Source organism: Nocardia sp. NPDC004711 (genome assembly GCF_053601595.1).
The window spans coordinates 1-57373 of the sequence record NZ_JBSGCB010000039.1 but is presented as its reverse complement, the minus strand read 5'-3'; the positions used below and the strand labels follow the sequence as shown (position 1 = coordinate 57373).

Genomic DNA, 57373 nt, shown 5'->3' with positions numbered 1-57373 from the left:
TGTCCCGGCCCACCGCGTGCAGGGTGGATCCGGCGACACTGTCGAAATCGGTGACCGCTGCGGCGATCACATCGGCGACGTGGTCGACCGGGGCGAGGGCGAGCGTGGCGTCGTAACGGCCCGGCAGGGTGCGCAGCTTGCCCTCGACCATGAGTTTCACCACGGTGTAGAGGTTCTTGTACTCGCGGATCACGCCGTCGCCCAGCGCGCCGGTGACGATGCCCGGACGCACCACCGCCCACCGCAGACCGCGTTCCCCGGCCGCCCGGATCACCTGTTCGGCCCGCAATTTGCTCTGCTCGTAGCCGTTTCCGAAGGATTGGCCCGCATCCAGTTCGTCCTCGCGGATGACCCCGTGCCGCAGGCCGCACACGTAGGCGGTGCTCACGTGCAGCAGCGGTACGTCCCACGCGAGGGCCACTGCGACCGCGTGCTCCGCGCCGCGCACATTGAGCTCGTCATAGGTCTCGGCGGTGGCGTCGAAGGCGGTGGTGGCGGCGCAGTGCACGATGATGCCCACCCGGCCGGCGAGATCGGCGGCCGTCGCGGGGTCCAGCCCGAAGAGCGGCCGCCGGACGTCACCGGTGATCCGCAGGTCCGGCTCGTACCCGCTGCCGTCATTGCGGCGGATGTCCGAATTGCTGTGCAGCACGGCGGCTACCGGGCGGCCGGCGGCGCTGAGCCGGGCGGCGACTTCCGATCCGACCAGTCCGCTCGCGCCGGTGAGCAGGACGGTGTTCCGCTCGCTCATGCGCTCACCTCCAGGGTGCGGGTGACCAGATCGACGACCTGGCCGACCCGCAGCACCCCCATCAGCTGTTCGGGCCGGTAGCGCGGCAGCGCGAAGCTCTGTTCGAGCACCACGGTCAATTCCATCAGCCGCAGCGAGTCGAAGCCGAGGTCCTCGATCAGGCGCAGCTGGTCGGTCCGTTCCCGCGCGTCGGCGGCACCGTCGAATTCGGCGGGCCGCGGGGCCATGGTGGCGATGATGTGCCGGACGCGCTCGGCGACAGTGGCTTCGGTGGTCATGACTGCTCGCTCTCTCGCAGGTGGGGCTGCTGGCCGCCGCTGGCCAGCAGGTCGCGGGCCTCGTCCAGGGGCAGGTCGGCGTCGAGATACCCGGCCAGCCGCAGCCAGTCGTAGCCGAGGGTGAGGGTGCGCTGCCACTGCTCGCGGGAATCGAAAGAGGCCGGGAAGTCCCGGCCCGCACCGGTATCCGCGGCCAGGCGCCGCACCGTGGCGACGACGGCGTCGACACGGGCAAGATCGTTCAACGCGTCGCCGCCGCTTCGCAGGGTGCGCGAGAACCGCACGCGCGCAGCAGATTCCAGTGCCGCGATCAGCGTGTCCCGCTCGGGGGCGTGCGCGGGCAGCAAACCGGCGACCGTGCCGACCGGATCCACATCGGCGGGCAGCGGATGAATGCCGAACGCGCTCAACAGCACTCGCACACTCATGGCGATGAGCCGGTGCGCGGCGACATCGGCGACCTCGCCCTGCGCGTCCTTGACCGCGCCCACCAGATCCTCGCGGGCGTTCTCGAGCACCACGTTGGACCACACCAGATTCAGACCGGCCCCGATGAACCGCCGGGCGGGCAATGCCGACAGCGTGGCGATTCCCTCGCCGCGCGCCGCACCGGTGAGTCCCAGCGCAGGCGTCGCCACCACGGCCACCGGCGTATACGCCTCCACCGGTTTGCACATGGCCAGGGCCGGTTCGAGCACCTCGCCGCCCCGCCACTGCAACCCGACGAACCCCAGCCGGACGAACTCCGCCAGCTCCGCCCCGATGTCGCGCCGAGCGCGCGCCATGACATCCCGGATCGACTGCCGGAACACCACCGACCGCCATGCCTGGGCTCCTGCCTCGGACAGCACGAAAACCTCACTGTCGGAACGCAGCACGTGCAGACGTCCGGCCAGCGGCCAGGTGGTGACGGCGGGACGCCGCGTGAAGATCAGGTCGTGTGAATCATCAGCGACGCCCGCCACCCCGAGCTCTGCGGCCAGGGCCACCGTGGCAGCCCACCGTGCACCTACCCGCTCCCGAGACACCGGGCCGGCAGTGGCGGGGATCGTCGGAGCGATCTCCCTGCCGGAATCCGATGATTCAGTCGATTCGAGCGGCGCGAGCCGCCCGGAATAGGCCTCGCTACTCGCGTCGTCCCGGTCTTCGGCGCGGGTCAGCTCGCGATAGCGGTCGATCAACGCGTCGGGGGCGGTGCGATCGAGTTGCTGTGGCAGCCATTTGGTTTCGAGGTAGGTTTCGCCGCGGCCGGCGAGCCAGGCCTTCATGGCTTGCCGGAGGCCGTCTTCGGCCCAGGCCTCGGCTTCGGTGTGGGCTCCGAAGGCGCGCAGGGCGATGGCGTAGCCCAGGGCATGGCGGGCACGGCTGGCCCACCAGTCGGCGACGAGGGTGGTGAAGGCGTCGTGGGTGAGGATTCCGCGCAGCTGGTCCAGATCGACCGTGCCGGGTCGGATGACCGTGGCGCGCAGGAAGCGCTGGCAGCGGTTGAGGCCGTCCTCGTCCGGGTCGGTGGCGGCCCGCTCGAGTTGGCGGCGCAGCTGGGCCACCGAGCGGGTGCGGACCTCGACCCGGCGGCCGTCGAGGAACAGGACGGTCGGCAGGGTCGGCAGCTCGTCCGCGCCGGGGGCCACCACCAGGAAGTCGATGTCCGAGCCCGCATTGCCGAAACCCTCGGCCAGCGAGCCCTCGAACAGGACAGCGGCGTCCGCGGGAACGACGACCGAGCGCAGCGCGCTGTCCAGGAGCTGTCGCAGCCTGTCCATGGGCATCCCGGGTCGCGGCACGGCTTGTGCCGGGTGCGGTACCGCCTCGGATCCGCCATCCGAGGCGTCGCCGACCTGCGTGAGCCCAGTCGGCTGTGGCTTGTCGACCGCGGCCCCTTCCGGCTCGAGGGAAGTGGGGTGCCCCGCCGCGGTATCCGCCTCGTGCAGTACCGCGCCTGCGAGGGCGCCGTCCCGCAGCAGCTGCCACATGTGGCGGCGGCGGGGTTTGCCGCTGGAGGTCCGGCGGATGAGGCCGCGCGGCCCGGTGACGATGTGCACGGTCTGGGCGGGTCCGAGATGGCCGCGAATGAGGGCGCGGGCCTGCGGAATCCAGTCGCCGGGCGCGGTCTCGGCGAACAGCGCGACCCCCTGGAGTCCGGCCTCGACGAGGCCGACGGCGGCGAGCTTGCCCTTGGTGAGCCCGGTTTCCTGGGCGACCCGGGATTCGATGTCCTCCATGAACACCGAGCGGCCGCGCACCTTGATGCTGGTGCCCATGCGGCCGAGGACGAAAACCTCGCCGCGGTAGAGGAATCCGGCGTCCCCCGAGTACAGGCGGCCGTTCTCCAGGCGGGTGGACGAGGTCGCGCTCGCCTCCCCGGAGTAGCCCAGCGCCACCGAGTCTCCGGTCACCACCATCTCGCCCAGGACGCCGTCGGGCAGTTCCCGGCCCTCGTCGTCGACCACGGTCACGGTGGATTCGGGGGTGGAGAAGCCGAGCCCGGTGATCCAGCCCGCACCCGCCACCCGGTGGGTGTCGTCGAGCATCGCCTCCTCGAGCACCGGAACCGCTTCGCCGAAGCGCAGATTCGGATTGTCCAGCCGCAGCGCGGTGATGGGCCGCCGGGTGGGCGAGGAGGTCACCATGAGCGTCGCCTCGGCCAGCCCGTAGGCGAGGGTGAACGCGCCCATCGAGAAGCCTTGCGGGCCGGTCAGATTCGCGAAGGCCTGTAGATCGGCCACCTCGACCGGTTCGGAGCCGATGGCCAGCGTCCGCCAGCCCGACAGATCCAGCCCGGCGATCTCCTCGGGCCGGACCCGGTGCGCCACATAGCCGAGCGCGAACGACGGCGACGGCGCGTGCTGGGCGTGGGTCATGGCGCGCAGCCAGCGCAGCGGGTCGCGCACGAACTGGTCGGGGCGCATGAGGTACAGGTCGGCCTGGTTGGTGACGCCCTGCAGGAACGCGCCGACCAGGCCCATATCGTGGTACAGCGGCAGCCACGACACCATGGTCTCGCCCGGCCGCCAGTCGATGAGGCGGGTGATCATGGCGATGTTGTTGGCCAGGTTGTGCCAGCTCACCCGCACGCCGCGCGGTGCGCCCGAGGAACCCGAGGTGAACTGCAGCAGTGCCACTTCCGACGCCTCGGCGAGCTCGCGCGTCGCGGGGGCGGCGGCCAGCGCCGCGGCATGGACGACCACCGGTTCGTCGGTGCGACCGGCCGCGAGGCAGGCGCTGCGCACGAAGGTCTCGAACTCCGGGGAGGTGACCACCAGGCGGGGCGCGGCCTGTTCGACGATGCCCGCGATGTGCGCGACGATCTGCTCCAGGTCGCCGAACATGGGCGGCGCGACCGGGGTGAACACCCCGCCGCACGCCCACACCGCGTAGAAGGCCGCCACACACGGGAATCCGGTCGGCATGATCACGCACGCGCCGTCACCGCTGCCGAGTCCCGCGGCCCGCAGCAGGTCCGCAATCGACCACACCTGGTCGGCCAGCTCCCGATAGCTGCGGTACTCCCATCCGTCGGCCTCGTCGGCCAGGTACAGCCCGGTGACGGCCGAGGGCTCGATCAGCCACCTGCGCACGGTCGCTTCGTCGTTCACGTGGTCGATCACTGGTCTCCTTCGGGAAGCACGGTGACGGTGCCGGCGGCCCCATCGACTCGAATACGCATGCCGCTGCGCAGTTGGCGGGTGATGCCGGGCAGCTGGACCACGGTCGGCACGCCCAGCTCACGTGCCACGATGGCCACGTGGGTGAGCGGGCTGCCGCGTTCGATGACCAGCGCCGACGCCGAGGGCAGGGCCGCCACCCAGCCCGGATCGGTGCGGTAGGCGATCAGGATGCCGCCGGCCACGTCGCGGGGTTCGTCCACGATCACCGCGGCCCCCTCGACAATGCCCGCCGCCGACGGGGTTCCGGTGAGCACCGTGCCGGGAGTGGCCGCGGCCGTCGCGGTGACCGGCACCCAGCCCTGCTCGGCCAGTTCGGCATTACCCAGCCGCGGTCCGACGGTGCGGAAGCGGGCCGGGGCCACCAGCGTGGAATCCTTGGCGCGCAGCGACTTCCGCACCGTCACCACCTCGCGCAGCCGGTCGGTGTCCGCGCCCTCGTAGCAGCCGCGTAGTTCCTCGACGGTCAGCTGGAAGACGTCCTCGAACTCGTCGATGACCCCGCGCGCCGCCAGATCCCGGCCCATCACCCGGATCATGCGCTTGACCATGCCGAACGCGCGGGTGCGGCAGAAGCGCAGCCGCTCACGGTGGGCGGCGCAGCGGGAGACCTTGGCGCGCAGGCGTTCGTAGACGTGCCGCCGGACGCCGTGGCCGAGGTGCTCGTCCAGGTAGGCATCGGCCTCGCCGGCGCGGTTCGCGGTCACGGTGTCGCCGACCCGGCCGACCGCACTGCGCAGCATGACGAACAGATTGGCCGGATTCTCGCGCAGATCCGGTGTTTCCAGCTTCAACTCGTCGAGGCTGCGGTAGCCGTAGCGGTCCAGATAGTCGTCGAGGGCGGCGAGGAACTCGGTACGACCGGCGACTCGCAGCGCGTCGTGAATCGCCTCCGGCGCAGTCGAATTGATGATGTCGTTCAGTTCCGGATCAGCGCGCACGACCCGGGCGAGCTCGGTCATGGCGCGGGCCGGCTCGGCGGATTCGACATCCGCGCCCGGGCCGACCACGGCGTAGAGGAACCATTCCGGCGCCTTGGGCAGGAACAGCTTGGTCAGCAGGAACATCAGGCCGGAAAGGGTGAGCAGGACGGCGTCGAGCACCATGAGCGGCCCCCACCGCCGCACCAGGTCGCCCTCCACCGTGCGATAGGAGCGGTAGGCCTGCTCGCCGGTCAGCGCCGTGTAGTCCACGGCGTCGTACTCGTCGTAGACCCGGTAGAAGTCGGTCATGAACTGTTCGACCATGTCGTCGATGCCGAACAGGCGCCGCGCGTAGATCACCGTGGTGCGCGCCCGCGAGCGCAGCCGGGCCGCCGTGCTGTCGAATTCGAAGGGGCGCAGCGTCTTCGCGATATCCGCCGGCAGCGGTTCGGCCACGCCGAGGGCGGCCTCGAGCACCCGCCGGTTGAGCGGGTAGCCGGGCGCGATGCCGACCATGCGGTACCAGTGCAGCAGGTTGTAGTAGACGCGGCCGTGAAAGCTGCCCAGCAGCACGGGAGTCCACGCATCGGTCTGCCGCAGCTGCTCGGGCGGCACCCCCAGGGAGGCCGCGTAGCCGCGGTATACGCGGCCGTAGATATCGGCGGCGGTGGTGTAGGTCAGCGGTGAGGTGACGCCGCTGAAGCTCTCGATGATGTTGGAGTTGTCCCAGATTCGTGCCTCACCGGGACCCACCCGCTCGCCCGCGCCACGCAGCTCGACCTCGCGCGCGGACAGCGTCGACGCGGTCGCGGTGATCGGCCGGGTCTGCAGCAGCCACACGCCGGTGTCGTCGATGGCCCATTCGATGTCCTGTGGCGCGCCACAGGATATTTCGACCTTCCGGGCGATCTCGGCGAGCTCGGCGGTCTCGGCGTCGGTCAGCACCCGCGCGCCGCGTCGGCCGGCCTCGACCTCGACCGTCGCGCAGCCCTGCCCGTCGCCGGGATCGAACCGAATATCCTTGTCCCCCAGTGTGATATCGATCAGTGCGCCGGTGTCCCGGTCCAGGATCATCGAGTCGGCGTCGACCGCGCCGGAGACCAGCCCCTCCCCCAGCCCGTAGACGGCGCTGATCACCAGCTCGTCGTCCGCGCCGGTCATCGGATTCCGCGTGAACACCACGCCACTGGATCGCGCCGAGATCAATCGCTGTAACACCACCGCGGGCGCGTAGGCGCGAGACAGGCCGTGCGCGAACGCATATCGCACCGCACGCTCGGAGAACGCCGACGCCCAGCAGTCCCGCACCCGGGCGATCACCGCTTCGAGACCGTGCACGTTCAGGCGGCTGTCGAACTGCCCGGCGAACGAAGCCTCCGCCCCGTCCTCGGCCGACATGGACGACCGCACCGCGATCGGCTCCGGCCCGAGCCGCGCCCAGGCCTCGCCGATCACCGCCACCGCCGCCTCGGACACCTCCGCGGCCGCCAGCGCCCCGCGCAGCTCGGCGGCCCGCGCCACCGCGGCCTCGACCTCCCCGACCGCCGCGAACCCCGCCAATTCCCTGGTCAGGCCCGCCGCGCTCGCGAACCCATCGAACACCTCCGTGCCGAGCGCCACCCACTCGGGCACCCGCACCCCCACCTCCCCCAGCGCGTACAACCCCCGCGCCTTCCCACCCCCGTACGCGGCGACATCCACCGAATCCGACCAAGGGCCGAGCAACCGCACAACCTCTCCCATCCCCCTGAGGCCAGTCAGATCACAGCGAATGCCGGAGCAAGATCAGGGGTTCTACTTTGAGTAGTCCACGTTTCAAACGCGCACCAGCCCAAGGTTCTTGGGTCTGCCTCACCCCGGTTCCTCGAGCCACCATCACAGCCGAAGCCACGCCGTGCAATTCGCACACCGAATGACACGGCCGGATAGCGTGAAGACCTCCGATAGTCCCCGGCGGGCACCGACGCAACCCGCGAATACCACGTATGCTGTTGCACAGCAACATGTTCCGGTGCAGCGCGCCGAAGCCCGATCGCCAACGGCAAGGTGGTTGGCTTTTCAGGAGAACGGATCAGTGTGGGCGCGCATGCGTTGCTCCCGATCGGGAAAGGGCGCTGCTCGATTCGACCGATAGGCAGTGCCGATCGCCGCGCCATACCGGGCGCCACCGCACCGAGACTGGGTGCAGCACACCGCACGACCTCGGCGAAAGCCGGTGCGGTCCCAAGGAGGACCCGTGCGGTCCCGGAGAGAGGAGAGCGGTGGCCCGGCTGCAGATCGACGCGGTGTCGAAACGATTCGGCGCCGAGTACGCGGTGCGCGAGGTGGGCCTCGACATCGCCGACGGTGAATTCCTGGTGCCGCTCGGCCCCAGCGGGGCCGCATCGTGAACCCGGCGAACATCCTGACCCTGGTCCAGCTCACCGACACCCACCTGCGCGCGAACGGTGAGCGCGTCCTCGACGCGGTCGACACCCATGCGGTCCTGCTGCACGTCCTCGACAAGCTCCGCACCGGCGGGCGGCGCATCGACGCGCTCATCCTGTCCGGCGATCTGGCCGACACCGGCGCACCCGAGGCATATCGGCGGCTGCGCGCGGCCGTGGAGCCGGTGGCGGCCGAGCTCGGCGCGCAGGTGCTCTATGTGATGGGAAATCATGACGAGCGAGCGGCATTCGGGGTCGAACTGTTCGGGCACGAGCCCGGTTCGGCGGCGGCCACCGCACCCTGCGACCAGGTCCTCGAGGTGGCCGGGCTGCGCGTCATCGGCCTGGACTCCACCACGCCCGGACAGCACCACGGCCATCTCGAAGACAGCCAGCTGCACTGGCTGGCCGCCCAGCTCCGCGAGCCCGCGCCCCGGGGCAGCCTGCTGGTGCTGCATCACCCGCCGCTGCCCTCGGCTGTCCCCGCCGCCGAATTCCTCAAGCTGCGCAACGCCGATCGGCTGGCGGAGGTGCTCACCGGCACCGACGTCCGCATGATCCTCTGCGGCCACAACCACATGACCGCGGCCTCCGCGCTGGCGGGCATCCCGGTATGGGTCGGACCCGCGCTGGCCTATCGCATCGACGCCATGTCACCGACGGGCCGTCAATACGGCATCGCCGGTTCGGGTTTCACCCGGATCGACGTCCTGGACACGGCCATCATCGCCAGCGCGGTCGAGACGACACCCACGACCCGGCTCTACGACAAGTCCGACACCGAGGTGCAGGAGCGTCTCCAGGCTCTCGAGTCCGGAAGGGGCTAGCGGTGTTCGTCACTGTCGCCCCGCAGGATTCGCCGCCGATGCCAATCCCGGCACCGGCGGCGCGCCCGCACCGCGCCCGGCTCCGCCGCCTGATCCGCCGGGCCACGCCCTACCCGTACCTCACACCAGCACTGATACTGCTGGTGGTTGGACCTATCAGCCCCTGGTCAGCCGTTGTGTATAGCCGGTCACCGACCAGAGCAATCGATCGAACTGCTGTTGCTCGCGGTGCCCGGCAGCTCGGCCGGGCATCGGACCGGTGTGCACACCGCGGGTGTGGCCGGTGCCGAATTGGGCCTTCGGCCCGACTGTCGTTCGACTGCGGGTAGCTGGTGCTGATGGGTCTCGGCGGAAGTGGACGGAGTATCGGCGGATTGAGCCACGGGTGGCTACGGGTGTTGCCAGAATGGGCTAGGTTGAGGTCGTGACCGACTCGATGGGCTCGGAATCCGCTGCGGCGACGCGGTGGGCGGGCGTGCGAATGGACCAGCGGCGCAGTGAGCGCCGTGCACTGCTCATCGAGGCCGGTTTCGAGCTTTTTGGGACCGAGGGGGAGGGGGCGGTCACGGTCCGTGCGGTGTCGCGCGCCGCACAACTGCACACCCGCTACTTCTACGAAAACTTCGCGAATACAGACGAATTGCTCGGAGCGGTGTACGACGCTGTGGTCGACGCGCTGACCGAACACGTGCGGACGGCGATCACGCCGGACCCGGGGCCCGCGCGGCGTCGGCGTTTGATCGTGCGATCGGTGTTGGAGTTCTGTGCCGCCGATCTACGCCGGGGACGTGTGTTGTTCACCGAGGCACGGGCGAATCCGGTGCTGGTGGCGCGGCGCGAGGCGGGGCAGCGGATGCTGATCGAAGGGGTGCTGGAACGTAGTACCGCCGAACGACCCGGCGAGGATCCCCGCCTCGCCCGCGTCAGTGCCGCGATGTTCACCGGTGCGGTAGTCGAACTGATCCAGGAGTGGATCGCGGGTCGACTGGGTGAGGACCTGGAGGTGGCGGCCGCGTACGCGACGGAATTGTCGCTGCCGCTGCTGGCACCGTTCGAATCGGTGGTCTGACCGGCTGCAATTCGCCTGAGCAGGGCCGCGAAGGCCGACGCGGGTGGTGACTTGTGTAAACGTTCTGGACACAGTCGTATCCAATTGTTCTATTCTGGACACGCATGTAGCCAAAGTTTGATCGGAGCATTCCTTGAAACCGGCAACCGAGATCACCGCCGCCGCCAACCAGGCCGCAGCCGATTACTTCCCCTGGCAGGATCGCGCAGACTTCCACGACGTCGACCGCGGATTCCTCGCGGGCTTCGACGAGGGGCTACTCCGTGACAGGGACGGCCGAATCCACTATGACCAGCAGCCGCTGGACTACATCACCGATGACGCCCCGGCTCCGGCGGTCGTGCACCCCAGCCTGTGGCGGCAGTCGCAGCTCATCAAACGCAGCGGCCTGTACCGGGTGGTCGACGGGCTGTATCAGGTGCGGCTGGGTTCGCATCTGACGATCGTCGATGCGCCGCAAGGGCTGGTCATCATCGACACCAGCACCGGCGTCGGGCTGGCCCGGGCGGCGCTGGAGTTGTTCCGTGCGGAGTTGCGAAACGACAAACCTGTTGTGGCCGTGATCTATACGCACACCCATGCCGACCACTTCGCCGGGGTGAAGGGCGTCGTCGACGAGGCGGATGTGACGGCGGGGCGGGTGCCGATCATCGCGCCCGGCACCATAGAGTCCTTCGACCGGCACGCCTTCGGTGAGAACGTCATCGCCGGCAATGCCATGTTGCGCCGGATGGGCTATACCTTCGGTGGGCTGCTGCCGCAATGCGATTGCGGCAGAGTCACGATGGGTTTGGCGGCCGGATCCGAGAAAATCGGCACCGATATGAGTTATCTGTCGCCGACCGACCCAATCACCCGCACCGGTGAGGTGCGCACGCTCGGCGGATGGACCTTCGAATTCCTCTACGCGCCCGATACCGAGGCGCCCGAGGAGATGCACATCTGGATTCCCGAGATCAAGGCGCTCACCTGTGCGGAGAACGCCAACCACTCGATGCACAACATCCAGACCATCCGTGGCGCCCGCACCCGCGATGCCCGCAATTTCGCCCGCTACCTCGACGAGACTCTGGTGCGCTGGGGCGATGAGGCCGAAGTGCATTTCGGCCCGCACTCGTGGCCGGTCTGGGGCAACGAGAACGTGGTGGCCTTCTTGGAAGGTCAGCGCGACATGTACAAGTTCATCCATGATCAGGCGTTGCGACTGGCCAATCAAGGACTCACCCCCTTGGAGGCCGCCGAGGTCGTCGAGTTGCCGGATGCATTGGGCAAGAAGTGGTTCAACCGCTACTACCATGGCGGTCTGCATCACAACGTGCGCGCGGTGTTCCACAAGGAGCTCGGTTTCTGGGACGGCGACCCGGCCACCATCTACCCGCTTGTTCCGGAGGAGAACGCCCGGCGGCATGTCGAACTGATCGGCGTGGACCGGATCCTGGAGGAGGGACGCAAGGCCATCGCCGCCGGTGATTACCGTTGGGCCGTACAGGTTCTGCACCATCTGGTATTCGCCGACCCCGATCACACCGAGGCCCGCGAACTGCAAGCCGATGCCTATGAACAGCTCGGTTACCAGGCCGAGGTGCCGCAGTACCGGGCGATATTCCTGACCGCCGCCCTCGAACTGCGCGACGGCATCCAACTTCGCGGTGACGTGACCGCCGACGTCCCCGACGTGATCGGCGCGATGCCGATCGACCTGCTCTTCGACTACCTCGCGATCCGCGTGATCGGCGACAAGGCCGCCGACGTCGACATCCGCGTCAACTTCACCTTCACCGACTGCGGCGCCGACTGGACGATGTGGGTCCGCAACGGCGTCCTCAACGCTCGCCCGGGTCATGCCGCCGGCGTCGGGACCACCCTCATCGGAGCTCGCGCAAGCATGGCGGCCCTGCAGCTTCCGGCTGCGGCCCGGGCGGCCATCGAGAAGGGCGATCTCCGCATCGAGGGCGACCCGGCGCCTCTGGTCGCCCTCGCCTCCATCCTGGACGCCTTCGACCCGGATTTCGCGATCGTCACCCCGGATCGCCGGGAGACCACCGGTGGCTGAGCGGTGAAGTGAATCATGTTGCCCGGCCGGATATTTCGATCTTCAGCGGCTTCCGGCCGGGCGGGGAGAGCGGCGCGGGTACGTCTATCTGGTGAACTCGCCCTCACCGTGCGGGCGCAGACAATGCGTGCAAGATCAAGGTGGTGATCTCGACGTAGGCGTCGGCGTCCGACATCCGGAGGCGCTCGACGAAGGTTCCGTCGAGCACGGACTCCAGCAACAGATTCACTGCCAAGCCCAGGAATTCCGCGTTCGCCGGACGGAACGATCCGTCCGAGATGCCTTCGTCGATGAATTCGCGCAACCGGTCGGCCGAGGCGTGGGCGTTGCGGCGGTACAGATCATCGGCAGGCTCGAAGGCTCGCATGTCCGCATAGCAGGCACGCGAGAGGGTCGCCATTTCGTCGCGAACTCCGTTGATATAGTTGATGATTCGTTCTCGCGGTGCGTCCGCCGCGCGGGCTTGCCGATCGATCTTCTCGGCTCGGACGCGAAAGACGCGCTCGAACGTTTTGATGATCAGCTGCTCCCGGCTCGGCGCGACGGCGTACAGGGTGGACTTCGAACACTGCAGCCGGCTGGCGATTTCGTCGATCGTCAGGGAGCCGAAGCCCTCGGCCAGGATGATGTTTTCCAGGTTTTGCAGGATCTCGTCGCGCCGCTCCTCGGTCATCCGGCGCACCGTGCCCGTCCGGCGTGAATTGGTCCGCGTAGCTGGCATCGGTGATCCTTCGCTTCCGACTCTCCATTGGCTCGAAATTCAGGAGCTAATCGTACAGAGACTCTTGACCGGGTACTCATTTGGGTACAAACTTACCGCGAACCGTACCCATGGCTGGCTGAAGGATCCCCATGCCCGAATCAACGGCGATCGAGCGGATACGCGAGGCCGACAGCTTCTGCGAACTGTTTCAGGCCACAGCGGCGGCACGCGCCAACCAGATCGCGCTGCGCACCTCGGATGGCGCGGTGTTGATCACCTGGCGGGAATACACCCAGCGAGTACGGCACATCGGCGCGGGCCTGGCGGCGCTCGGCGTCTCCCGCGGCGACATAGTCGCGATCATGCTGACCAACCGGCCCGAATTCCACCTGGTCGACACGGCCAACTATCACCTCGGAGCGACCCCGTTCTCGATCTACAACACCAGCAGCGTCGAGCAGATCGCCTATCTGTTCAGCAATGCCGAGAACACCGTCGTCGTGTGTGAAGCGCAGTTCCTACCGAAGGTGCTCGAGGCACGCCGCGACGGCAAGGTCCAGCACGTCGTCTGCGTCGACGGAGACGGCTGTCGCGCAGGCGAATTCGAAGCCGTTACGGGTGGAGCAGATCAAGGAGTTCACAATCCTGCCCGTGCACTGGGAGCCCGGCGGAGACGAGCTCACCCCCACCCTGAAACTCCAGCGCGGCCGGATCTCGGCGAAATACGCCAACGAGATCGAAGCGCTCTACACCACGAAAGCGAGTGTCTGATATGAACCAGCCATCGGATTCACCAAAAGGACTGCACGGCAAGACCATCGCCATTACCGGCGGCGCCCGGGGCATCGGCCGGGCGACCGCGGCGGCGTTTCTCGCTGCCGGCGCCAACGTCGCGATCGGTGACATCGACGCCGAACTCGCCGCCGAGACCGCCGCCGAACTGTCCGCCCGCACCGCCGCCCGCATCCTCGGACTGCCGCTCGATGTCACCGACCCGGCCTCCTTCGCGGCCTATCTCGACGCCGCCGAAGCCGGGCTGGGTCCGCTCGACGTACTCGTGAACAACGCGGGCATCATGCCGACCGGATTGTTCTCCGACGAGGATCCCGCGATGACCGCGCGGATGGTGGACATCAACGTGACCGGCGTCCTCACCGGCTCGCGGCTCGCCGTACAGCGGTTCCGGTCGCGGGGCAGCGGACACGTCGTCAATGTCGCGTCACTGGCCGGCGTGACGGTATTGCCGGGCCTGGCCACGTACTGCGGGACAAAGCGTTTCGTCATCGGGTTCACCGAGACGCTCGAGCGTGAGCTGCGCACCGAAGGTGTGGCCGTCACGCTCGTACTGCCGGGCGTCGTGCGCACCGAGCTGTCCGCCGGAACACGAATGCCCAGATGGATGACCGGCATCTCGACCGTCGATCCCGAGGACGTGGCTGCTGGAATCGTCGCGGCGGTCGCGAAAGGCAAACGGCGAGCGGTGATTCCGAAATCGCTCGGCCGACTTCTCGCATCGATGACGATCCTGCCCGCCACCGCACAGTACGCGCTGCTGCACGCGCTGAAGATCGACGTCGGTGCCACGCACGTCGACCCCGTGCTCCGGGAGCGCTACCACCGACGGCTCACCGGCGGCGCGGCATGAGCGCGTCGGGCCCGGAGGCGGTAGCGGAGGAGCGTAACCACGCAGGGACCCCGCTCGTGCCGGAAGAAAACGGCATGAGCGGGTCGGGTGCGGAGGATGCAGCACAGCACGACCCCGGCAGGACCGATGAGATCGAGGTACCGTCTCCGATCCACGGCACGGTCCTGGCCAGGGTGCCGAATGAGCGGCCCGAGGCGGTGGCCGCGATCGTCCGGGAATTGCGTGAGCAGCAACGGGAATGGGAGGCGATCGGGCCTCGGGCCCGGGCCGGGTGGCTGCGCAAGCTCCGCGATTGGCTGCTCGCGCAACAGGACCACATTGCCGATGTGCTGCAGTCCGAGTCGGGTAAGCCGCGTGCCGAAGCGGACATCGAATTGCCGTTCGTGGCCGAGGCGATCAGTTATTTCGCCCGGCACGCAACGGAATTCCTCGCCGACGAACGCGTCCGGCCGTCAGGACTGCTGAGCACACCGAAGCGGATGATGCGGATCCACCGTCCTTACCCGGTGGTGGGGGTGATCTCGCCGTGGAATTTCCCACTGCTGATTCCCGGCGCGGACGCCGTCACGGCCCTGCTCGCCGGTGCGGCGGTGCTGCTCAAGCCCTCGGAGGTGACGCCGTTGACCGCGCTGGAATTGCAGCGCGGCTGGCGGGAGATCGGGGCGCCGCCGGTGTTCGCGGTGGTGACCGGCGACGGCGCGACCGGTGCCGCGGTGGTGGAGAACGTGGACTACGTCCAGTTCACCGGGTCCACCCGCACCGGGCAGGTCATCGCGCACCGGTGCGTGGACCGGATGATCCCCTACAGCCTGGAACTCGGGGGCAAGGATCCGGCGATCGTCCTGGCCGACGCGGACCTGGATCGCGCGGTGCGCGGAATCGCTTGGGGCGCACTGCTCAACTCTGGGCAAGCATGCGTTTCGATCGAGCGGGTCTACGTCGAGGCGCCTATCTACGACCGGTTCGTCGCGAACCTGGTGGACTACGTCGCCGCGCTACGCCAAGGCGACGACCGCGTGCACCACTCCGTCGACATCGGCGCCATGGCCACACCGGCCCAGCACGCGATCGCGCAGCGTCATATCGATCAGGCTCTCCGAGCCGGGGCCAGAGCGCTGATCGGTGGCGGTGATGGCTGCAACGGTGCCTTTCTCGCGCCGACCGTGCTCGTCGACGTCGACGAGACGATGTCGTGCATGCGCGAGGAGACCTTCGGGCCGACCATTCCGATCGTCAAGGTCGCCGACGCCGCCGAGGCCATCCGGCGCGCGAATCAGTCGGGCTATGGCTTGTCGGCGTCGGTGTGGACCCGTGACACGTCCCGCGGCGAGCGGATCGCCCGTGTGCTCGAGGCCGGTGCGATCAACATCAACGACACGGTCGCCAATCTTTTCGAGATGGGGCTGCCCCACGGCGGGTGGAAGCAGTCGGGATCCGGCGCACGTTTGGGCGGAGCAGCGGGCCTTCGCAAGTACACACGGCAGCAGGCGATCACCGCACCGCGCGTGCGTCCCCTGCCCTGGGAACCGCTGTGGTACCCGTACGGCCCGCGAAAGGCGCGGGTCGTGCGCCGGTTGCTCGACGCGGTCGCTGCGGCCGGCAGCGCGTCGATGTGGCGGCTTCCGGCGCGCAATCGATGACGAAACACACAGTCCCCGAACATCAATGAGCATCGAGCAGAGAAAACCGTGAATCCTTTCATCCTGGATGAAGACCACGTCGAATTCCGTGACAGCGTCCGCCGATTCGCGCGCCAGAAGCTGATGCCCGGCTATCTCGGGCGAGCCCAGCGCGACGAATACCCCTACGAGGAGGTCGAGCCGAAGGACCGCATGCTGTTCATCGTCGCGATCGAAGTGCTGAAGTGCCGTGCCGAGGGCATCGTCGCCTCGGACGACCTCGCCGACATCGGCTCCATCTTTGCCGGATTCCCGGCGTCGACCGGCGGCGCACTGCACTTCGCGTACTCCAATCACCTGGGCGCGCAAGGGTTCCTGGCCCGCGCGGCCGGACCCTCCGCCACCTACGACGACCGTTTCGACGCGCAAACACTGGTGAAAGCGGATGCGTTGGCGAACTGATTCCGCGGAACAGCGCGGGGAACGGGGCGAGTGTGGACCCGCCGCACTCGCCTCTCGACCTCGCCGGTCGGCCGGGCTGCCGCCCGATCGACCATCGTCCGAGCACCAGGGAGACCCGTTGTCCATGGAAAACCGTGCCCCGGAGCGCATTCCGGCCGAGAGCATGCGCTCGACGGCGGCGCGGAGGTGGGCCGGCTACCTGCTCGCCGGCGTGACGGTCGGCCTGCTGTGGGTGTTGCAAACCGGGCCGTTGTGGGAACACGGCCTCCGGCTGGGGGTCGTGCTCCTGGTGGTGCCGACCGCGGCGCACCTGATCAGACAGCGGTGGGCGGCCGGCAAGCCCACCACCGCTCCCCGGATATCCCTGCGACGGCTCTCCGCAGCGAAAGCCGCCCTCGTCGCGGCCGCGATGACAGCGACCTGGCTGCTCGAGCCGATGCTGCCCGAGGTCCGTCGGCTCGTCGGCCTCGCACTCGCACTCACCATCGCGGTCGGCGGTCCGTTGCTGCATCGGCACCTGACCGTCCCGCCGGTCGATGCGGGATCCGTCCGATCGTGAAAGGCAGAGCGTCCGCACAAACGACTGCGTTCGCGACCGCAGCCGCATCGGCGCTGGACTACTGCCGCCGCGCCTCAACGCGCAGGTACACCTCGCTGAAGGTCACCTTCGCCACCGCCGCGTGACATAGCCGAAGGTAAGAGCGGGAAAACGATGGAAGGCAGGCGATTTCGTTGAGCGGAACAATACCGATGACGCGCCGATCCCGTGTGACGGACATCGCCACCGAGTCGCGATTTCGGATGCGCTCGGCGGCCGGTGCGGTTATCGACGCCCGCGACGCGGTGTCGGCCGCGATCGCGGCGCTGACGCCGATGGTCCGAGAGCACGCCGAACGCGCCGATCGCGATCACGTTGCAGAGCAGGCGGTGATCACGGCGATAGTCGAGACCGGGCTGTTCACGCTTGTGCGTCCGCTCGCCGAGCATGGGCCCGCGGACCTGCTCGGCTTCTTCGAGGCGGTGCGCACCCTGGCGGCGGCCTGCCCGTCGACCGGCTGGGTTGCCGCGATGCTGGGTGCCGCGACGTGTCATGTCGCACTGCTGGAACCGCCTGCGCGACAGGAGGTGTGGGGATCGACGCCGAATACTCTGGTGACCGCGTCGCACGCGCCTGCCGGGCGGCTCACGCCCACCGAGGGCGGGTATCTGCTGGACGGTGAGTGGTCGAACGTGCCCGCGATCGAGCATTGCGGGTGGGTCATGCTGGCGGCGTTGACAACCGGATCCGACGGAGGTCCGGTCGGCCTCGCGACCGCTGTCGTGCCGCGTTCGCAGCTCGCCCTCGGCGACTATTGGAACACCGTCGGCCTGCGCGGTACGGGCAGCAGGCGCGTGACGGCACGGCAGACGTTCGTCCCCGCGCATCGGATCCGCTTCCCTCCCCAGCCCGGCGGTGCGGACATGGTCGGCACCGAGCCTCCGTCCGGTCCCTACCCACTCGCGATCGTGTACAGCCTGGCCGCGTGCATGCCGGTACTCGGCGCCGTCCAGGGCGCGTTCGAGGAGTACTTGGACCGTGCCGGTCAGCGCGCCGCGTTCAGCCTGGCTGGTGCGCGGTCGGTCACCGATCCAGCGATCCAGGCAGCAGTCGCGCGCGGGCTGGCCGAAATCGACGCGTCGATCCTGCAATTGGAACGGGACGCGAGTGAATCGACCGCCGCGGTGGCCGCCGGCACAGTACTCACAACGGAACTGAGGCTGCGCACTAGGCGCGACCAAGTACGGGCCATCGAGCGCGCGCTCGACGCCCTCGAATTGTTGCGGCGGTCGGCCGGGGCGGAGGCCATCCGCAAGGGCGCAAGCATCGAACGGGTCTGGCGGGATGTGCACACCGCAGCGGCCCACCTGGTCAACCAGCCCGAACCGGCTCTGCGGCTCTATGGCCGATGGGCGTTCGGGCTCGAAATCAGCGACGACATGGTGATCGTGTGAACCCGAGAACTTCCCACTACCCCAAGGAATTACGGTCCGAAACCAGATTGCGCGAAGGCGGGCCGCACGCCGAAGGCCCGCCGCCGTCGATGCTCGAACGCATGACGCTCATCCTCGATCTGTTCGACGATCGGTCGGTGCGCATGCGGCTCGACGAAGTCGTGGCGCACACCGGACTTCCGCGGTCGAGCTGCTACCGCATCCTCGAGCAGTTGGCCGGGCTGCGATGGCTGCGCCAGTGTCCTGGCGGGTATGGTCTGGGACCTCGCGCCCTGCGGCTGGGCGGCGGCCACGACACCGACGAGGATCTGCGCGTCGCGGCGCTGCCCGCACTCGAGGAACTGCATGCGTCCACCGGTGCGACAGCGTATCTCGGCCTCCTCGACTTCGACGAGGTTGTGATACTCGACCGGGTTACCCGACTCCCGTCTGCCTCGGCGGTCCGTGTCGGGCACCGCGCGCCCGCCTATGCGACCGCCCTGGGCAAGGCGCTGCTCGCGGGTATCGACCCGGAGGAGGCCGAGACGAGCCTGGCCGGCCGACTGCGACCGTACACGCCCGCCACCATCACGAGTCTCCCGGTGCTGTACGCCGAGCTTCACCGCATCCGCGCCCGCCATGGGCTGGCGTTCGACTGTGGTGAGCATCTGCCCGGAATCTACGGCGTCGCAACGGTCATCCGCGGTGCCGACGGTATCCGCGGCGCGCTCGGGGTGAGCACGCCCGGCACCGCCACCACCGTTGAACGATTCGCCCCGCTGGTCATCGAGGCGGCCCGGCGGGCGTCGTCGCGGCTGAACCCGGACGGCACCGAGCTGTCGTCATCGACGCCCGCCGACACGCTGGTCGCACAGGTGCTGGCACTGCTCGACGACGATGCTCTGCTGTGAACCGGTCAGCGGTGGGAGGACCCGCCCGAGGATCCGCTGCGGAGCCCGTTGGACGATCCGCTGGGGAGCCGGAGGATCGCGTCGGGGACGCCGGTGCCGTCCGGATCGACCAATCCGTTTTGCGCGTACGGACTTTCGCCCGGCGCGGATTGCAAGGTGATCAGATACTTGCGCACCCCGTCGACCAGTCCCGCACCACCGCCCACCAGAGTTCCCGCCAGTCCGCCCGCTCCGGAGAACACCAGCACCGCGGCCGGCACCGTCGCCACGCAGGCCGGGCCTATCACGGCGCAGGTGCTCAACCCCAGCACACCGCCGATCACCGCGCCCACCGCCATCCCGATGGCGGTGCCGATCAGCGGCCCCCGGCTGAGGCTATTGGCCAGATCGGTGAGCGCGAGCTGATTCTCGATCGGTGACCCGATCGGCCGCAGCGCCGCGGCCGGAACACCGCTGACGTCGGGAGTCAATGTGAGCGTTCGCTTTCCGTCGTCGATGCGCTGAGCCACGGGCACGCTCCCATTGCCGACGAACACCCTCAGCGGAATCGCATCGACCGCCAGTCCCGCGTTGTCGTGCACCTCGATCGACTGCCCGTCGGCGGCCACGGCGAAGCTCCCACCGTCCAGGACGGTCCGCACCGACTCACCGACCGCGCTGACCGTGTAGTGGACCGGCGGGCCGACGTCGGCGCGCCCGGGCCCGGCCGCGACGACGGCACCGGCACCCACCAGCGCGGCGAGTCCCGCGACCCCGAGCGAAGCGGTTCCATTGTGCCGGGCGGTCATCGGTTCTCCTCGGGTGCGCTCGCCGCGGGCTGGGAGCGATTGGGCAGGTACGGCGCGTATTTGCTCTCGCCCGGATTGGCCCGCAGCACCGTGAAGTAATCGAACAATGCCGCTGCCGCAGTGGGTCCACCACCGACCGCCAACCCGACCAGTCCGCCGACACCACCCATGAGGGTGACTACCGGCAACACCACCAGTGCGCACCCGAGAGTCAGGACTACGCAGGAGGCCCCCGCGACCGCGAATCCGACGCCCACACCGACCACCGCGCCGATCGCAGTGCCGATCAAGCTGCCGATCGAGGTGCCGATGCTCACCGAATTGATGAGATCGTTCATCGCCAGCTGATTTTCGAGCGGGGCGGCGACGGGCCGAATGTCCCGGTGGCGCACCGCATCCCAGTCGGGCGTGGAGACCAGCGACCGGCCGTCGGCGGAGATCCGTTGATCGATCCCGATCCGCTGCCCGTCCAACCGGAATGCCGATGGCAGCTCATCCAGGATCTGCCCGGCGACGTCTCGGATGAGGACCGAGGTCCCGTCCGGCGACAACGCGAAGGTCCCGCCATCGAGGGTGGTGGTGACCGAATCTCCGGTCGGCTCGGCGGAATACGACACCGCCGGTGTCGGAGCGGCAGCCGGGGGCGCTGCCGAGGCGCTGACGGAGGTCACCAGGCCACCGATGACGGCGGCGGAGGTGAAGGCGGCGAAAGCGGACGTCGTCGTCCTGCGTGAATTCATGGTGTTCCTCTGTAGCCGAATCATTCGATCAGCTGACGGAATGTGAGAGCGGTCACTTCGACCGAATGGAAGTTAGCGAGCCGTGAGCAGGAGTCACGCCACGATTTCGGTGAGTGGCATCCGACCGCGCCGCGGCCCGAGCCGGAGGTCAGCGGCACCCCGCGACTGTTCCACTCACCGAAACCGGATCTGAAGCAGCGGAATTCACGGGCACCCTGGCGGAGTCTCTCTCGCCTCTGACGCGAAGGCCCAATGCCGGCAACGTCCATCGTCGGCACCGCCGATGTGCAGCCCATTGCTCCGGGCCCGGCCATCGTCGCCCTACGGGCTGAGCCGGGATCTGGTGCCGCACAATTACGTTCGTCACCACGATTGGCCAGGCTTTCAGCCGGCGGCGATGTGGAAGCCGATGTTGCCGGTGACGGATTCGGGGGTCGTTGATTACACATTTAGTCCAGAAACGCGGACTCACATCACAATGGCGGTAACCAGTACCACAGCGGAAGCCATCACGAGCAGGGCCACCACCAGCGGTGTAATCCGGTGCATCCCGCTGTAGCAGTCCATCCGCAAGCGTCGCCCGCGCCTATGACCCGCGGCGGCGACAACCATGAGGACGAGCGCGGGCACCACGATCCCGATCTGGGCGGACCAGCCCACAAGCCGCGTCGAGTAATGCACGAACGCCAACGCCACCCCCATTGCCGAGGCCGCTGTCCGGCGCCAAGCCAACGCCGTTCGTTCGGCCTGCAACCCAGGATCACGCTCGCTCATGCCACCGCCACAGCCACGCCGACAAGCAAGCAGATCATCGTGATCACCCCGGCAAGCAGCACCATCAGGTTCGAGTCCGGCAGCGACCGATCATCACGAATGGCCGTATCCACCGCCCGCCAGCGTACGTACGCGCCCGCGGCCACCACCGCCGCGAGCCCGATCACCGCGGTGGCCACCACCGTGCGCATTACCGGAATAGCAAACGTACGCACCAGCTCGTGCACAGCAACGCCTCCCGCAAGCAATGCCAAAGAGGTTCGAATCCAAGCCAGGAACGTCCGCTCGGCAGCGAGCGTGAACCGGTAGTCGACCAACACGTCTTCGGCCCCGGGAACAGCATTGAGCGGCTTCGATTCTGGGTCACACGGAGAATCCATAGCATGCAGGCTCTCGAGCATCCGCCTACCGAAGAGCGCACGTCTCTCTCACCGAAACAAAGCGAGCCGGGCGACCCCGCGCATGGCGTCCGGGACTGCTGCAACACCGCCCCAGTCAGCGGACAATGATCAATCCCAAACCACCGCCATAAGCAGGCGGCCGAATTATCCACCCATTCCTGGAATCTGCTCCCGACCTCCCCCCTGAGATCCGTGGGCGGGGCGAATTATGAACGCCTGGTGCGACTTCCGGCCTTCTGGTCGGCGATCGGACGGACCGGCATCCCTGGTGTTGCAGCGGCACATCGTGAACGCCTTCGTCCGCTCGGGACTCAAATGATCACAGTCCGAACGCCCGCCGCGCGTTCCCGTCCAGGTACAGCTCCCGGGTCTCGTCGTCCAGGCCCAGCTGCCCCAGCCCGTCGAGCGCGTGCTGCGGCATGATCATCGGATAGTTGGTGCCGAACAGCACCTTCCGCCGCCCGCTCGTGGTCTTCAGATACGCGACCAACGCCGGCGGCAGCCGCTTCGTGGTGTACGCCGAGGTGTCGATGACCACGTTCTCGTGCTTGCGCGCCACCGCGATCATCTCCTCGGTCCACGGATAACCGACATGACCGCACACGATCGTCAGCTCCGGGAAATCCAGGGCGATCCGGTCGATATAGGGAATCGGCCGCCCCGGCTCCGAGGGCCGCAGCGGCCCGGTGTGCCCGACCTGCGTGCAGAACGGAATCCCCAGATCCACGCACGCCGCGTACAGCGGATAGAACCGCGCGTCGGTCGGCGGCACCTCCCACAACCACGGCAGCACCCGCACCCCCTTGAACCCCTCTTCCCGCACCCGATGCCGTAGCTCCCGCACCGACTCCATCGGCCGCCGCAGATCCACCGAGGCCACCCCGATCAGCCGGTCCGGCGCCTCCGCAACCCATTGGGCCACTTCGTCATTCGAGATGAGCACGCCCTCCGGCGCGCACCACGCCGACAGCAGCGCCCGATCCACGCCGCCGGCGTCCATGGCGGCCAGCGTGGCCTTCAGCGGAATCTCCTCCGACGGGATGACATCGCCGGTCCACCGCCGCAGCGAGTCGAAGATGTCACGCTCGAGAAAGCGACCCGTCGGATGCTGTGCCCAGGCGTCGATCGTCATCACTGACCACCCCACTGCTCTCCGGGTCCGCAGCGCTCGCCGGCTCCGGACCGTCCAGACATTCCAGGAACGCGGCCACCGCCGGATTGGTCTCCGCACTGCGCCACACCGCGTACAGATCCAGTGTGGGCACCGGATCCACGATTTTCACCGCAACCGGCATACTTCCCGGTCCACCCATCCCCATGGAGATGGCGCGCGGCAGCGAGGCGAACCCCACCAGCGGCCGCACCGACACCATGTGCGCGGTCGCCCCGGGATCATCGGCGTACTGCGTGACATTCAGCGAGATCCGCGACTGCGCGGCCGCCCGGAAGATGTTGTCGTACATGGCCGGGCACTGCTCCCGCGCGAACAGCACACACTCCTGGTCCTGCAATTCGGCGAACGGCACCCCCGCCCGGTCCGCCCACCGATGCCGCCTGCCCACCACCGCCACCAGCGGCACCCGATGCAGCAGCCGCCGGTACCGGAACTCCGGCGTGCCCGGATGGCCGTACACCATGGCCACATCCAGCGCGCCCTCCGCGAGCGCGGTGAGCTGCGGGCCGGTCCGCTTCTCCCACAGCGACACCTCGATATCGGGATACCGCTCGGTCATCCGGACCAGCGTGCCCGGCAGCACGTGCCGGCTCGCGGGCAGGTTGTAGCCGACATTGACCGTCCCGACCCGGCCGTCCGCCAGGGCCCGCGCCGCCCGTGCCGCCCGATCCAGCTGCGCCACGATCTGCCGGGCCTGTAGCTCGAACTCCCGCCCGGCCGGCGTGAGCCGCACCTCATGGGAGTTCCGCGCCACCAGCGTCACGCCGATCGACTTCTCCAGCTTCTGCAACTGCGCGCTCAGGCTCGGCTGCGTCAGATGCAGCCGCCGGGCCGCGCGCCCGAAGTGCAGCTCCTCGGCGAGGGTGATGAACGAGACCAGATGTCGGATCTCCATGGGCCGGCTCCTCGGTAATACCCGCCACGCTCGTCGCGATACCAGCCACGCTAGCCCCGGCAGGTAACCGGCGATGAATTGCGGATCTCCCCGGAACAAATGGCCGATGGCCTTCGTTGTACCTCCACGGCTCCAGGTCCGCGCTCCACGCGGGCACCCCGGAGTCAGGGGGCGAAAAAATCACCCGACAACGGCAGGTCCGTTGTGCCACCATGTTTTTCACCGATGATCAGCCGACCGTCACGGTCGTGACCAGCAGGAGAGGAGGAGACGGCAATGAATCCGAGGTTCAGCGAACAGTATCCGAGTTCGCCCGAACAGCGCGCCCTACTCGTGCGCCATGCCGAGCGCAGCCTGCGCGGCGGCGACCGGAACATCGGCCGTCTCCAGGCCCACGCGTAAGCGGGCAACTCCCTCCTTCTGTTCCATCCCTTTCACGAAACATGGTGACCCCCATGCTGTTCCGTCACGCCGACGACCCGGAGATAACCACCGACAACTGGATACACGCCGGAGTGCTGCTGCTCAACGCCTCCTACGAGGCGTTGACCACGATCCGCGCCGAGCGCGCGGTGGTGCTGCTGCTCGGCGGCGCCGCCGAGACCGTCACCGATCGGCGGCCGCACTTCCCGATCCGCTCGAAGCACCTGGAGCTGGCGCTGCCGGAGACCATCCGGCTGCACCGCTACATCTACCTCGAGCACCGGATCCTCGTGCACGACGACGACAGCCGCGCCACCCTGGCCGCGGTCCTGCGCCGCGACCGCTACCGCTGCGGGTACTGCAACGACTGGGCCCGCACCGTCGACCACATCCGCCCGCGCTCGAGGGGTGGGCCCAATACCTGGGCCAACCTCGTCGCCGCGTGCGGTCCCTGCAATACGTACAAGGCGGACCGGACTCCCGAGGAGGCCGGCATGCGCCTGCTGTGGGAGCCCAAAGCCCCCAATGACAGAGAACGGGCCCAGCGTCAGGTCTGGAAGGAACTGGCAGCGTCCTGAATCCCGGGACCGGGACCGATCTCGATGAACGAAGAACACCCGCACCGCGTGATCGGACATGAGAGGAGCGAGATCCGATGACGAACACTGCACTTCGGGAGCCGACCCTGGCGGATCTGCTCCCCATCTCCGACTCGAAGGACTACTGGCAGCGCGCGGCCTGCAAGGGTGACCCGAACCACGAGGCGTGGTTCCCGTACCCCTCGCAGGACTTCGACTACGCCCGCACCATCTGCGCGGCCTGCCCGATCCGCCGCGAATGCGGTGACTTCGCGGCCCGCACCGGCCAGTCCGGAGTCTGGGGCGGTCACGAGTACGACCGCGGCAAGCTGATTCGCGACTGACACCTCGGCGGTGACTCCCCTCGGAGTCACCGCCGTTGTCGTCGCTGGCCCGCCGGGTCCAGGCCGGTCGCACTGCGCGTAACCGCCTGGCACAGGTGGCTACCATCCCGTCAACATAGGATGGTCGCTCGTGGGAACTCATCGCGCCGCGGGCGGGTCACGAGGTATCAGCAAGGGACCGGTTATCGCAGTCGTCGCGGTGACAGTGCTAGCGCTGGCCGTCGTCGGCTGGGCGTGGCTGTCGGATCGATCCAAGGAGCGCGACAGCCGCGCCGCCGCCTCCTGCGTGGAGGGCACCGCCACCCTGAACGTGACCGTCGATCCCGACATCCTCACCCCGGTCAAGGCCGCGGCCGACCGCTTCAACGCCACCAAACCGCACGTGCGCGACCACTGCGCCGAGGTGGCCGTGGCCGCACAGCCCTCGGCCGCCATGGTCGCCGCCTTCACCTCCGGCAAGGCGTGGGATCCGGCGCTGGGCCCGCAGCCCGCGCTCTGGATTCCGGAGTCCTCCCGCTCGGTCGAGCAGATGCGCGTACCGGGCCTGATCGCGGGCAACCCGGCCCCCATCGCGGTCAGCCCCATCTCCCTGGCCGTCCCCGACGACCTGCGCCGCGCGCTCGAGACCGCCAAGGTGCACTGGTCGGACCTGCCTCGGCTGCAAGAGGGTTCGCTCGCCGACCTCGGGCTGCCCACCTGGGGCAAGCTGCGCCTGGCCATGCCCGCCGGGGACGGCTCGCTGGCCATCGCGGCCGCGGTCGGCTCGGGCGTCTCCGGCACCGATCCCCTCGACGAGAAGGCCGTCGCCACCGGCCAGGTGGTCTCGGCCATCTCCGGCCTGGCCGCGGGCGCACCCGCCGCCAAGGACGTGGCCGGCGCGCTCACCGACCTCTCGGGAGCCCCCGACCCGGCCACCGCTCCAGTGCACGCGGTGGCCGCCACCGAGCAGCAGATCCGGGCCCGTAACGGGCTGACCGCCTTCCGCCCCGACGGCGCGGGCCCGGTCGCCGACTACCCGGCCGCCCAGCTCACCGGCTCGTGGGTGGACCAGACCCAGAATCTGATCGCGGGCCTGTTCGCCGACTTCCTGCGCGCCCCCGACCAGTCGAAGCTGTTCACCGACAACGGTTTCGGCGCCGCGCCCCCGGCCACCGCCCCGGTCCCGGCGAAGGCGGTCCTGGACAAGGTGGGCCAGATCCTCGCCCATCCGGTGCTCGGTGTGCAGGCCACCGTGCTGCTCGACGTTTCGTCCTCCATGTCCACCACCGAGGGCTACGGCACCCGTCTAGCCAATGCGGCCGCGGCACTGGAGTCCACGATGGGCGTCATGCCGCCGGGCTTCGGCCTGGGCGTGTGGGAGTACTCGAAGAACCTCGACGGGAACAACCCCTACAAGGTCCTGACCCCGACCGCGCCGCTGTCGGACGATCAGCGCACCGCCATCAGCCAGGCCCTGACCACGGTCACCGCGAGTACCTCCAAGCCGGACCGCACCTATCCCACGCTGCAGGCCGCCTACAAGAACGTGCTCGCCAACTACGCCGCGGCCCGCACCAATTCGATCCTGCTGATCACCGACGGCCCCGAGGACGATTCCACGGTCACCGGCGATCAGCTGCTCGCCGACATCGCCGCCTTGACGGATCCGGCGCATCCGGTGCGGATCGACGTCATCGTGGTCGGCGGGCCCGGCACCCAGACCCTGCAGACCCTCACCCAGCGCACCGGCGGCACCTACACCAAGGTGAACACCACCGCGGAGCTGCCGTTCGGCACCGCGGTCTCACAGGCGCTGACCACGCCCTGACCGGCCCTAATTCCAGGGCGGCAAGGGTACGGCAACACGGCGGCAGCGCTTTCCGCATTCGCCAGCAAACCCGTGGCATATTCGGCGAATGGCACAAAGCACTGGTCCCGAACCCACACTGAAACAGGGCTTCGCCGCCGGAACGACGATCGCGGCGGGCATCCTGCTGCTCGTCGTCGGCGCGCTGTCGATCCTGCAGGGCATTTCCGCGGTGGCGTCGGACGACCTGCTGGTCGTCGGCTACGACTACGTCTACAAGATGAACACCACCGGATGGGGCTGGATCCACATCGTCCTCGGCATCCTCGAGATCGTGGTCGCGATCGGCCTGCTCCGGGGCACCACCTGGGGCCGGGTCGCCGCCCTGGTCCTGGCGGCCCTGTCCATCGTGGAGAACTTCCTCTGGATTCCCTACTACCCGGCCTGGTCGCTGCTCATCATCGCGCTCGACGTCGTGGTGATCTGGGCCATCTCCGCCTACAAGCCCGTCACCGTCTGAGCCCCGGCGCGATGACCGTGCCCGCGGCACCGCCGCGCCGATAGTGCCTGCGGCACAACGGTGAAGCGCCCCATCGGCTCCGGAACCGATGGGGCGCTTCACTGTTCGACGGTCAGTCGCCGATCACTCGGCGTACGCGTCCAGCGGCGGGCACGAGCACACCAGATTGCGGTCGCCGTAGGCGCCGTCGATGCGGCGCACCGAGGGCCACACCTTGGCCCGGGCGTGCTTCACGCCCATCGGGTAGACGGCGAGTTCGCGGCTGTAGGGGTGATCCCATTCGCCCACCAGGCATTCCGCGGTGTGCGGCGCGCCGCGCAGCGGGTTGTCCTCGACCGGCCAGACCCCGGCCTCGACCTGGTCGATCTCGCCCTTGATGGCGATCATGGCGGTGATGAAAGCGTCCAGCTCTTCGAGGTTCTCGCTCTCGGTGGGCTCCACCATGAGGGTGCCCGCGACCGGGAAGCTCATGGTCGGAGCGTGGAAGCCGTAGTCCGCCAGGCGCTTGGCCACATCGTCGACGGTGACGCCGGTGCGCTTGGTGATCTCACGCAGATCCAGGATGCACTCGTGGGCGACCATGCCGTTGTCGCCGGTGTAGAGCACCGGGAAGTGCGGATCCAGCTTGCGCGCAATGTAATTGGCCGAGGCGATGGCGGTCAGGGTGGCGCGGCGCAGGCCGTCGGCGCCCATCATGCGGATGTAGGCCCAGGTGATCGGCAGGATCGAGGCCGAGCCGTACATGGCCGCCGACACCGCGTGCGAACCCTTTTCGAGGGGATTGCCCGGCAGGTACTGCGCCAGGTGCTCGCGCACCGCGACCGGGCCCACGCCCGGGCCGCCGCCGCCGTGCGGGATGCAGAAGGTCTTGTGCAGGTTCAGGTGGCTGACATCGCCGCCGAACTTGCCCGGACGGGCCAGTCCGACAAGGGCATTGAGGTTCGCGCCGTCCACGTACACCTGGCCGCCGGCCTCGTGCACCAGCCCGCACAGCTCGGCCACCTCGTGCTCGTACACGCCGTGGGTGGACGGGTAGGTGATCATGATGCAGGCCAGCCGCTCGGCGTGGTCGGCGATCTTGGCGCGCAGATCGTCGAGGTCGATGTCGCCGTTGGGGCGGGTTTTCACCACCTCCACCCGCATGCCCACCATGGCGGCGGAGGCGGCATTGGTGCCGTGCGCGCTGGAGGGGATCAGGCAGGTGTCCCGGTGCGAGTCACCGCGATCCAGGTGGTAGCGGCGAATGGCCAGCAGGCCCGCGTACTCGCCCTGGCTACCGGCATTGGGCTGCAAGGAAACCCGGTCGTAGCCGGTGACCGCGCACAGCCAGCCCTCCAGGTCCTCGATCAGCTTGATCAGGCCCGGGGCGTCCTCGACGGGGGCGTAGGGGTGCACCCGGTTGAAGCCCGGCCAGGTGATGGACTCCATCTCCGCGGCCGCGTTCAGCTTCATGGTGCAGGAGCCGAGCGGAATCATGCTGCGGTCCAGGGCGATGTCCTTGTCCGACAGCGCGCGCAGGTAGCGCAGCATGGCGGTCTCGGTGCGGTACCTGGTGAACGCGGGCGCGGTCAGGTACTCCGAGGTACGGACCTCGATGTGCGGGCGCTGCTTGCCGTGGAAGAGCGCGCCCTCCGGGCCGACCGGGATCTCCGCGCCGAAGCAGTCCAGCACGTCGACGATGTGGGCGTCGGTGGTGACCTCGTCGCAGGCGATCGCCACATGATCGGCATCGACCAGCCGCAGGTTGATCCCGCGCCCCTTCGCCTTGGTCACAATGGATTCCGCACCCGCGGGCACGTGCACCAGCACGGTGTCGAAGAAGCTCTGGTGCACCACCGCGTCGCCGAGTCCGGCGGCCAGCCACTGGGCGTGGCCGTGCACCCGGCGCGCGAGCGAGCGCAGCCCGTCCGCGCCGTGATACGAGGCGTACATGGCGGCCAGGATGGCCAGCAGCACCTGCGCGGTGCAGATGTTCGAGGTCGCCTTCTCGCGGCGAATGTGCTGCTCACGGGTCTGCAGGGCGAGCCGGTAGGCCGGGTTGCCGTCCGCGTCCACGGAGACGCCGACCAGGCGGCCCGGCAGCTGCCGCGCATGCGCGCTGTGCACCGCGAGGTAGCCGGCGTGCGGCCCGCCGAAGCCCAGCGGCACGCCGAAGCGCTGCGTGGTGCCGAAACAGGCGTCCGCGCCCTGCTCCCCCGGCGGCGTAATCAGCGTCAGCGCAAGCAGATCCGCGCCGACCGCCACCAGCGCGCCCCGCGCGTGCGCGGCCTCGATGACCGGCGCCCAGTCCACGATCCGGCCGGACGCGCCCGGCTGCTGCACGATCACGCCGAAGAAGTCGCCTTCGGGCAGCTGCCCGGCCGCCAGGTCGGCCTCGACGATCTCGATGCCCAGCGGCTCGGCCCGGGTGTAGAGCAGCGTCCGGGTCTGCGGGAACAGATCGGTGTCGATGAGCAGCCGCTCGGACTTGCTCTTGCGGTTGGCCCGCTGCAGCAGCGTCATGGCCTCGGCCGCCGCGGTGGCCTCGTCCAGCATGGAGGCGTTGGCGACCTCCATGGCGGTCAGGTCGGCGACCATGGTCTGGAAGTTCAGCAGCGCCTCGAGCCGGCCCTGGCTGATCTCCGGCTGGTACGGCGTGTACGCCGTGTACCAGGCCGGGTTCTCGACGAGATTGCGCAGCAGCACCGGCGGGGTGAGGGTGTCGTAGTAGCCCAGCCCGATCATGGAGGTGGCCACGGTGTTCGAATTCGCCAGCGCCGCAAGCTCGGCGAGCGCCTCGTGCTCGGAGAGCGCGGCGGGCAGCGCGTTCAGCCCGTTGCCCTCGGGCGCATCCAGGATGCCGGCGGGCACGGCCCGGGTGGCGAGTTCGTCCAGCGACTCGACGCCCACGGTCTCCAGGATGCGGCCGGTCTCGGCGCTGTCGGGGCCGATGTGGCGGTCGGCGAAGGATCGAGTCCAGATCACGGCTGTTCTCCAAAGGGGTGGGCGGGGGTCGGCCCGGCGGCCGACGTGTCTTCTGCCCTCCCCCTCTGTCCTCGATGCCTGAGAGATTCGGACCCCGGCCTTGCGGCCGTTGACCTTTCACCATGGGCGGGTGACGCGAGGTCACCACTTTCCAGAGGCGTCGAAACTCCGCACGGTCCCTGGTGCCTGAGAGATTGACGGGGAGGTGCTGCTCCTTCGGCGTCCGAGACTATCCCCGGAACTCTCCCGCACGGCTGCGACGCACTGTCAGTCTAAGCGGCGCCAGGTTACAAGAATGTTGCCTGGGCAGGTTTCAGACTGTGGCGCAGTTCAAAAGGCCCGCCCCGGATACCCGAAACGCGCGCCGCAAGAAGCGACGCGCGTCCGGAAAAGGGTGCCTAGCCGGTCTTGCTCATGCGGGCCTTGCGGCGGAAGGACAGCTCGTCCTCGGGACGGTCCGAGGTGGTCGCGGTCTCGGCACGCTCGGCCGGGAAGTTGGCGATCGCTCCGGTGAGTTCGCGCATGGCGCCGCTGACGGCGATGCCGAACACGCCCTGGCCACCCTGCAGTAAATCGACCACCTCTTCGGCGGAGGAGCACTCGTAGACGGTGGTGCCGTCGGAGAAGAGGGTGATACCGGCGAGGTCTTCGACGCCCCGGCTGCGCAGGTGATCCACGGCGATGCGGATGTTCTGCAGCGAGATGCCGGCGTCGAGGAGCCGCTTGACGATCTTCAGGACCAGGATGTCCTTGAACGAGTACAGCCGCTGGCTGCCGGATCCGGTGGCACTGCGGATGGACGGGACGACCAGTCCGGTGCGGGCCCAGTAATCGAGCTGGCGGTAGGTGATGCCGGCCACCTGGCAAGCGCTGGGCACGCGGTAGCCGACGAGTTCGTCGGGCACCGTGTCATCGGGGAACAGCCCTGGCTGCACCACATCCTGAGGTTGCGGTTGATCTCCCACTGACTACTCCCTTACTGCTTACCTATCAGGGCTCGGGCTCTGTCAATCGACGCTGGAGCGTTGGCCTAACAATCGAGGCTACTCCCCTGATTGTCGCGGCAGAATCGGCACCGGCAAAGCTTGATCAGCCGCGTGTTTTTAACCCTAAACCTGAGGTAGAGACCCTGTTTTGTCCCGTTTGGAGATCATTACCAGGTCAGGAACTGGTCAGCTGTCCGTGGCCTTGAAATCGTCGGGAGATACCGATTCGAGAAACTCCTTGAACTTCTCGACCTCGTCCTCGCGCTCGTCCGGCATGACCAGTCCGGCCTCTTCCAGCACCGGCTCCTCGGCATAGATCGGGCAGCCCACCCGCAGCGCGATGGCCACCGAATCCGAGGGCCGCGCGGAGATGCGCAGATCGTTCTCGAAGACCAGGTCGGCGTAGAAGGTGCCCTCCTGCAGATCCACGATCCGCACCTCTTTGAGGGTGTGCCCGAGCTCCTTGATCAGGATCTTGATCAGATCGTGGGTCAGCGGGCGGATGGGCGTGACGCCCTCCTGCTCCAGCACGATCGCGGTGGCCTCGGCCTGGCCGATCCAAATAGGTAGGTAGCGGTCGCCGGAGACCTCTCGGAGCAACAGTACGGGCTGATTCTGTGGTTGTTCGACACGGATGCCGATCACACGCATTTCGCTCATCGCACTGCCTCCCAAGATCCTCACCGGCCGCCCAACCCGGCTGTAATACCGAGTCTAGGCGAAGAATTCAGCCCCCGAGGGAAGCGCGCACAGAGGTCTTCACCAGGCAGGTGTGCAGAGTCAGCGACAATGCCGCCAACTCGCGGACCGTCTCCTCGGCCCGGGCGCGGGCATCCGCGTCGCGGCTCTTGGCGATCGGCGCCGCGATCTGCGCGACCATGGCGGCCTCGCGATCGGCGGCCAGTTTGAAGGCGCGCAGATGCCTTGCCTCCAAACCGAATTCGCTCAGAGCCTTGGCGGTGCGGGCCAGCGTGACGGCGTCGCCGTCGAAATAGCCTGCGGCACCGGGGGTAATGAGGTTGGCGCGAATCAGCTCGGTCAGGAACTTCTCGTCGATGCCCGCCTGCTCGAGCAGATCCGCCCGGGTGATCCGGATTTCGTGGTCGAACCGGAGCTCCTCGGGCGATACCTCACCGGGCACGGCGGTCAGCCGCCGCAGGCGGCCGCCTCCATTGGGCGACAGACCATCTCTCGTGTCGGGCCCAGGTCTGGAATCGGGCACGGCCCCTCCCACGGCGTTCGCCCGGGCCCGGGCCTCCCGGACCCCGAGCGTCGCCGCCCCACTGTCGATCGCTTCGAGCTGTTCCTTGATCACCTTCAACGGCAGGTACTGATCCCGCTGCGCGGTCAGCACGAAGCGCAGACGCTCGACGTCCGCCACATGAAAGCGGCGGTACCCCGAGGGCGTGCGCTCCGGGCTGATCAGGCCCTCCGACTCCAGGAATCGGATCTTGGAGATGGTGATGTCCGGAAAATCCGGACGCAGGAGATCCAGCACGGAGCCGATCGACATGCCTCCGCGCGTCCACTGCGCTGCGCCAGTCATTCCGCTCGGTCCTATAGACCCGAGTCGCTCGTCGCCGGTCGCGGTCCCGTCAGGAAGACGAGACGGAACTTGCCGATCTGGACCTCGTCACCGTTCTGCAGCTCCGAGGAATCCACCGGCTCCCGGTTGACGTAGGTGCCGTTGAGGCTGCCCACATCGACGACCTGGAAGGTGTCGTCGTCCTGGCGGAATTCCGCGTGACGCCGGCTGACGGTGACATCGTCCAGGAAGATGTCGCTGTCGGGATGGCGTCCCGCCGAGGTGGTCGGCTGGTCGAGCAGGAAGCGCGAGCCGGCGTTCGGACCACGCTTGACCACCAGCAGGGCCGCGCCCGCGGGCAGGCCCTCCACTCCCTGCACCGGCTGCTCGCCGGTCTGCTCGGTGCGCGACGTGTCGACCTCGTTCAGGAAGTCGGCACGGAACACCGAAGTGGTCTCTGCTGCCGTTTCCTGGTAACCCGGGTCCTTGTTCTCGCTCACCCTTGCTCTCCTCCTCGAACCGAATAATCCATGCAAGCAGTTGATGCCCTCAGCGATGCGGCACTCCGGCCGCTCCCCGCTTCGGGTAGGTCCGGATAATCCGGACACCGGCTGCGCGCACTTCTGTTGGCATTGACCGTACCCTGCCAGGGCGTACCCGTGCAGGTAGAACTGTGAAGGCTCCTTCAGCCTCCGATAACTCCTTGATAACCTGCGGCATCGAGGAGCTTTCCGAGCGCTGCTTCGAGCGCCTCGGCGGACTCCGCCTCGACCTCGAAGAGCCACCCGTCGCCGTAGGCGTCGGAGTTGACCGTCTCGGGTTCGGCATCCAGAAGATCGTTCACCGCAACGACTTTCCCGGCCAGCGGGGCGTAGATGTCGGACACACTCTTGGTGGATTCGATCTCGGCGATGCTGTCACCGCTCGCCACGTCGGAGTCCACCGCCGGCAGCTGCACGAACACGACGTCACCCAGCTGCGACTGCGCGTAATCGGTGATACCCACCCGCACCCGGGTCGGACCCACTTTGCTCACCCACTCGTGCTCTTCGGAGTAGCGCAAATCCTCGGGTACTGCGGTCACTGGCAGTGTCCTTTCAACGGGCGTTCCTCTCGGGATCGTCGTCGATCCGTCCGCCGCACACCCTATCGGGAGTGATCATGGTGTGGCACGGGCGGTATCGCTCGGGCCACGGCGACGGCTTTGCGGAGATACAGGATTCCGGTCCAGACGTAGACCGCCGTGCCCCAGATCAAGAATGCCCCACCGAACGCGCGGCCGAAACCTGCCGCCGCCCAGTCCATCTGCCCCGCCAGCAGCCAGGGCAGCGCGGACATCAGCGCGAAGGTGGCGGCCTTGCCCAGGTAGATGACCTCGGGCGGGGGGAGGTTGCGGCGCCGGTAGATGCCGAGGGTGAGGGTCAGGATCGCATCGCGGCCGACCAGGATCAGCACCACCCACCAGGGCAGGATGCCGCGAATCAGGAAGCCGCCCAGGGTCGCCAGCAGGTAGAGGCGATCCACCAGCGGGTCGAGGATGGCGCCCAGTTTGGACGACTGATCCAGCAGCCGGGCCAGCTTGCCGTCCAGGAAGTCGGTGATGCCGCTGAGAACCAGCAGCGTGAAGGCCCAGCCGTCGGCTTTCTCGGCGAGCAGCAGCCACAGGAAAACCGGGACGCCGATCAGCCGGATCACGCTGAGCACGTTGGGCACGGTGAGGATGCGGTCGCTGTAGACCGGTTCGGCATTCCGCTCGGTTGTCACAACCCGGTCATACCCCAATCGCTGCGCCATCTCCATCCGGGCACGCCACCGCGCCGCCGCCGGAGCCCACCGATATGTTCGCTGTCATACTCACCCGATGAGAGAATGACATCAGTATTTTCTCATCGTATTGGAGGGTGCGAATTCGCGGGGCGTGCTGCGGTTCGGGCCCGAGTGGTGAAGGCTGATCGGTACAGCCCAGGGAGAGGAAAGACCATGCCCGACTTCGACTATGACGTCGTCGTTATCGGCTCCGGGTTCGGGGGGAGTGTGAGCGCGCTGCGCCTGAGCGAGAAGGGCTATCGGGTCGCCGTGCTGGAATCCGGCCGCCGCTGGAACGCCGAGGACATCCCCAGGACGAACTGGAATGTGCGCAAGTCGATCTGGGCCCCGCGGCTGGGGCTGACCGGCACCCAGCGCATCAGCATTCTGGGCAAGTGCGCGGTGTTCTCGGCGGCGGGCGTGGGCGGCGGGTCGCTGATCTACGGCAACACCCTCTACGAGCCGCTGCCGGCCTTCTACACCGACCGGCAGTGGGCCCACATCACCGACTGGCGCTCGGAGCTCGCGCCGTACTACGACCAGGCGCAGCGCATGCTGGGCGTGGCCCCGAATCCGCGCATGACCCCGGCCGACGACGTGATCCGTTCGGTGGCAGAGGATCTGGGCGTGGCCGACACCTTCCACGCCACCAATGTGGGCGTGTTCTTCAACGAGGCCGCGCCGGGCGAGGAGGTGGACGACCCGTACTTCGGCGGGGCGGGACCGCGCCGGGCCGGCTGCATCCACTGCGCGCGCTGCTTCACCGGCTGCCCGCACAATGCCAAGAACACCACGCCCAAGAACTACCTGTACCTGGCCGAGCAGGCCGGCGCGCACGTGTTCGAGCTGACCACGGCCACCAAGGTGCGGCCCATGACCGGCGGCGGCTACGCCATCGAGACGCAGCGCTCGGATCGCTGGATCCGCAAGGGGCGCAAGGTGTTCACCGCCGAGCAGGTGGTGTTCGCGGCGGCCGCGCTGGGCACCCAGAAGCTGCTGCACAAGATGCGGGACGAGGGTGTGCTGCCGAACCTGTCGCCGCGGCTGGGCGAGCTGACCCGGTCCAACTCCGAGGCCATCCTGAACGTGGTGAGCAAGGCCCGCGACGACTTCGCCGAGGGCATCGCCATCACCTCCTCGATCCATCCCGAGCCCGACACCCATGTCGAGGTGTGCCACTACGGCAAGGGCCAGAACGGCCTGTTCCCGCTGTCGGTGCCGCTGGTGGACGGCGGCGCGTTCCGGTTCCTGCGCTTCCTGCTGGCCATGCTGCTGCACCCGGTGGTGTTCGCGCGCAGTCTCAATGCCCGCCGGGCGTCGGAGAAGTCGGTCATCCTGCTGGTCATGCAGTCGCTGGACAACTCGCTGACCTCGTTCCGGCGCTGGGGGCAGCTGAAGACCAAACAGGGCATGGGCAAGCCGAATCCGACCTGGATCCCGCTCGCGCACGATGTCGGCCGCCGCTTCGGGGCGAAGGTCGACGGCGACGTGCAGATGCTGGCCATGGACGTGTTCAACATCCCGGCCACCGCCCACTACATCGGCGGCTGCGTCATCGGCGAGGGCCCGGAAAGCGGTGTGGTGGACCCGTATCAGCGCGTGTACGGCCATCCGGGCCTGCATGTCGCCGACGGCTCGGCGGTGACGGCGAACCTGGGCGTGAACCCGTCGCTGACCATCACCGCCCAGGCCGAGCGCGCAATGGCGTTCTGGCCCAACCGAAACGAGGCCGATCCGCGGCCAGAGCTGGGCGCCGCGTATCGTCGGATCCGCCCCGTCGCGCCCAAGCACGCGGTGGTGCCGGACTTCGCGCCCGGCGCGTTGCGACTGCCCCTGTTCCCGAACGATCACGAGCTCTCCGCGAACTGAGCGCGGCGGCGTGCCCGGCGGTAATTTGGGGTGTTGTGCCCGTACCATTTCCCGGTATCGATTCGACGAGGAAGGTGAGAGCCGATGCTCGTCCGAGTGCAGAACGCCGCCGGCAGCCACGCCGAGAAGGTGCTCATCGATTGGCTGCGAACCTGGAAGGGCAGCACCGATCCCAAGGGCGTCGCCACCGTCAATTGCAGTCTGTTCCACGGCGATAAGCTGCATCCGTTCGACGCGGTGGTGTGGACGCCGACCAGCTGTGTGGTGATCGAGGCCGAGGCGCTGTCGGAGCGCATGGACGGCGAGCTCGAGATTCCGGTCAACGGCCCCTGGCGGGTCGGCGACCGGATCATCACCTTCGAAGGCGGCGACAAGCGCAGTCCGCTGGACAAGTCCCGCGATCACACCTTCGCGCTGCAGAACTGGCTGGCCGAACGGGGACTCGGGCAGCGCGTCATCCACGGCATCGTGCTGGTGGTGCCGGCGCCCGGTTCGAATCTGCGGGTCACCCAGCTGTGGAACGATCCCAGCTTCCAGGTGCTGCTGGGCGACGAGCGGCGGCTGCGCGACCACTTCACCAGCCTGCTCTCGCGCGGGCGGCCGCAGTGGTCGGCCAACGACGTGGCCTGGGCGTTCCGCGGTCTGGGCATCCTGCCGTACCTGCCCGCGCCGCAGGATCTGCTGAACGAGGGCTTCCTGGGCCCGGTGGATCCGACGCTGTGGCACGGCGGTCCGCAGCAGGCCCAGGCCGAGGCCTTCGCCGAGGAGCAGGCCCGGCTGGAGCGCGAGCACGCGTCGGCACGCGGTCTGAACATCCCCGAGCCGTGGTTCAGCCCGCGCAAGCTCTACCCGCGCCGCAGCGACCGGATCGAGGTGACCCGCGGGCTCATGCGGGTGATGCTGACGCTCGGCTTCCTGGTGGCTGTGCTGTGGGTGGTGTGGTTCATCATCGCGGGGGCGGCGTCGTATTAGACAGCGCCGCAACCGGTGTAGCCGTGAAGTAGCGGAACGGTAGGTAGAGGGCGGTCACGAGCGCGACCGCGGCCGCCGTTCCGCCCAGGACATCGGTCGGATGGTGGTATCCGAAGCCCACCATGCCGATCATGACGGCCGGCAGCACCACCACCATGACGATCACCGTGCCGGTCCGCACGCGGGCGGATTCGGCCACGAGCGCGAAGGCGGTGACGACCGCGACCAGCTGGACGGTGTGCCCGCTGGGGTAGGCGAGATAGTGGTCGAGCCTGCGGTCCCAGAACGGTTTGAGCGCAAAGGTATTGACGGCCACCACCAGCTCGGGGGCCACCAGGGCGAATCCGGCCTGCCACCATTGGCGGCGGTAGGCGAACCACGCCGCGGAGGCGCACAGCAGCGGCAGGACGACGTAACTGTTACTGGGGAACACCAGGACTCGGTACACCCACGTGTACGCGTCCAGCCCCGAGTGGATATCGCGCTCCAGCACCAGATCCGCGCTCGTCGACCCGCCGCCCGCCGGAAACGACAGCGGCACAAGCACAGTGACGATGACCCCCGCCAGCACGACAGCGGGCAGGGCGGCACGGCGTATCCGGTGATCCGGCGGGGTGGGGGCGGGCGCGGTCGATCGAGTCACGGCTGCACGATACCGACGGCCCGCCCGCGCCTCAGGATCGGCGCTCGAGCAGCATGCGCCGCAGCAGCCCGATCGCATGCCACAGCACCGCGGACATATGGGCGGTGAACAGGGCCAGCAGCAGATAGGCCAGCCAGGAGTGCAGCGTGCGCAACTGTGCGTAGAGGTGCGCGTTCTCCGGCGCGATCGCGGGCAGATGGATGCCGCCCCCGATCCGCACCGGAATCCCGGAGGCCGACACCAGCGCCCAGCCGACGACGGGCTGGAGCAGGAACAGCGCGTACAACGACAGCTCCGACGCCATCGCGATCCGGCGCTCGGCCGGTGACAGCGCCGCCGGGGCGGGCGCCCGCCGCAGCAGCCGGTTGACCAGCCGCGCCACGCCGAGCACCAGGATGGCGATGCCGACCGTCCGATGGACGCTCAGCAGCACGCCGTAATCCCCGACCGATCCGACCAGGGCGGCCCCGAGGAACAGCATGGCCACGATGAGCACGGCCATCAGCCAGTGCAGCGCCCGCGTGGTCAGGTCGAAATGGCCCGCCCGCGGGGTGGGCTCGGCGGGCGCCGTGGCGTCGGCCTCCGGCCCGTCCGGTGTCGTCGGATCCGCTTCGTCGACCGTGGTCCCGGCCGGTTCCATCGCCCCGCTCATGCCAGACCCTCCACCCGCAGCGGCTGCCGGGTCGCGGTCTCGCCCGCCCGGCGTCGATACGACTCGGCATAGGCGGCCGAGCGGGCTTGCAGCACATGGTCGTCCGAGGCCGCAATGCCGTTCGGCAGGACCAGCGGATCGAAGTTGACATCCCGCACATTGGCCGCGGACTCGCTCTGAACCCCGGTCAAAACCAGTGTGCCGGTGTCGATGCCGCGTCGCTCCGCCGGCCAGGGGATGGTCGGGTCGTGTGTCGGATCGGTGCCGCGATTGCCCACCACCGCGATCAGTTTCCAACGCAGCGATTCCCGGCGGAGGTCCCGGACCAGCCCGGTGAAGAGCTGATCGTCACCGGATGCACCGGTGGCGCCGGTGGTTTCGGGTTCGAGCCGCCAGCGGACCGGAGTCCGGGTGCCATCCGCGTCGACGCATTCGAAGGCGTTGAGGCCGTGGAAGGTCGAGGTGGCGAAGCTCGCCGTCGGCGGGTTCCGCTTGATGACCTCCAGTGCGGCAGCGGTTTTCGGGTGGGTGGCCAGATAGGCGCGGACTCGCTCCGGATCCGGTTTCCCGGTGGCCGGGTCGGGCGCATAGGCCGCGGTCCGGTCGTGGAAGTCCTGGGCGGAGGCGTCGGTGAAGACGGGGATATTGAGCAGCGCCAGCCGCCATTCCTCACCGGCGGGCAGGGTGATCCGCAGTCCGAGCCCCCGGCGCGCGTCGAGAACGTCGGGCGCGAACGGCTTGCCGCCCGCCAGCGAGAACCGCCCGTCCACCGGGTAGCTGCCGGGCCGGAACACCGCGGCCGTCGACAGCTCGGTTCCGGCCCCGTTGCTCTCGAAGCGTCCCGCCACCGCGACGCCCTTGGCATGGTTGCGCCGATAGCCCGGGACGAAACCGTTGGCGGCCTGCAGGCCGTCGACGATGCGCCGGGCGGTCAGCCGCGCCGGGCCGATGGCATTCTCCGCGAACAGGAATCCGCCGACGCCGGCGGTTCCCGCACCGGCGATCACCGCCGCGGCCAGCAGCGCGCGCCGATTCAGGCGTAGCGGACCGTTCTCCTCGCCCATTCGTATCTCCTCGTGTCGATCGTCGAAACGGGAGAGACAATGCCGCGCGAGCGGGTGCGGACGCCAACCGACACGGCGGGTATCGGCGCGACTTCACGGTTCCGTAAGAACTCGCGCGCCGTGGACGGTGGCGACGATCAGCCCGACCGTGCCGTCGCGGCTGCGGGTCCCAGCTCGGCATGAGTTCGGTCCGGGGTGAGACGGCCTTGATTGTGTGGATCGTGTGTGCAATCTCTCAACGATGCACGGCGGCAACAGGATTCAGCCGCGACGGCGCTCGGGGTCAGCCGAGCATGGCGGCGCGCAGCAGGCCCTCCGGGACGCCGAGTCCCTCGATCAGGGTGAGCGCGTGCGGCCGCAGCCGATCGACGAGTTCGTTGACGCCGCGGCGCACCGCCTTGGCCCGCTCCACGGACATGAACCGGTGCATGATGTACCAGGCCTGGTTCTGCTCGATGGTCCAGTAGACATACAGGTCGCAGACGGAATCGGCGAGGGCGCGCGCGTCCGGGTCCTCGATCTCCGCGATGCCGTCGATGAAGGCCTCCAGCACCAACCGCTCGATGTGCGCGGTGCCGGCGGCGAGGATGTGGTCCTGGGCATTGTTGAACGCCTCGAAGGGCCCGGTCTCCTTGGCGCGGGCCTGGAGCCGGTGCGCGGCGGTGCGGACCATGTAGTCCTCGCGATCGGCGAACAGCTGCAACTGGACCGACCGCCGGGACAGGTCGGCCTCGTCGACGGATTCGTCGCCGCGGTCGCGCAGACGCTGGATCATCTGCCGCACACCGGATCGCTCGCGCACCACATCGCGCGCCATGGTGGCCGCGAAGCGCACCCAGCCGAGGGCATCGAGGTCGCGCACCTCATCGGCGTAGGCGGTCAGCAAGTCCTTGGCTACCAGCTGGGTCAGGACCACGTTGTCGCCTTCGAAGGTCGTGAACACATCGGTGTCGGCCTTGAGGGTGACCAGGCGGCTCTCGGTGAGATAGCCTGCGCCGCCGCAGGCTTCGCGGCATTCCTGGATCGCCTGGGTAGCGTGGCGGGTCTGGGCGACCTTGAGTCCGGCGGCGCGGTTCTCCAGCGCGCGCTGGGCGCGCGGGTCGGTGGTCTGGCCGGTCTGCACCAGGTGCATGCGGTGCACGAGATCGTTCTGCGCGAAAGCCAGTGCGTAGGAGCGCGCTACGAGCGGCAGCAAACGGCGCTGATGGCTGCGGTAATCCAGCAGCACCGTCTCCTCGCCGGTGTCGGGGTCGGCGAACTGGCGGCGCTGCTCGGCGTAGCGGACGGCGATGCTGAGCGCGACCCGCGTGGCCGCCGAGGCCGCGCCGCCGACACTGATCCGGCCGCGCACGAGGGTGCCGAGGGTGGTGAAGAAGCGGCGGCTGGGGTTCTCGATCTCGGAGCTGTAGGTGCCGTCCGATGCGACGTCGGCGTAGCGGTTGAGCAGGTTCTCCCGCGGAATCCGCACCTGGTCGAACAGGATTCGGCCGTTGTCGACACCCGGCAGGCCGCCCTTGAGACCGCAGTCGGAGGTGGTCACCCCGGGCAGATCGCTGCCCGCCTCGTCGCGGACGGGCACCAGGAAGCAGTGCACGCCCTTGCTCTCGCCGCCGGTGATCAGCTGCGCGAAAACCGCTGCCATGCGGGCGTGTTCGGCCGCGCCGCCGATGTAGTCCTTGCGGGCCGAGGGGGTCGGGCTGTGGACCACGAACTCCCGGGTCGCCGGATCGTAGGTGGCGGTGGTCTCCAGGTTGGCGACATCGCTGCCGTGCCCGGTCTCGGTCATGGCGAAGCAGCCGAGCAGGCGCAGCGGAATCAGTTCGTCGATGTACTCGCGGTGCCGCTCGGTGCCCAGGTTTTCGACCGCACCGCCGAAAAGACCCCACTGCACACCGCTTTTCACCCACAGCGACAGGTCGGTGTAGGCCAGCATCTCCAGCGCGGTGACCACCGCGCCCGGGTCACCCGGGCTGCCGTCCGGGTGCCGGAAGCCGCCCTCTACCCAGCCGAAGGAGGCGACCAGCTGCATCTGGTCCAGCACGCGCGCCCGCGCCGCCTTGATGTCGAGGGCGGGGTCGCCGTAGAGGCGGTCGTCGTCGAGAATGCCCCGCGCGCGTTCGCGCACGTCACGCCAGGGGCCGTCGAGTGCTGCGCGTAGCTCTTCCGAAATAGAAACGCCGCTCGTCGCCATACTCGAAAACACTACTGCCATCGAACTGCTCAACCTGGTGATCTCCCGCACCCGTGTACGTTGCTGTATGTGAGCACCGATGTGGCTATCGAGGCGGAGGCGCCTTCCGGGCTGCGCGCCCGGTGGCGTCGGATGCTGACCGGCGCGGTGGACCGCTTGGTCGCGGACCGCCGCGCGACGGTCGACGCGGTGGTCGAGGCGCCCGCTCCGGTCCGGCCGATCGATGTCACCGACGATGCGACGGTCACCGAGGTGATGGATCTGGCCGAGCGGGTGGGCGAGGTGGTGCTGGCGTCCGGGACCGCGGTCATGGACACCACGACGCAGATCGAATTCATCGCCTCCACCTACGGGCTGTCCAAGTGCGATATCGATGTCACCTACAACTCGATTCGTATCTCCGCCGACCGGGGACCGCGGCTGCCGCCGTACAGCACCATGCGCGTCGTGCATTACCGGTCGCTCGACTTCACCCGCCTCGCGGCGGCCGATCGGCTGACCCGCCGCATCCGCCGGGAACTGGTGCCGCCGCAGGAGGCGCTGGCGGCGCTGGACGAGATCACTTCCGCGCCGCACCCGTACCCGCGGTGGCTCGCGACGGTCGGCTGGGCGGTCATGGCGGCGGCGGTGGCGCTGCTGCTCAATGGCGGCCTGCTCGTCGCCCTGGTGAGCTTCGCCGCCACCACCATGATCGATCGCACCAACCGGATCCTGAATCGGCGCGGTTTGCCGTTCTTCTTCCAGCACATGGTGGGCGGCATCATCGCCACCGTGCCCGCGGTGCTGGTCTCGACCTTCGCCGAGAGCCTGCATCTGGACCCCGCGCTCATCATCGCCGCCGGAATCACGGTGCTGCTGGCCGGTTTACAGCTGGTCGGCGCGGTCGAGGACGCCATTACCGGCGCGCCGATCACCGCGTCGGCGCGCATGCTGGAAGTGATCATGATGACCGGCGGCATCATCGCCGGTATCGCGTTCACGCTGCGGGTGGCGGAGGTGTTCGAGGCGACGGTTCCGATCGCCGACATGACCTCGACCCGCGATCTGACCAATCTGCCCCTGAAGCTGTTCGCGGGCGCGCTCACCTCGGCGGCCTTCGCGCTCGCCTGTTATGCGGAGCGGCGCGCCGTCGCGGCGGCGGCGGTCAGCGGTGCGGCGGCCACGATCGTCTATCTGCTGGTCCAGCACTTCGGATTCGGCCCGATCGTGTCGTCGGGTGTGGCGGCCACGGTGGTAGGTCTGGCTGGTGGTCTGGTGGCGCGCCGCGCCCTGACTCCCCCGTTGGTGGTGGCGGTCGCGGGCATCACTCCCCTGCTTCCCGGTCTGCGCGTCTATCGCGGTCTCTACGCGCTGCTCAACGACGAATTGATCGTCGGGCTCAACCAATTGTTCAGTGCGTTCGCCGTCGGCCTGGCGCTGGCGGCCGGTGTGACCCTGGGTGAGTGGATCGCCCGCGATCTGCGCCGGCCCCGGATCGTGAAGCGGATGGGCTCGCTGCGCCGGCCACGGCTCAGCTCCGGGTGATCACAGCCCGGCGATCCGGCACGGCCTTTCCACCACGATCCATACTTGTTTTCTATCGCTAAATCACGTTCCGGAATTCACTTATTGTATTCTGATACAACGATTTTCACTCCTCGTGATCTTGACTGCTACCGTGCAGTATGACCACGAGAAGCCCGCGTGACCGCGATGTCTTCGCGCTATGGGGAAAACTCGTAGCCAACCACCGTTTTCTCGTTCTGGGTATCGTGGCGGCCGCCCTGCTCGGTCTCGGCGGCTACGCCTGGGGCTTCGAGAGCCGGCTCAGCGCGGGCGGTCTGGACGATCCGAACTCGGAGTCCGCGCAGGCGGCCGTGCTGGCCGCCAAGGCGTTCGGGCCGAACCATGCCGCCGATGTGATCGTGCTCTATCAGGCGCCCGACGGGAAGACCGTCGACGATCCGGATGTGAGCCAGTCGATCGTGGACAGCCTCAACGGGCTCACCCAGCGCTTCCCGAACGACATCGCCGGCGTGTACGCCACGTATTGGCCCGAGGTCTCCGCCATCCGTGGTTCCTCCGCGGCCTTCGCCACCAAGGACCGGACCCGCGCGGTCGCCTCCGTCGCGCTGAAGGACAATGCCGCCACGACCGTCAAGGACGCGTTCTCGATTCCGGGTATCAAGGTGTACGTCGGTGGCCTGCAGCCGGTCTCGACCGCCCTGACCGACACCATTTCGGCCGATACCCATCGCATGGAACTGCTCGCCATTCCGGCGGTGGCGGTGCTGTTGTTCTTCATCTTCGGCGGCGTGGTCGCCGCGGCGCTGCCGCTCCTGATGGGCGTGCTGACGATTCTGGGCGCGAACGGCATCGTCCGGGCGATCACCAATGTGACCGAGGTGAATTCCTTCGTGGCACCGGTCGTTTCGATGATCGGCCTGGGCCTGGCCATCGACTACGCATTGTTCATCGTGAGCCGGTTCCGCGAGGAGGTGGCCGCCGGATACGACACGCCCGCCGCCGTGCGGCGCGCGGTGATGACCGCGGGCCGCACGGTGTTGTTCTCGGCCACCATGATCGTCGCCAGCCTGGGCGGCATGCTGCTGTTCCCGCAGGGTTTCCTCAAGTCCATCGCGTACGGCGCGATCGCCACCGTCACCCTGGCGGCGCTGACGGCCGTCACGATTCTGCCCGCCATGCTGGCGATCCTCGGGCCATGGGTGAATGCCCTGGGCATCAAGCGATTTCGTCGTACCGATTCGGCGCGAGAGGTGGAGGAGGGCTTCTGGGGCCGGTCCACCAGCTGGGTGATGCGGCATCCCCGCGAGATCACCGCGGTCCTGATCCTCGGATTGCTGGTGCTGATCGTGCCGGTCCGCAATATCGCCTTCGGCGGCTTCAGTGAGAAATATCTGCCGCCGGACAATGCGACTCGTGTTGCCCAGCAACAGATCGACACCTATTTCCCGCTCCGCAAGCCCGACCCGATCGAATTGCTCATCACCGCCAGTGACAGCACCGAGGTCGGTCCCTTCATCGAACAGGCGAGCCGCGCTCCCGGGCTGGTCACCACCGGGGTCTCGACCGGTTTCGAGATTCCGACCCGCTCCCAGACGCAGCCGAATGTCTATCGCACCCAGGCCTATCTGATCGATTCCACCAAGTACGACAAGACCATCGACTATCTGCGGGCACTGCCGGTGCCCGACGATATGACGGTGCTGGTCGGCGGCGTGCCGACGGTTCAGCACGACGCCATCGCCGCGCTGCTGAAACGGCTGCCCCTGATGATCCTGCTGGTGCTGGCCATGACCACGCTGCTGATGTTCCTCACCTTCGGATCCCTGGTCCTCCCGCTGAAGGCCGCCTTCATGAGCGTGCTCGGCCTGGGATCCACGCTCGGCATCCTGACCTGGATCTTCACCGAGGGCCACGGCGCGACCCTGCTGAACTTCACCCCCCAGCCGATTCAGGCGAACATCCTGTTCCTGATCATCGCCATCATCTACGGCCTCTCCACCGACTACGAGGTTTTCCTGGTGTCCCGCATGGTCGAAGCCCGCGCGCGCGGCGCGACCACCGAGGAGGCCATCCGCTCCGGCACCGCCCAGACCGGCCGCATCATCACCGCCGCCGCCCTGATCCTGCTGGTGGTCACCGGCGCCTTCGCCTTCTCCGACCTGGTCCTCATGCAGTACATCGCCTACGGCATGATCGCCGCCCTGATCATCGACGCCACCGTTCTGCGCATGCTCCTGGTCCCCGCCGCCATGAAGCTCCTGGGCGACCGCGTCTGGTGGGCACCGGCCTGGATGAAGCGCATCCAGCAACGCATCGGCCTGAGCGAACCGGTCCTGCGCGACGAACCCGCCCATCTACGCCGCACCGAATTGGCAGACGCCCGAAGCTGATTCATCCCAGGAACCGACACCATGATCGACATCCAGGTCCTCCGACCCGACGATTGGCCCCTGTGGCGCGAACTCCGGCTGCGGGCCCTGACCGAATCGGCGGCGGTCTTCGGTTCGACCCTCGCGGAGTGGAGCGGACCCGGCGACACCGAACAGCGCTGGCGCGCCCGGCTGACCGATGTCCCCCTCAACTTCATCGTGCGCCTGGACGGTACGCCCGTGGGGATGGCCGGCGCCTACATCCGAGACGACGAAGCGGCAGAACTGATCTCGCTGTGGGTCGCCGAGTCGGCCCGCGGCCGCGGCGTGGGCGACGCGGCCGTGCGCGCGGTTGTGGACTGGGCGGGCCGGCGCGATGTCGTGCTCTCAGTCAAGTCCGGCAACGACAGTGCGATCGCGTTGTATGTCCGTCACGGATTCGTCGACGCCGGACCGTCGCCGGATGACGACTGCGAACGCTTCATGCGCCGCGTCCACCGGACAGTGGGCTGATCAGTCGGCGACGAGGCCGATGCCGCGGCCGATGTCGGCGAGGGTGGAGTCGAAGAGGACGTCGGGGTGGCTGACCGGGATGGGGTAGTTGCCGAAGACCTCGAGGGTGACGTGGCCGTAGAGGCGGGCCCAGAACTGGATCATGACGTAGCTGACGCCGAGGTCCAGTTTTTCGGCGGGGAACTTCTGACCGGATTCGGCGAGCACGCGGAGCAGGTCTGTCTGGAATTTGATGAGGTCGTCGCGGAGCTCGGGCGGGATGAGGGCCGTGGGCGGGGTGACGACGTCGTAGTCGGTGAGGAGGCGGCCGGCGGCGCCGAGGAAGATGCGGCCGACCGGTTCGCCGAATTGCTGCATGGCGCTGGTGATTCCGGCCCCGACCGGGGAGGCGAAGACCAGGGTGAATTCGCGGGAGTGAGTGAGGGCCCAGCGGCGGAAACCGCGGCAGATGGCGAAGAAGCGAACGCCCGCGTCGTCGGGGAGGCCCTCGATGGCGGCCTCCAAATCCTTTGCCAGATCGGCACATACGTCGGTGCGGACGGCGGCGACGAGGTCGTCGCGGGACTCGTAGTACCGATACAGCGCGGGAGCGGTGATGCCCAGCTCCCGCGCGATGGCCCGCAGCGTGATCGCGTCGGGCCCTTGGTCGACCAGCAGTGACCGCGCGACGCGCCGGATGTCGGCGTCGCTGACCGCCGGCATCCGGCCGCGTCGGCGAGGTTCACTCATGCTGACTCCATAGGTCGAAAGAACGGGGCCCCTACCGGGTTACGCACACTACCTCCTCGGGGCCCGGACGCTCATTCGTACGCGACTTCCCAGCTCTTGATGCCGTTGAGCCAGCCCGAGCGCAGGCGCACCGGCTCGGAGATCTGGTGCAGGTTCGGCATCACGTCGGCGATCGCGTTGAAGATCAGATCCAGCTGCAGCCGAGCCAGATTCGCGCCCACGCAGTAGTGGGTGCCGGTGCCGCCGAAGCCGACGTGCGGGTTGGGGTTGCGCAGCACGTTGAACGTGTACGGGTCTTCGAAGTAGTTCTCGTCGAAGTTGGCCGCGCTGTAGAACATGCCGACGCGCTGGCCCTTCTGGATCAGCTGGCCGCTGAGCTCGACGTCCTCGATGGCGGTGCGCTGGAAGGCGATGACCGGGGTGGCCCAGCGGACGATCTCGTCCGGAGCGGTGCGCGGACGCTGCTCCTTGTAGAGCTCCCACTGGTCCGGGTTGTCCACGAACGCTTTCATACCGTGCGTGGTGGCGTTGCGGGTGGTCTCGTTGCCGGCGACCGACAGCAGGATCACGAACCAGGCGAACTCGTCCGACGCCAGCGACTCGCCGTCGATGTCGGCCTGCAGCAGGGTGGAGGCGATGTCGTCCATCGGGCAGGCGCGGCGCTGCTCGGCCAGGTTCCAGGAGTAGCCCATGACCTCGGCGGTGGCGACCTTGTGGTCACCGTTGAACTCGGGGTCGTCGTAGCCGATCATCTGGTTGGACCAGTCGAAGATCTTGCCGCGGTCTTCCTGCGGGATGCCGATGAGCTCGGCGATGGCCTGCAGCGGCAGCTCGCACGCTACCTGCTCGACGAAGTTGCCGGAGCCGTTCTTCTTGGCCTCGTGCACGATTCGCTCGGCGCGCTCACGCAGCGCGTTGCGCAGCGACTCGATGGCGCGCGGGGTGAAGCCCTTGGAGATGATCCGGCGCAGCTTGGTGTGGCGCGGCGGGTCCATGTTCAGCAGCAGGTAGCGCTGTACCTCGATCTCTTCGCGGGCGATGTCGCCGTAGAAGCGGATGACCGCGGTGTTCTCCTCGTTGGAGAAGGTCTCCGGGCTCTTGGAGATCTCCTTGATGTCATCCATCTGGGAGATGGCCCAGTAGCCGCCATCGTCGAAGCCGGTGAGGCCATTGGCCTGCGGCACCCAGAAGGGCTTGGCCTGCTTGCGGAGTGCGGCGAACTCTTCGACCGGCAGACGCTGCGCGAGCAGGTCGGGGTCGGTGAAGTCGAAACCGGTGGGGATGGACGGCGCGGACACGGAACCTCCTTTGGAACACGTTCGCCACCGAGTGAACCACACCACAGCAGGGTTTGTGAACACCTTTTACTAAAACCCGTTCACTAGATTTTGCCGCCTCCTGAAACAGGACGCGCCCGCTGCGAGGAACGCAGCGGGCGCGTCGGTTTCGGAATTGACGGTCAGTATGCGCCCTCCCCCCTGGTCACCGCGCCGATCGTCTTGGCGATCAGGAGCAGATCCAGGACCATGGACCAGTTCTCCACGTAGGACAGGTCGAGGCGCATGGCATCCTCGGGTGTCAGATCCGAGCGGCCGCTGACCTGCCAGAGACCGGTGACGCCAGGTTTCACCAGCAGGCGGCGGCGCATGACACCGTCGTAGGAGTCGACCTCGCGCTGGACCTGCGGACGCGGGCCGACGATGCTCATCTCGCCGCGCAGCACGTTGAAGAACTGCGGGAGCTCGTCGAGCGAGTATTTGCGGATGACCTTGCCGACCGCGGTCACCCGCGGATCGTCGCGCACCTTGAAGAACAGCGGGTTGCCGCCGTTGCTCTCGATGAGCGCATTGATATGCGCCTCGGCGTCGGCGTACATGCTGCGGAACTTGATCATCCGGAAAGGCCGACCGTCCCGGCCGATCCGCTCGGAGAGATAGAAGACCGGACCGCGACTGGTGACCTTCACCGCGAGCGCGATGGCGGCCAGCGCCGGAGCGATGGCCAGCAGGGCGGCGCAGGCGAAGCAGAAGTCGAAGACGCCCTTGCGAATCGACTTCGCACGGTCGTACTGCGGCTTCTCCACGTGCAGCATGGGCATGGAGGCGACCACCCGGTGGGTGAGCCGGGTGCCGGCGATGTCCACCAGGCCCGGTGTCACGATCAGTTCGGCGCCCAATTCGTCCAGCTCCCAGGCCATCCGGCGGAAGTCGGCCGGGCCGAGGTTGTCGGTGGCGGTGACCGCGACGGTGTCGGCCCCCGTCCGCCGGACCGCCTCGATCACGGCGTGATCGCTTGCGACAACCGGGATCTCCCGTCCGCCCACCTCCAGCGCGGCGTCCGCGACCGCCCCCTCGTCCCGGGTGCACACCCCGATCAGCTGGTATCCGGAGTCACGGTCGCGGGAGAAGGCCGCGAGCATGGCCCGCGCCGCCTCCGGGCTGCCGACCACCAGCATGGCGGTGCGGTAGTGGCCGCGGGCGCGGCGACCGGCCACCCAGCGCCGCCAGATCCGCCGCTCCACCATGAGCCCGATCATGCCGAGCGGCAGGGCGATGGCGAGATAGCCGCGAGCGATGTCGACCCGCAGTAGCAGCGACACAATGGCTATCCCACCGAACAGCTTCAGGGAAGCGGCCACCACACGCCGGTATTCCTCTGTGCCACTGCCGATTACGCGCGGCGACCGGGTGCCGCTGAGAGTCAGCGTGATCGACCATGCCAGTGCCAGCACGGCCGACACCATGGTGTAGCGAACTTCCAGCGGTAGCTGGGAGGCCAGCGGCGGCTCGGCCCCCGCGCCGCCGAAGCGAATCCATTGGGCAAATCCGATGGATAGTACTAAAACGATCAAGTCACTGATAAACAGCCGACGCGCGTAATCCGCTTGCCAGCGTTCACGATCCGAGCGCGGCTCGGGACGTGGAGGCCGGGCCGCGCGCACAGCGCGACCGGCAGAAATTTCGTAACTCATGAAACGAACGCACCTCCCCCACGGGAGAACTCGGTTCCGATCCCCGCTGATCAGTTCCAACGACCGGCCGACGCCGGTTTCCCAAGGGCTTTCAGGACCATGACAACCGATGTGGCCGCCGAGTCTTTCGGTGGCCAGATGCCGAATGTTACACAACCACGGTAGCGCGCAGGATGTAACCCGTAGTGCCCCAACGTTTCCGAAAAGTAACGGGATTCGTGACGACCGGTCTCCCCACCCCTCCCCCTATTTCCCCTATTCGCAAAATCGCAGGTTGAACTACGCAAGATCCACCGTGTGAGCTGGTCGAAACCCTTGCACTGCACGGCTCGAGCGTTTGCCGACCGGACACCTGGTTCTGCGGGTCGCAGAAATCCAGTTGGCTTGGCATCATCGGTCACTCGCCGGGGACCCGAACACCACGCAATCCTGTTGTAACGTAAGGCCGGACCGAGCCGACCACAGGTCATCCGGCGCTGTGCGGGCAGCCCGAACTCGGTGAAAGGTGGGGAACTTCGTGCAATGCCGTCTTTGCCATTCCGATCGACTGCGCAGCGTTCTTGATCTGGGCGCCACACCGCCGTGTGAAAAATTCCTCACCGCCGGCGAACTGGACCTGTGCGAACCGACATATCCGCTGCACCTGAGGCTGTGCGAAAATTGCCTGCTGCTGCAGATTCCGGCGCTCATCACCCCGGAGGATACATTCACGGAATATGCCTACTATTCGTCATTTTCGGACAGCTGGGTTCGGCATGCAAAGCTCTTCGTCGATCACGCAATCACGCAGCTAAATCTGACTGATAATAGTTTCATAATTGAGGTGGCAAGTAACGACGGTTATCTCCTGCAGCACGCCGTGGCCGCCGGCATCCCGTGCCTGGGAATCGAGCCATCGGTGAATGTCGGTGCGGCAGCACGCGACAAGGGCGTACCCACCGAGACCGCCTTCCTCGACGAGGAGCTGGCCGCCCGGGTGCGCGCCGAACGCGGACCGGCACATCTGGTGGTGGCCAACAATGTCTACGCTCACATCCCCGACCTGCTGGGTTTCACCAGGTCACTGCGTGCGCTCATGGCCGACGACGGCTGGCTGTCCATCGAGGTGCACCACGCGCTCAACCTGGTGGCGCTGGCCCAGTTCGACACCGTCTATCACGAGCACTTCCAGTACTACACGCTGCTGTCGGCCCAGCGGGCCCTGGCCACCGCCGGGCTGGCTGTGATCGACTGCGAACTGATTGGCACACATGGCGGTTCGCTGCGCGTGTGGGCCCGTCCCGAGGGCGTCGGCACCCCCACCGCGCGGGTTGCCGAGGTGTTGCGACTCGAGGCCGATGCCGGTCTGCACGAGGTCGCCGGCTACCTCGAACTGCGACCCGACACGGAGCGGGTGCGCCAGGATCTCCTGCGATTCCTGCTCGACGCCAGGGCATCCGGCAAGCGCGTGGTGGGCTACGGCGCTCCCGGCAAGGGCAATACCCTGCTCAACTACTGCGGCATCCGCACCGACCTGCTCGAGTACACCGTCGACCGCAACCCCTACAAACACGGACGGTTCACACCCGGCACCCGCATCCCGATACACGAACCGGAGCGGATCGACGCCGACCGCCCCGATGTGGTGCTGGTGCTGCCCTGGAACCTGGAACGGGAGATCACCGCGCAGCTGCGCCACGTCACCGACTGGGGTGGCGAGATCGTCTACCCGCTCCCCCACCTTCATCATGCGACGCTCGACGACGCCGCCGCATCCACTCATGCAGAAAGGCAAGCGAAGTGAAGGTCGTACTGTTCTGCGGCGGTTACGGCATGCGGATGCGCAACGGCACCGAGGACGTGATCCCCAAGCCGATGCAGATGGTGGGCCCGCGCCCGCTGATCTGGCATGTCATGCGCTACTACGCGCACTTCGGGCACAAGGACTTCATCCTGTGCCTGGGCTACGGCGCCGCGCACATCAAGAACTTCTTCCTCACCTACCAGGAGTCGGTGTCCAACGACTTCGTCATCCGCGGCGGCAAGGTGGAGCTGCTGCAGTCCGACATCAGCGACTGGACCATCACCTTCGTCGACACCGGCGTGGAGTCGCCCATCGGTGAGCGGCTGCGCCGGGTGCGCGATCATCTCGCGGGCGAGCGGTACTTCCTGGCCAACTACGCCGACGTGCTCACCGACGCCCCACTGGACGAGATGATCACCCGGTTCCAGCATTCCGGGGCCGCGGCCTCGATGATGATCGTGCCGCCGCAGTCCTCCTTCCACTGCGTGGACGTGAACTCGGCCGGGGAGGTCAAGAACATCACGCCGGTCTCGGAACTGCCGATCTGGGAGAACGGCGGCTATTTCGTGCTGACGCAGGAGATCTTCGAGCATCTGCCGCCCGGCGGGGATCTGGTGGAGGACGCCTGCGGCGCACTGGCCGCGCAGGGCCGGATGTTCGGCTATCAGCATCACGGGTTCTGGAAGCCCGCCGACACCTTCAAGGAGCGCGCCGAGCTGGACACCGGCTATCTGCAGGGTGACCGCCCGTGGATGGTGTGGGAGCAGCGCAGCGCATGATCCGACTCGACACCGGCGCGATCACCGAGATCGCGCTGCTGGCGGCGCATTGTGACGATCTCGCCATCGGGCTGGGCGGGACGCTGCTGACAATCGCCGAGGCCGTGCCGGGGCTGCGGGTCCGGGCGCTGGTGCTCACCGGTGCGGGTACCGAGCGCGCCGAGGAGGAGCGCGCCGCGCTCGAATCCTTCTGTCCCGGTGCGGATCTGGAGCTGCGAATCCTGGACGTGCCGGACGGTTACGCACCCGCGCACTGGGCGCGGGTCAAGGACGCGGTGGGCGCGCTGCGCCGCGACAGCGCGGCCCAGGTGGTGTTCGCGCCGCAGCGCGGGGACGCCCATCAGGACCACCGGCTGCTGGCCGAGCTGGCGCCCACCGAGTTCCGCGACCACCTGATCCTGGGCTACGAGATCCTCAAGTGGGAGAACGACACCCCACAGCCGGCGGTGTTCCATCCGCTGCCCACGGGCTGCGCGGAGCGCAAAGCCACGCTGTTGGTGAAACACTATCCCTCACAGCGCAATCGGGACTGGTTCGATGAGCAGTCCTTTCTGGCCCTGTCCCGGCTGCGCGGGGTGCAGTGCCGCGCCCAGCACGCCGAGGCGTTTCTGCTCGAGAAGGCCACCATCACTTTCGGAGGTGCATAGTCATGCGCGTGCTCGTCACCGGGCATCAGGGGTATCTGGGTACCGTCATGGTGCCGTTGCTACAGCAGGCCGGCCATGAGGTAACAGGGCTGGACAGTGGGCTTTTCGCGGACTGCGTGCTGGGCGAGGCACCGCCCGCGCCGCCCGCCCTCGCGGTGGATCTGCGCGATGTGACCGCCGATCAGCTCGCCGGTTTCGACGCCGTGGTGCATCTGGCGGCGCTGTCGAATGATCCGCTGGGCGCGCTGGCACCCCGGATCACCTACGACATCAACCATCACGCGTCGGTCCGGCTGGCGCGGCTGGCCAAGGACGCCGGGGTGCGCCGATTCCTCTACGCGTCCACGTGTTCGGTGTACGGGGCGGCCGGGGACGGCCTGGTGACCGAGGACGCGCCGCTGCGTCCGCTCACCCCCTACGCCGAGTCCAAGGTCCGGGTCGAGGACGATGTGGCCGCCATCGCCGACTCCGGCTTCTCCCCCGTATTCCTGCGCAATGCCACGGCATTCGGGTTCTCGCCGCGGCTGCGCGCCGATATCGTGCTCAATAATCTGGTCGGGTACGCGGTGCTGACCGGTGAGGTGAAGGTGCTCTCGGACGGCACGCCGTGGCGGCCACTGGTGCACGCGCAGGACATCGCGCGCGCCTTCGCCGCCTGCCTGGCGGCGCCCGACGAGGCCGTGCACTGCCGCGCCTACAACGTCGGCACCGAGGCCAATAATCTGACAGTCGCGCAGATCGCGCAGGCGGTGGTCGACGTGGTCCCGGAATCCACGCTGGTCATCACCGGCGAGAGCGGTGCGGACCCGCGCTCGTACCGGGTCGACTTCGGTTATGCCCGCAAGGAACTGGGCTTCGAAGCGGAGTGGAGCATTCCGGACGGCGCGGCCGAGCTGTACCGGGAGTACCGCGTGCGCGAGCTCACCGCCGGGGCCTTCTTCCAGCGTTTCACCCGCCTGGCGTGGCTGAAGTCGCTGAAGGAGACCGGGGTGCTGGACGACGAGCTGCGCCGGATCAGGACCGAGGTGTGAGATGAAGGGCGGCGAGCAGCTCGCGCCACGAGCCCGCGCCCGCGTCCCGCTCCGACACCACGGTCACCGGCTGCGGCCAGGTGATGGCCAGGTCCGGATCGTCATAGGCGACGCCCAGGTCCTCGGCCGGGTCATGCGGGCGGTCGATGCGGTAGCACACATCGGCCACCTCGGTGAGCGCCTGAAAGCCGTGCAGGAAGCCGGGCGGGACGTAGAGATGCCGGAAGTCGGTGTCGTCCAGCAGGAATGCCTGCCGGCGGCCGAAGGTCGGCGAGTCCGGGCGGATGTCGACGAGCACGTCGTGCACCGCGCCGTGCGCGCAGCGCACCAGCTTGGCCTCGCCGCGCCCGGAGCGGCCGTGCATACCGCGCACCACACCCCGGTGCGAGCGCGACTGCGAGTCCTGTACGAACGTCGCCGACACCCCGGGCGTGCCCAGGTGGGCGTCGAATTCCTCGGCGTCGAAGGTTCTGGTGAACAGGCCGCGATCGTCGCGGAACGGCTGCGGGATCAGGATCAGGACGTCGGCGAGGTCGGTCGATTCGATACGCACCAGGTCATCGTGCCATGAGCGGCGAACCCCGGTACGGGTGTCGCGGCTGCGGGCTGGGCCCGCTGGCCCGGGTGCTGGATCTCGGGAAAATGCCTGCGGCAGACGACTTTCCGAGTCTCGCCTCGGCGGGCCGGTATCGCGAAGGAAGTAGCCTGGCGGCCGAGGCGGCGCATCCGCTGGCCATGGACCTGTGCGCCGTGTGCGGGCTGGCGCAACTGGCCGAGGACGACACCGTCACCGCCGAACCGCGCGGCGTGGAGCCGCAGGCACTGCGGGATCAGGCGGCGGACGCGGTGGCCCGGGTGGCCGCGGCGGGCCGGCTGCCCGGCGGCGGAACGGTGCGGGAGTTCGGCAGCCCGCACGGCGGCAGCTGGCTGCCGCTGCTGACCGAGCGCGGGTACCGGGTCACCGAGCGGACCGCCGATGTGGTGATCGACTGCTTCGGCATCATGCACGAGCCCGATCAGCGGGCCGCCTTCGCGCAGCGCGCGGCGGCCACCGCGCCGGGCGGGGTGTTGCTGCTGCAGTTCCACTCCTTGCACACCATCGTGCGCGAGGGACAGTGGAATGCGTTGCGGCACGGGCATTTCGCCTACTACACGATGGCTTCGCTACAGGGCCTGCTGCGCCCGGCCGGGCTGGTGGCGGTGACCGCATGGGAGTTCCCGCTCTACGGCGGCACGGTACTGGTGGCGGCGGTGCACGCGCCCGCCGCCCCCGACCCCGCCATTGCGCGGATCCTCGCCGCGGAGGCGGCGGTGGCGGATCCGGTGGCGGTGCGTGGGCTTCAGCACGCCGCCGACCAGCAGGTCCGGTCCCTGCGCGCCTGGCTGGAGTCCGAACGTGCCTCCGGCAGAACCATTTACGCATACGGGGCGGCCTCGCGCGCGGTCGCGCTGCTGCATCTGGCGGGCGCGCATCGCGGCCTGCTGGCCGGGGTGGCCGATGCCTCCCCGGGCAAGCAGGGCCGCCGCATGCCCGGTACCGACATCCCGATCCTGTCTCCGGCGGAACTCGTTGCCGCGCAGCCGGATCGGGTCCTGCTGACTTTGCCCGATCTGTTGCCGGAGGTCTCGTCCCGGTGGCCCGAACTTCACGGGAAGTGGGTGATCGACGTGACCGAATCGCTATGAAAGTCAGCAAATCTCGCCCGGCACGCGCATGAATCCGCCGGGCACGCACCACGTCGGCCTGTGATACCGATCATGGGATCGCGGCCACACGCAGGGTAATCGAGTGGGATAGTCTCAGCGTGGGGGTCGATCATCGGCCGAGGGGACGGGGGACGGCGTCTCGCGTTCCACAACACTGGGGAATCATCAAACACGCGTAGGCAATACGCAGCAACACCTGATGAGGGAATGATATTCATCATGCGCAACAACACGACTGCGCTCTCTCGCACCGCGACCGTCGCGGTAGCGGGCACCATCGGCCTGGTTCTGAGCGGCGGCGCCTCGTCGGCCGCCGTCGACGCCGCCAATTCGATCGTCGACCAGCATGGTCGGACGGTCCAGGCCATCTCCGCCGATACCAAGATCGATTTCGTGCCGCCGCTGGACGGCAACCCACTCACCCGGGAGTGGTTCCACAGCGGGAAGGCCTGCTTCAAGGTCGACCTCCCGGCCGGCGACCCGTGGACCGGCCACATCACCCTCGGCTACCAGGTCGGCTATCCGGCCACGCTGTCGGGCAAGCTGGAATTCCAGTACCAGACTCCCGGCCTCGAGCTGGAGATCGGCAATGACCCCAAAGCCGATGTCTTCAATCTGATTCCGACGCTGGGCGTGACCCTCGACGTCGGCTTCGGCCCGGGCATCCAGTCGGTGGACGCCGCCGGCGGCGATGTGTCCGGCACCGAGGGCTGCATCACCATGTCCGGCTTCCACGGCACCGTGTCCGGGGTGCTGGGCACCACCACCATCCGGCCGTTCGTGCGGCTGGTGAGCAGCAGCGGCGACACCGTTGTCGCCTACGGGCCGCTGTCGAGCATCTAGCGGCGGTCAGTGCAGCAGGTCCGGGCGGCGCGATGCGGTCGCGACCGTCCGGACCCGCACCCGTTCGGCGGCGGCGCGCGCCAGCCGCCAGTCGCCG

Annotated in this window: 52 protein-coding genes and 1 riboswitch (1 of these 53 cut by a window edge); of the genes, 26 read left to right on the top strand and 26 right to left on the bottom strand. The window is 68.1% G+C overall.

The genetic code is table 11. From position 1 onward, the window contains the following. The 4 genes in view from ACWEKS_RS33125 to ACWEKS_RS33110 are tightly spaced (each overlapping or abutting the next) and all read right to left on the bottom strand, a layout consistent with a single transcriptional unit that may run on beyond the window. On the bottom strand, positions 1-751 hold the 5' portion of the coding sequence (locus tag ACWEKS_RS33125; protein WP_452343732.1) for an SDR family oxidoreductase. 359 nt of this gene lie to the left of the window's left edge; only the first 751 of its 1110 coding nucleotides appear in the window; it begins with the start codon at positions 749-751; its stop codon lies off the left edge, out of view. After that, on the bottom strand, positions 748-1029 hold the full coding sequence (locus ACWEKS_RS33120) for a phosphopantetheine-binding protein (protein ID WP_452343731.1): 282 nt from the start codon (positions 1027-1029) through the stop codon (positions 748-750). Before ACWEKS_RS33120 ends, ACWEKS_RS33125 begins: the two co-directional genes overlap by 4 nt. Then, positions 1026-4637: an AMP-binding protein gene (locus tag ACWEKS_RS33115; RefSeq protein WP_452343730.1), complete on the bottom strand. Its 3612-nt coding sequence runs from the start codon at positions 4635-4637 to the stop codon at positions 1026-1028. The genes ACWEKS_RS33120 and ACWEKS_RS33115 overlap by 4 nt, the downstream gene beginning before the upstream one ends. Then, positions 4634-7360 (bottom strand): phosphoenolpyruvate synthase, encoded by a 2727-nt coding sequence (locus ACWEKS_RS33110; RefSeq protein WP_452343729.1) that lies wholly within the window; start codon positions 7358-7360, stop codon positions 4634-4636. The genes ACWEKS_RS33115 and ACWEKS_RS33110 overlap by 4 nt, the downstream gene beginning before the upstream one ends. A gap of 518 nt (positions 7361-7878) precedes the next feature. Here ACWEKS_RS33110 and ACWEKS_RS33105 point away from each other — a divergent pair. The 4 genes from ACWEKS_RS33105 to ACWEKS_RS33090 all read left to right on the top strand — a co-directional run bounded on the left by ACWEKS_RS33105 (position 7879) and on the right by ACWEKS_RS33090 (position 11992). Beyond that, positions 7879-8007, top strand: a complete 129-nt coding sequence (locus tag ACWEKS_RS33105) for a hypothetical protein (RefSeq protein WP_452343728.1) — start codon at positions 7879-7881, stop codon at positions 8005-8007. Further along, complete coding sequence (locus ACWEKS_RS33100; protein WP_452343727.1) at positions 8004-8870, top strand: metallophosphoesterase; 867 nt, start codon at positions 8004-8006, stop codon at positions 8868-8870. Before ACWEKS_RS33105 ends, ACWEKS_RS33100 begins: the two co-directional genes overlap by 4 nt. Before the next feature lie 436 nt (positions 8871-9306). After that, the gene (locus ACWEKS_RS33095; RefSeq protein ID WP_452343771.1) at positions 9307-9939 is read left to right on the top strand and encodes a TetR/AcrR family transcriptional regulator; all 633 of its coding nucleotides are present in this window, start codon (positions 9307-9309) and stop codon (positions 9937-9939) included. Positions 9940-10072: 133 nt separating this feature from the next. Continuing rightward, a complete protein-coding gene (locus tag ACWEKS_RS33090; RefSeq protein WP_452343726.1) occupies positions 10073-11992 on the top strand; it encodes an alkyl/aryl-sulfatase in 1920 nt (639 codons plus the stop codon). 103 nt (positions 11993-12095) lie between these two features. On the opposite strand, the gene ACWEKS_RS33085 is transcribed toward ACWEKS_RS33090, so the two are convergent. Next, entirely contained in the window at positions 12096-12665 is a 570-nt protein-coding gene (locus ACWEKS_RS33085) for a TetR/AcrR family transcriptional regulator (RefSeq protein WP_452343725.1), read from the bottom strand. Between the two features lie 179 nt (positions 12666-12844). Here ACWEKS_RS33085 and ACWEKS_RS33080 point away from each other — a divergent pair, with 179 nt between their 5' ends. The 7 genes from ACWEKS_RS33080 to ACWEKS_RS33050 all read left to right on the top strand — a co-directional run bounded on the left by ACWEKS_RS33080 (position 12845) and on the right by ACWEKS_RS33050 (position 19303). Further along, a complete protein-coding gene (locus ACWEKS_RS33080) occupies positions 12845-13471 on the top strand; it encodes an AMP-binding protein (protein ID WP_452343724.1) in 627 nt (208 codons plus the stop codon). After that, positions 13468-14340, top strand: coding sequence for an SDR family NAD(P)-dependent oxidoreductase (locus ACWEKS_RS33075; protein WP_452343723.1), 873 nt, complete (start codon positions 13468-13470; stop codon positions 14338-14340). The genes ACWEKS_RS33080 and ACWEKS_RS33075 overlap by 4 nt, the downstream gene beginning before the upstream one ends. A 74-nt stretch (positions 14341-14414) precedes the next feature. Beyond that, a complete protein-coding gene (locus ACWEKS_RS33070) occupies positions 14415-15980 on the top strand; it encodes an aldehyde dehydrogenase family protein (protein WP_452343722.1) in 1566 nt (521 codons plus the stop codon). Positions 15981-16028: 48 nt separating this feature from the next. Next, positions 16029-16421: a hypothetical protein gene (locus tag ACWEKS_RS33065; RefSeq protein WP_452343721.1), complete on the top strand. Its 393-nt coding sequence runs from the start codon at positions 16029-16031 to the stop codon at positions 16419-16421. A 124-nt stretch (positions 16422-16545) separates the two neighbouring features. After that, positions 16546-16980 carry a hypothetical protein gene (locus tag ACWEKS_RS33060; RefSeq protein ID WP_452343720.1) on the top strand — a complete coding sequence of 145 codons (435 nt, stop codon included), beginning with the start codon at positions 16546-16548 and terminating at the stop codon, positions 16978-16980. A gap of 191 nt (positions 16981-17171) precedes the next feature. After that, positions 17172-18413: a 3-hydroxy-9,10-secoandrosta-1,3,5(10)-triene-9,17-dione monooxygenase oxygenase subunit gene (locus tag ACWEKS_RS33055; RefSeq protein ID WP_452343719.1), complete on the top strand. Its 1242-nt coding sequence runs from the start codon at positions 17172-17174 to the stop codon at positions 18411-18413. Further along, positions 18410-19303, top strand: a complete 894-nt coding sequence (locus ACWEKS_RS33050) for an IclR family transcriptional regulator (protein WP_452343718.1) — start codon at positions 18410-18412, stop codon at positions 19301-19303. Before ACWEKS_RS33055 ends, ACWEKS_RS33050 begins: the two co-directional genes overlap by 4 nt. 5 nt (positions 19304-19308) lie before the next feature. Here ACWEKS_RS33050 and ACWEKS_RS33045 read toward each other — a convergent pair whose 3' ends face one another. The 6 genes from ACWEKS_RS33045 to ACWEKS_RS33020 form a co-directional block, all read right to left on the bottom strand. Further along, positions 19309-20091, bottom strand: a complete 783-nt coding sequence (locus tag ACWEKS_RS33045; RefSeq protein ID WP_452343717.1) for a hypothetical protein — start codon at positions 20089-20091, stop codon at positions 19309-19311. Continuing rightward, positions 20088-20831 (bottom strand): hypothetical protein, encoded by a 744-nt coding sequence (locus ACWEKS_RS33040; protein WP_452343716.1) that lies wholly within the window; start codon positions 20829-20831, stop codon positions 20088-20090. The genes ACWEKS_RS33045 and ACWEKS_RS33040 overlap by 4 nt, the downstream gene beginning before the upstream one ends. A gap of 468 nt (positions 20832-21299) precedes the next feature. After that, complete coding sequence (locus ACWEKS_RS33035) at positions 21300-21605, bottom strand: DUF202 domain-containing protein (RefSeq protein ID WP_452343715.1); 306 nt, start codon at positions 21603-21605, stop codon at positions 21300-21302. Continuing rightward, on the bottom strand, positions 21602-22006 hold the full coding sequence (locus ACWEKS_RS33030; RefSeq protein WP_452343714.1) for a YidH family protein: 405 nt from the start codon (positions 22004-22006) through the stop codon (positions 21602-21604). Before ACWEKS_RS33030 ends, ACWEKS_RS33035 begins: the two co-directional genes overlap by 4 nt. A gap of 319 nt (positions 22007-22325) precedes the next feature. Beyond that, a complete protein-coding gene (locus ACWEKS_RS33025) occupies positions 22326-23138 on the bottom strand; it encodes an amidohydrolase family protein (protein WP_452343713.1) in 813 nt (270 codons plus the stop codon). After that, complete coding sequence (locus tag ACWEKS_RS33020; protein ID WP_452343712.1) at positions 23086-24075, bottom strand: LysR family transcriptional regulator; 990 nt, start codon at positions 24073-24075, stop codon at positions 23086-23088. Before ACWEKS_RS33020 ends, ACWEKS_RS33025 begins: the two co-directional genes overlap by 53 nt. 455 nt (positions 24076-24530) lie before the next feature. Between ACWEKS_RS33020 and ACWEKS_RS33015 the strand changes: the two genes are divergently transcribed. The 4 genes from ACWEKS_RS33015 (at position 24531) to ACWEKS_RS33000 (ending at position 27726) form a co-directional block, all read left to right on the top strand. Further along, entirely contained in the window at positions 24531-25076 is a 546-nt protein-coding gene (locus ACWEKS_RS33015) for an HNH endonuclease (RefSeq protein ID WP_452343711.1), read from the top strand. Between the two features lie 77 nt (positions 25077-25153). Beyond that, the gene (locus ACWEKS_RS33010; RefSeq protein ID WP_354831710.1) at positions 25154-25420 is read left to right on the top strand and encodes a WhiB family transcriptional regulator; all 267 of its coding nucleotides are present in this window, start codon (positions 25154-25156) and stop codon (positions 25418-25420) included. A gap of 199 nt (positions 25421-25619) precedes the next feature. Then, positions 25620-27227, top strand: a complete 1608-nt coding sequence (locus ACWEKS_RS33005; protein ID WP_452343710.1) for a VWA domain-containing protein — start codon at positions 25620-25622, stop codon at positions 27225-27227. A gap of 88 nt (positions 27228-27315) precedes the next feature. After that, positions 27316-27726 carry a DUF7144 family membrane protein gene (locus ACWEKS_RS33000; protein WP_452343709.1) on the top strand — a complete coding sequence of 137 codons (411 nt, stop codon included), beginning with the start codon at positions 27316-27318 and terminating at the stop codon, positions 27724-27726. 123 nt (positions 27727-27849) lie between these two features. Here the strand turns inward: ACWEKS_RS33000 and gcvP are convergent, their stop codons facing one another. From gcvP to ACWEKS_RS32965, 7 genes are all read right to left on the bottom strand, one after another. After that, positions 27850-30690: an aminomethyl-transferring glycine dehydrogenase gene (gcvP, locus tag ACWEKS_RS32995; protein WP_452343708.1), complete on the bottom strand. Its 2841-nt coding sequence runs from the start codon at positions 30688-30690 to the stop codon at positions 27850-27852. Positions 30691-30853: 163 nt separating this feature from the next. After that, positions 30854-30949: riboswitch (glycine riboswitch) on the bottom strand. 139 nt (positions 30950-31088) lie between these two features. Then, on the bottom strand, positions 31089-31655 hold the full coding sequence (locus ACWEKS_RS32990) for a MerR family transcriptional regulator (RefSeq protein WP_354850586.1): 567 nt from the start codon (positions 31653-31655) through the stop codon (positions 31089-31091). 207 nt (positions 31656-31862) lie between these two features. Continuing rightward, positions 31863-32336, bottom strand: coding sequence for a bifunctional nuclease family protein (locus tag ACWEKS_RS32985; protein WP_040807814.1), 474 nt, complete (start codon positions 32334-32336; stop codon positions 31863-31865). A 67-nt stretch (positions 32337-32403) separates the two neighbouring features. Then, a complete protein-coding gene (gene ftsR / locus ACWEKS_RS32980) occupies positions 32404-33189 on the bottom strand; it encodes a transcriptional regulator FtsR (protein ID WP_364625020.1) in 786 nt (261 codons plus the stop codon). Between the two features lie 44 nt (positions 33190-33233). Continuing rightward, entirely contained in the window at positions 33234-33701 is a 468-nt protein-coding gene (gene garA / locus ACWEKS_RS32975) for a glycogen accumulation regulator GarA (RefSeq protein ID WP_354850581.1), read from the bottom strand. Between the two features lie 185 nt (positions 33702-33886). Continuing rightward, on the bottom strand, positions 33887-34285 hold the full coding sequence (gene gcvH, locus ACWEKS_RS32970; protein WP_364625017.1) for a glycine cleavage system protein GcvH: 399 nt from the start codon (positions 34283-34285) through the stop codon (positions 33887-33889). A 62-nt stretch (positions 34286-34347) separates the two neighbouring features. Then, entirely contained in the window at positions 34348-34995 is a 648-nt protein-coding gene (locus ACWEKS_RS32965; RefSeq protein WP_452343707.1) for a CDP-alcohol phosphatidyltransferase family protein, read from the bottom strand. Positions 34996-35181: 186 nt separating this feature from the next. Between ACWEKS_RS32965 and ACWEKS_RS32960 the strand changes: the two genes are divergently transcribed. Both ACWEKS_RS32960 and ACWEKS_RS32955 read left to right on the top strand, forming a co-directional pair. Beyond that, a complete protein-coding gene (locus ACWEKS_RS32960) occupies positions 35182-36876 on the top strand; it encodes a GMC oxidoreductase (protein ID WP_452343706.1) in 1695 nt (564 codons plus the stop codon). An 84-nt stretch (positions 36877-36960) separates the two neighbouring features. Continuing rightward, positions 36961-37848 (top strand): nuclease-related domain-containing protein, encoded by an 888-nt coding sequence (locus ACWEKS_RS32955; RefSeq protein ID WP_452343705.1) that lies wholly within the window; start codon positions 36961-36963, stop codon positions 37846-37848. On the opposite strand, the gene ACWEKS_RS32950 is transcribed toward ACWEKS_RS32955, so the two are convergent. The 4 genes from ACWEKS_RS32950 to ACWEKS_RS32935 form a co-directional block, all read right to left on the bottom strand. Further along, the gene (locus ACWEKS_RS32950; protein WP_452343704.1) at positions 37823-38491 is read right to left on the bottom strand and encodes a phosphatase PAP2 family protein; all 669 of its coding nucleotides are present in this window, start codon (positions 38489-38491) and stop codon (positions 37823-37825) included. The two genes, ACWEKS_RS32955 and ACWEKS_RS32950, sit on opposite strands and share 26 nt — an antisense overlap. 31 nt (positions 38492-38522) lie before the next feature. Further along, positions 38523-39143 (bottom strand): cytochrome b, encoded by a 621-nt coding sequence (locus tag ACWEKS_RS32945; RefSeq protein ID WP_452343703.1) that lies wholly within the window; start codon positions 39141-39143, stop codon positions 38523-38525. Continuing rightward, positions 39140-40207 (bottom strand): catalase family peroxidase, encoded by a 1068-nt coding sequence (locus ACWEKS_RS32940; RefSeq protein ID WP_452343702.1) that lies wholly within the window; start codon positions 40205-40207, stop codon positions 39140-39142. Before ACWEKS_RS32940 ends, ACWEKS_RS32945 begins: the two co-directional genes overlap by 4 nt. Positions 40208-40490: 283 nt before the next feature. After that, the gene (locus tag ACWEKS_RS32935; protein WP_452343701.1) at positions 40491-42398 is read right to left on the bottom strand and encodes an acyl-CoA dehydrogenase family protein; all 1908 of its coding nucleotides are present in this window, start codon (positions 42396-42398) and stop codon (positions 40491-40493) included. A gap of 132 nt (positions 42399-42530) precedes the next feature. Between ACWEKS_RS32935 and ACWEKS_RS32930 the strand changes: the two genes are divergently transcribed. From ACWEKS_RS32930 to ACWEKS_RS32920, 3 genes are all read left to right on the top strand, one after another. Next, positions 42531-43922: a threonine/serine ThrE exporter family protein gene (locus ACWEKS_RS32930; protein WP_452343770.1), complete on the top strand. Its 1392-nt coding sequence runs from the start codon at positions 42531-42533 to the stop codon at positions 43920-43922. A gap of 140 nt (positions 43923-44062) precedes the next feature. Continuing rightward, positions 44063-46294: an MMPL family transporter gene (locus ACWEKS_RS32925; protein WP_452343700.1), complete on the top strand. Its 2232-nt coding sequence runs from the start codon at positions 44063-44065 to the stop codon at positions 46292-46294. A gap of 21 nt (positions 46295-46315) precedes the next feature. Next, positions 46316-46786, top strand: a complete 471-nt coding sequence (locus ACWEKS_RS32920; RefSeq protein WP_452343699.1) for a GNAT family N-acetyltransferase — start codon at positions 46316-46318, stop codon at positions 46784-46786. Here ACWEKS_RS32920 and ACWEKS_RS32915 read toward each other — a convergent pair whose 3' ends face one another. The 3 genes from ACWEKS_RS32915 to ACWEKS_RS32905 form a co-directional block, all read right to left on the bottom strand. Beyond that, positions 46787-47515 carry a TetR/AcrR family transcriptional regulator gene (locus ACWEKS_RS32915; RefSeq protein WP_354850554.1) on the bottom strand — a complete coding sequence of 243 codons (729 nt, stop codon included), beginning with the start codon at positions 47513-47515 and terminating at the stop codon, positions 46787-46789. Between the two features lie 71 nt (positions 47516-47586). Further along, entirely contained in the window at positions 47587-48813 is a 1227-nt protein-coding gene (locus tag ACWEKS_RS32910; RefSeq protein ID WP_452343698.1) for a cytochrome P450, read from the bottom strand. 161 nt (positions 48814-48974) lie between these two features. Next, positions 48975-50366, bottom strand: coding sequence for a sugar transferase (locus ACWEKS_RS32905; RefSeq protein WP_452343697.1), 1392 nt, complete (start codon positions 50364-50366; stop codon positions 48975-48977). Between the two features lie 637 nt (positions 50367-51003). Here ACWEKS_RS32905 and ACWEKS_RS32900 point away from each other — a divergent pair. The 4 genes from ACWEKS_RS32900 to ACWEKS_RS32885 are packed head-to-tail and all read left to right on the top strand — an operon-like array spanning position 51004 to position 54726. After that, positions 51004-52269: a methyltransferase domain-containing protein gene (locus tag ACWEKS_RS32900; protein ID WP_452343769.1), complete on the top strand. Its 1266-nt coding sequence runs from the start codon at positions 51004-51006 to the stop codon at positions 52267-52269. Continuing rightward, the gene (locus tag ACWEKS_RS32895) at positions 52266-53048 is read left to right on the top strand and encodes a sugar phosphate nucleotidyltransferase (RefSeq protein WP_452343696.1); all 783 of its coding nucleotides are present in this window, start codon (positions 52266-52268) and stop codon (positions 53046-53048) included. The genes ACWEKS_RS32900 and ACWEKS_RS32895 overlap by 4 nt, the downstream gene beginning before the upstream one ends. After that, positions 53045-53695: a PIG-L deacetylase family protein gene (locus ACWEKS_RS32890; protein WP_452343695.1), complete on the top strand. Its 651-nt coding sequence runs from the start codon at positions 53045-53047 to the stop codon at positions 53693-53695. Before ACWEKS_RS32895 ends, ACWEKS_RS32890 begins: the two co-directional genes overlap by 4 nt. Before the next feature lie 2 nt (positions 53696-53697). Further along, positions 53698-54726: an NAD-dependent epimerase/dehydratase family protein gene (locus ACWEKS_RS32885; protein WP_452343694.1), complete on the top strand. Its 1029-nt coding sequence runs from the start codon at positions 53698-53700 to the stop codon at positions 54724-54726. Here ACWEKS_RS32885 and rfbC read toward each other — a convergent pair. Further along, positions 54710-55279 carry a dTDP-4-dehydrorhamnose 3,5-epimerase gene (gene rfbC / locus ACWEKS_RS32880; protein ID WP_379402062.1) on the bottom strand — a complete coding sequence of 190 codons (570 nt, stop codon included), beginning with the start codon at positions 55277-55279 and terminating at the stop codon, positions 54710-54712. The genes ACWEKS_RS32885 and rfbC overlap by 17 nt on opposite strands. Before the next feature lie 14 nt (positions 55280-55293). Between rfbC and ACWEKS_RS32875 the strand changes: the two genes are divergently transcribed. Together ACWEKS_RS32875 and ACWEKS_RS32870 are read left to right on the top strand one after the other, a co-directional pair. Then, a complete protein-coding gene (locus ACWEKS_RS32875; RefSeq protein WP_452343693.1) occupies positions 55294-56412 on the top strand; it encodes a transferase in 1119 nt (372 codons plus the stop codon). 240 nt (positions 56413-56652) lie between these two features. Beyond that, positions 56653-57276: an MspA family porin gene (locus tag ACWEKS_RS32870; protein WP_354850530.1), complete on the top strand. Its 624-nt coding sequence runs from the start codon at positions 56653-56655 to the stop codon at positions 57274-57276. Positions 57277-57373 lie beyond the last annotated feature (97 nt).

Coding starts and splice junctions, on each gene's coding strand:
- ACWEKS_RS33120 (WP_452343731.1), bottom strand. CDS start 1,029: ATGACCACCGAAGCCACTGTCGCCGAGCGCGTCCGGCACATCATCGCC.
- ACWEKS_RS33110 (WP_452343729.1), bottom strand. CDS start 7,360: ATGGGAGAGGTTGTGCGGTTGCTCGGCCCTTGGTCGGATTCGGTGGAT.
- ACWEKS_RS33095 (WP_452343771.1), top strand. CDS start 9,307: ATGGGCTCGGAATCCGCTGCGGCGACGCGGTGGGCGGGCGTGCGAATG.
- ACWEKS_RS33085 (WP_452343725.1), bottom strand. CDS start 12,665: ATGACCGAGGAGCGGCGCGACGAGATCCTGCAAAACCTGGAAAACATC.
- ACWEKS_RS33080 (WP_452343724.1), top strand. CDS start 12,845: ATGCCCGAATCAACGGCGATCGAGCGGATACGCGAGGCCGACAGCTTC.
- ACWEKS_RS33075 (WP_452343723.1), top strand. CDS start 13,468: ATGAACCAGCCATCGGATTCACCAAAAGGACTGCACGGCAAGACCATC.
- ACWEKS_RS33070 (WP_452343722.1), top strand. CDS start 14,415: ATGAGCGGGTCGGGTGCGGAGGATGCAGCACAGCACGACCCCGGCAGG.
- ACWEKS_RS33060 (WP_452343720.1), top strand. CDS start 16,546: ATGGAAAACCGTGCCCCGGAGCGCATTCCGGCCGAGAGCATGCGCTCG.
- ACWEKS_RS33055 (WP_452343719.1), top strand. CDS start 17,172: ATGACGCGCCGATCCCGTGTGACGGACATCGCCACCGAGTCGCGATTT.
- ACWEKS_RS33045 (WP_452343717.1), bottom strand. CDS start 20,091: ATGACCGCCCGGCACAATGGAACCGCTTCGCTCGGGGTCGCGGGACTC.
- ACWEKS_RS33040 (WP_452343716.1), bottom strand. CDS start 20,831: ATGAATTCACGCAGGACGACGACGTCCGCTTTCGCCGCCTTCACCTCC.
- ACWEKS_RS33035 (WP_452343715.1), bottom strand. CDS start 21,605: ATGAGCGAGCGTGATCCTGGGTTGCAGGCCGAACGAACGGCGTTGGCT.
- ACWEKS_RS33030 (WP_452343714.1), bottom strand. CDS start 22,006: ATGCTCGAGAGCCTGCATGCTATGGATTCTCCGTGTGACCCAGAATCG.
- ACWEKS_RS33025 (WP_452343713.1), bottom strand. CDS start 23,138: ATGACGATCGACGCCTGGGCACAGCATCCGACGGGTCGCTTTCTCGAG.
- ACWEKS_RS33020 (WP_452343712.1), bottom strand. CDS start 24,075: ATGGAGATCCGACATCTGGTCTCGTTCATCACCCTCGCCGAGGAGCTG.
- ACWEKS_RS33015 (WP_452343711.1), top strand. CDS start 24,531: ATGCTGTTCCGTCACGCCGACGACCCGGAGATAACCACCGACAACTGG.
- ACWEKS_RS33010 (WP_354831710.1), top strand. CDS start 25,154: ATGACGAACACTGCACTTCGGGAGCCGACCCTGGCGGATCTGCTCCCC.
- ACWEKS_RS33000 (WP_452343709.1), top strand. CDS start 27,316: ATGGCACAAAGCACTGGTCCCGAACCCACACTGAAACAGGGCTTCGCC.
- ACWEKS_RS32985 (WP_040807814.1), bottom strand. CDS start 32,336: ATGAGCGAAATGCGTGTGATCGGCATCCGTGTCGAACAACCACAGAAT.
- ftsR (WP_364625020.1), bottom strand. CDS start 33,189: ATGTCGATCGGCTCCGTGCTGGATCTCCTGCGTCCGGATTTTCCGGAC.
- ACWEKS_RS32965 (WP_452343707.1), bottom strand. CDS start 34,995: ATGGCGCAGCGATTGGGGTATGACCGGGTTGTGACAACCGAGCGGAAT.
- ACWEKS_RS32960 (WP_452343706.1), top strand. CDS start 35,182: ATGCCCGACTTCGACTATGACGTCGTCGTTATCGGCTCCGGGTTCGGG.
- ACWEKS_RS32955 (WP_452343705.1), top strand. CDS start 36,961: ATGCTCGTCCGAGTGCAGAACGCCGCCGGCAGCCACGCCGAGAAGGTG.
- ACWEKS_RS32945 (WP_452343703.1), bottom strand. CDS start 39,143: ATGAGCGGGGCGATGGAACCGGCCGGGACCACGGTCGACGAAGCGGAT.
- ACWEKS_RS32940 (WP_452343702.1), bottom strand. CDS start 40,207: ATGGGCGAGGAGAACGGTCCGCTACGCCTGAATCGGCGCGCGCTGCTG.
- ACWEKS_RS32935 (WP_452343701.1), bottom strand. CDS start 42,398: ATGGCGACGAGCGGCGTTTCTATTTCGGAAGAGCTACGCGCAGCACTC.
- ACWEKS_RS32930 (WP_452343770.1), top strand. CDS start 42,531: ATGCTGACCGGCGCGGTGGACCGCTTGGTCGCGGACCGCCGCGCGACG.
- ACWEKS_RS32925 (WP_452343700.1), top strand. CDS start 44,063: ATGACCACGAGAAGCCCGCGTGACCGCGATGTCTTCGCGCTATGGGGA.
- ACWEKS_RS32920 (WP_452343699.1), top strand. CDS start 46,316: ATGATCGACATCCAGGTCCTCCGACCCGACGATTGGCCCCTGTGGCGC.
- ACWEKS_RS32915 (WP_354850554.1), bottom strand. CDS start 47,515: ATGAGTGAACCTCGCCGACGCGGCCGGATGCCGGCGGTCAGCGACGCC.
- ACWEKS_RS32890 (WP_452343695.1), top strand. CDS start 53,045: ATGATCCGACTCGACACCGGCGCGATCACCGAGATCGCGCTGCTGGCG.
- ACWEKS_RS32885 (WP_452343694.1), top strand. CDS start 53,698: ATGCGCGTGCTCGTCACCGGGCATCAGGGGTATCTGGGTACCGTCATG.
- ACWEKS_RS32875 (WP_452343693.1), top strand. CDS start 55,294: ATGAGCGGCGAACCCCGGTACGGGTGTCGCGGCTGCGGGCTGGGCCCG.
- ACWEKS_RS32870 (WP_354850530.1), top strand. CDS start 56,653: ATGCGCAACAACACGACTGCGCTCTCTCGCACCGCGACCGTCGCGGTA.